Here is a 51,542-nt window from a genome sequence, read left to right on the forward strand (position 1 = left end):
TTTGCTGTCGCGGGTGGCTCCGTCGATCAGGCTGTCAACGTCGATGGCGATAAACACCTGGGAGATACCGAATTCGTCGCCGTTATCTTCGGTGACCTCGGTAACGGAGGCGCCGTTAGAGAGCAGGGTGGCGACCATATCCAGCACAATGGACAGGGCGGAGCCTTTCCAGTAGCCCATCGGTAAAATGCGGCGATTTTCTTCAATCGTGGCGGGATCGCGGGTGTACTCCCCGTCATTGTCAAAACCACCGTCGACCGGCAGGGTTTTGCCCGCCAGGCGGTTCACTTCCAGCATGCCGTAGGAGAACATCGACATCGACATATCGACCATGGTGATCGGATCGCCCGGCACGGCGACGATCAGCGGGTTGGTGCCGATGGCGCAGTTTTTGGCACCCCACGGCGGCATCACCGCGATGGAGTTGGTCCAGCAGACGCCGATATAGCCCTTCTCTGCCGCCTGCCAGCCGTAGCTGCCGCCGCGCATCCAGTGATTGGCGTTGCGCAGCGCCACCAGCCCGATGCCGTGGCCGTCGGCCAGTTCAATGGCGCGGTCCATCATGCTGCGGGCGGTCAGATTGCCGATGGCGCGGTGGGCGTCCCACTGTTCGATGGCGCCGAGAGAGAGCATTTTTTCCGCTTCGGCCTGATGAACAATGTGGCCGGCGTCCAGCTGCTGGATAAAGCGGGGAAAACGATTCACCCCGTGGGAGTAAACGCCGTTCTCGCTGGTGTCGGCGAACAGGGTGGCGCAGCTTTCGGCTTTATCTGCCGCGACGCCGCGTGCCAGTAACACCCGCAGGAACTCCTGTTTCAACTGCTGATAGCTGATTCTCATACTGCTGTTTCTCCCCGGAGGTGGCGTTATTTCAATATATGGAATGTCGTTCCAAATAAATCCTATGCGCCTGGAGGGAACAAGTCAAAGAAATGAGGTGCTATTTTTTCTTTATAAAACAGTTAGATAAAAATAGTGTTGGGTTCTGTGATCGCTGGCACATCCGGCAGGTTTTAGCCGTGAAGAAGCCGACAGCAGGGTTTCCCCGGCCGTCGGTGAACCGCGTGTCTCGCTAGTGCGGGAGCTGCACCCGGTACAGCGAGGTGGTGGCGGTGATATACAGCTCGTTAGCGTGCGGGCCGCCGAGGGTGCAGTTCGACACGCGTTCCGGCAGCGGAATTTTGCCGCGCGTCACGCCTTTGCTGTCGAAAATAATCACCCCGTCGGCGCAGCTACAGTAAAGGTTGCCGCGCCGGTCGACGCAGAAACCGTCCGGGAAACCGGGGGCGACTTCAGCAAACAACCGCCCACTGCCCAGCTCGTGGCCGTCCACCGGATAGACCCGCAGCTGGCGGCGGCCCAGCGTCGGGAAATCGACAACCGACATATCCGCCACATACAGCAGGCTTTCGTCAGGTGAAAAAGCCAGCCCGTTTGGGCGCTGCAGATCGCTGGCGGCAATAGTCAGCTGGCCGCTGCGCGGATCGAAGCAGTAGAGGTAACAGCCGATCACCTGGCTGTGCGCGTGATAGCCTTCGTCGTCGCTGACGATCCCGTAGGGCGGATCGGTGAACCAGACGGTGCCGTCGGACCGCACCACCACATCGTTGGGCGAATTGAAGCGCTTGCCGTCCACTTTCTCTACCAGCAGCGTCACGCTGCCGTCATGCTCCGTGCGGCTGATGGCGCGGCGACCGTGCTCGCAGCTTACCACCCGGCCTTCACCATCGCGGGCGTTGCCGTTTGCATAGTGCGACGGCGAGCGCCACAGGCTGAGCTCGCCGCTGCGCTGCCAGCGGAACATGCGGTTGCCCTTGACGTCGCTGAACACCACGGCATCCTGCTCCGGCAGCCATACCGGCCCCTCAGCCCAGATTGCCGGGGAGCAGAGTTTTTCCAGCGTCAGATTGTCGTTACTCTGCATAACCCCTCCGCTACTTCACGCCCCAGATGGTTTTGTAGTGCCCCTGGTAGTCATTCTGCGGGTCGTAGTGGTTTTGCGGTCCGCCGTCGCTGCCGATGTTCTCTTTGGTGATCAGGTGCGCCGGGGTCACATAGCCTGACGGCGGCTGGCCGGCGAAGGCGCGGTTAAACTCATCCAGCAGCTGCCAGCCGTGCAGCTTCAGCGGTTCCGCCACGGTGCCGATCTGGCTGTCGCCGCTGCGGATGCGCTGGAAGGCGGAAATCGATCCATCCCCGGCGGAGATATTAAACGGCGCATTTTTGCCGCCTTTACCCGCCGTTTTCAGCGCCGGAGCCATAAAGTCAAAGTAGAGGTCGTTGATCGCCAGCGCGTACTGGAACTTATCGCCATACTTTTGCAGCAGGCTGAAGGTCATTGACGGCATGCGGTTGGCGGTATCGGCCAGCGGCGTATCGATAAATTCCACCACCTTACAGCCGCTGCACTTCTCAATTTCCTGCTTCATCGTATTGGCCTTATCCAGCGCAATCTGATAGAGCGAATCGGTGAAAATCAGCACCTGCGCCTTGCCTCCGGACTGCACTACCGCATACTGCGCCGCCAGACGGGCGACTTCGGTAGAGTCGGAGGTGATGTTGGTCACCACGTTGTATTTCGCAATCGGCCCCGGCTGCGGTTCGGCGTGCCAGGCCATCAGCACGATTTTCTGCTGTACGGCTTTCTTCAGCGGGATTTTCGCCACGTTCGGGTTCCAGCCGCCAATCACAATGCCGTCCGGGCGCTGGGCTATTGCCTGATTGAGCGCCGCCAGCTGGTCTTTCACCGAGCCGCCGCCGTCGAGGGTTTCCAGCTTCCAGCCTGCCGCTGCCGCCGCTTCACTCATCCCCTGCTGCACGCCCTGAACGCCGCCGTTTTTCATATCTGAGGCGATGAAAATCACCTTCTTATTCTTTTGCAGCGTCGGCCCGGTGGTGGGGCCGTCCCACTGGGTGACGCTGGCGGTGGCTTTGTTAACCGCCGCCGTGGCCTGGTCAAGGTAGCTGTCGGCCCAGGCGGGCAGCGAACCTGCCAGCAGGGTGCCAAGGGTCAGAGCAAGAAGATGACGTTTCATAAGGTACTCCCCGGAGTGATGGTGTTCTGATTATTGTCAGGAGTGCTAGCCGGGGTGCTTTGCGAGCGTACCACGGCCTTTTGATTCAGCATCCGGCGGCGCTGGGCGTAACCGGCAAGGGTAATGGAGAGCAGCAGCGTCGCGCCGTTAAACAGCGGTTCTACCCAGAAATCGCCGCCGAACTGCTGGATACCGGCAATCCCGATGGCGAGAATAGCGATGCCCACCACGGTGCCCCAGACGTTTACGCGCCCCGGACGGATGGTGGTACTGCCGAGGAACGCGCCGACCAGCGCAGGCAGCAGATAATCCATGCCGACGCTGGCCTGGCCGACGCCCTGTTCGGCGGCAATCAGCACGCCGCTGAAACCGGTCAGAACGCTGGAGGCGATAAACGCGCCGATGGTGAATTTATTGACGGCAATGCCGTTCAGCCGCGCCGCCGCCGGGTTACCGCCGACCGCATACATGCAGCGGCCGAGCGGGGTGTGTTCGGTGATCAGCCACAGGATGATCGCCACGGCCAGCACGTAGAACGCGCCAATCGGGATGCCGAAGATTTCGGTATGGTGCAGGGCGATAAACGCATCGGGCAGGTCGCCGACGATCTGGCGTCCTCCGGAGTGCCACAGCGCTACGGCGTACAGCACGGTGCCTGACCCCAGCGTGGCAACAAAGCTGTCGATATCCGCCAGCGCCACCAGAATACCGTTGAGCAGGCCGTAGACGGCAGAGATTGCCAGCACCGTCAGCACCGCCATTTGCCAGGAGAAGCCATACTCCACCTGCAAAGTAATGGCGAGGATATGCCACAGCACGATGCCGAAGCCGACGTTCAGGTCGATTTTGCCGACAATCATGGGAATGGTGGCGGCCAGCGCCAGCAGGGCAATTTTGGCCTTACTGGCGAGAATGGCCTGTAACGTCAGCATACTGGCGAACGACGGCGACAGCAGGGAAAACAGGATCGTCAGCAGCACGCACAGCAGCAGCAGGCCGTAACGGGTGACGATCTGCATCGACCACGCGGCGGCACCGTGCTCGCTGAGACTGACCCGCTGTTCCAGTGCGGTAGACTTCACGGATGTTTTGGACATAACAGCTTCTCCTGCCACCGTCGAACGGTGGCGTTAATGATTCAGACGGTGGCGACAGGGGTTTCCTGGCTGGCCGAAGCGAGTTCGAGCAGGTTGGCAAAGGTGACGTGTTCATTTTTCAGTTCGCCCACCACCTGGCCGCGGTTAAACACCAGCGCGCGGTTGCAGATATGGGCGATCTCTTCGAAATCGTTGGAGATCACCAGCACCGCGATGCCGTCGGCCAGCGCCTTGTTCAGCAGGTGGTAGATCTCTTCGCGCGCGCCAACGTCCACCCCGGCGGTGGGATCTTCGAGGATCAGCAGCGGGGCATTGAGGTGCATCCAGCGCGCCATCACCACTTTTTGCTGGTTGCCGCCGGAGAGGGCGCTGATATCGAGGTTGACGTCTTTCGGACGCACGTCGAAGAGCTGCACCTTCCACCAGCTGGCGCCGATCTCGGCGCGGCGGCCGTAGCGCGACAGCAGGGAGTGACCGCTGGCGCAGGGGTTAATAAACAGGTTTTCGCGCACGCTCATCGACATCACCAGGCTCTCTCCGGTGCGGTCGCCCGCCACCAGCGAGACGCCCGCCGCCATCGCCTGCTGCGGCGACCGGGCGTGATAGGCCTTGTCGCGGAACTGAATGTCGCCGCCGCTGCGCTGACGCAGGCCAAACAGCAGACGACCAATCTCTTCCTGCCCGGCACCGCGCAGACCGGCCAGCGCCAGCATTTCACCGGGTTGCAGGCTGAAGGAGACCGGGCCGACTTCATCAATGCACAGCTTGTCGAGCGTCAGCACCGGGTGGCGGGCTTCCGGCAGCGGCTCGCGCTGGTCGCCGTCGATAGCCTCACCGACAATCATCTCCACCAGGTCGCGCAGGTTGTACTGCGCCGTCATGCCGCCCGCCACGCGTTTACCGTCGCGCATCACGCAGACGCGGTCGGCAATCTCAATCACTTCATCCAGACGGTGGGTGACGTAAATCATCCCGACCTTTTTACTCTTCAGGCGGTTGATGACGCTGAACAGGTGGCGCACGTCGTTGGCGGGCAGCGAGGCGGTCGGCTCATCCAGCACCAGCACCTCGGCGTTCACCGCCACGGCGCGGGCAATGGCCAGCAGGGATTTTTCCGTGCGCGAGAGTTCAAATACGCGGGCATCCGGATCCAGCGCAATACCGACTTCATCCAGCGCGGCGCGGGAGCGTTCGCGTACTGCACGCCAGTCAATCAGCCCCAGGCGGCGGGTAAATCCCATCACCAGCGCCATGTTTTCCGCGACGGTCATCCACTCAATCAGTCCGAGGTCCTGATGAATAAAAGCGATGGGCTGCTGGCGGGTGGTTTTTAAACTGGCGGCCGAGGCGATGCTGGCATCCTGAAAACGAATGTCACCTTCGTCGCGGCTGTAAACCCCGGCCAGCACTTTGATCAGCGTGGATTTTCCGGCACCGTTTTCCCCCAACAGAGCGACCACTTCGCCGGGGAAAACGTCCAGACTGACATCGTTGACGGCGATATTGCCGCCAAAGCGTTTGGTGATGTGGCTCAGCGTTAGAACCGGTGTTCCGGGTGTATGCTGCATGACGGTCTCCTGCAACGCCTGGTGAACTTCAACAGCGGTGAGTCTGGGAAAAAAACACCGCAATATTTCAATATGCGAAATCAAGTTTCAAAAATACTATTCTCAGTTCGGACGGAAAGCAAAGGAGTGAGTGTTTTATTTATCATTTAAAAACAATAAGTTATTTTTAATGTTGTGGAATTGTGATGGACAGCTCACTTCTGTTACAGGGGTTTTTGGCCGAACGCACCCTCAGAAAATGCACTGAAACGTCGTTCCATATTCACAGTGCGGGATGCATGGGTTACCATCGGGCAACGCTCCGCAGTGGGGCGCTGGAAAAATGAGGAAGCGTGGATGAGCGTAAAAGCGGATAGCGTGAAGGACGATAAGAAGGATAAGCCGCTGGGGACGCAGAGCCTGTTTCGTGGCCTGCAGCTGATTGAACTGTTAAGCAACTATCCGAACGGTTGCCCGCTGGCCCATCTGTCTGAACTCTCCGGGATGAACAAAAGTACGGTACATCGCCTGTTGCAGGGGCTGCACAGCAGCGGCTATGTCACTCAGGCCCCGTCACCGGGCAGCTATCGTCTGACCACTAAATTTATCTCCGTCGGGCAGAAGGCGCTCTCCTCGCTGAATGTGATCCACGTGGCGGCTCCGCACCTGGAAAAGCTCAATCTTGAGGTGGGCGAGACGGTGAACTTCTCCAGCCGGGAAGATGACCATGTGATCCTGATCTACAAGCTGGAACCGACCACCGGAATGATGCGCACCCGCGCCTACATCGGCCAGCATATGCCGCTGTACTGCTCGGCAATGGGTAAGATTTTTATGGCCTGGGGCAGTGAAGAGTACCCGGCGCAGTACTGGCAGAGCCATCAGGAGACCATCCAGCCTCTGACAAAAAACACCATCACCACGCTGCCGGAAATGCTGGAAGAGCTGAAAAATATTCGCCAGCAACAGACGGCGATGGATCGCGAAGAGAACGAGCTGGGCGTCTCCTGCATTGCCGCCCCGGTGTTTGATATTCAGCAGCGGGTGCCGTTCGCGGTATCGGTGTCGTTACCGACGGCAAAAATGCAGCAGATCGGTGTGAAAAAGCTGATGGCCCCGGTGGTCGCCACGGCAAAAGCCATTTCTGCCGAGCTGGGGTTCCACGGTTAACCCGCGGGCTGACCGGAAAAGAAGGTCAGCCCCTACATTTTCCCGGTCGCCCCGCACCGTGCGTGTGCCCCCGGTATGTAGGGGGCGACCTTTTTTTCCGGTCGCCCCGTGCCGTGGTTTTGCACCAGCCGTGATGAATACCTTATCTATTCAATCCTCAATTTTTCCAGCGTACTCAGCAGCGCATCGACTTTCGGCGTCAGCTGCTTTCTGCGCGGCCAGACCACGTACAGCGGCAGGCCCGGCACGGTCAGCTGCGGTAAAAACGATACCAGCTCCCCCCGTGCCAGCTGCTCCTCCATCAGCCATGTCGCCATCTGCGCCACCCCCAGCCCGGCGAGCACCGCTGAACGCTGAGCTTCACCGTCGCCCAGCGCCATACGGTGCGGCACGGTGCGCGTTGTGATACGGCCGTCCGGCGAGGTGACGTGCCACGGACTGGTGCTGCCGTCGATGCGGTCATAAACAATCGCCCGGTGCTGTTCCAGCTCCGCTAACGACTGCGGCGTACCGTGCTGCGCCAGGTAGTCGGGGGTGGCGCAAAATATCAGCTGTTCGCAACCCTGGTAACGTACCGCCAGCGACTCCGGGTAATTACCCGGCCCGCCGATACGCACCGCGACGTCCACTCCCTCTTCAAACAGGTCAACAAAGCGGTCGGAAAACGACAGGTTGAGCTGCATGTCCGGGTGCTGCTGACAGAAGTGATTGAGCAGCGGCATCGCGTGCAGGCGACCAAAGGTGTGCGGGACAGCCACGCGCAGGCGGCCCACCGGAATGGTGCGCTGGGCGGCGAGCACCGATTCGGCTTCAGTCAGCTCGCCCAGCACGCGCGTGCAGGTGTCGTAATAAGCCTGCCCGGCGTCGGTCAGCGCCAGACGCCGGGTAGTGCGCTCAAACAGCCGCGAACCGAGACGTGCCTCCAGCCGCGCCACGCTTTTACTCACGGCGGAGCTGGTCAGGTGCAGGCGTTCGGCGGCGGCGGTGAAGCTGCCGCTCTCAGCCGTCGCGACAAACGCCGTGATGCCTTTCAGACGATCTTCAGATGCCGCCATTCGTTCCTCCTGTTCATTAATGCTGTGAATTTATACCTGAGATGAGAATTTAATTCTCTATTAAGCTGAAGGTATTCACTGAACAGGAGAGACATTATGCAGCAACGAGCTTTGATTGTGGGCGTCAGCGGCGTCACCGGAAGTGCCCTGGCAGAGCGCCTGATGGCGCAGGGATGGCAGGTATCGGGTCTGTCACGCGGCCGTACCCCGGTGGTCGCCGGCGTGACTTCGCTGACCGCCGATCTGACCGATGCGCAGTCCGTACAGGCCGCGCTGAAGGACGTTGTGGTCGATAAGGTCTTTTTCAGCGCCTGGGCACGACAGGAAAATGAGAAAGAGAACATTCGCGTCAACGGGGCGATGGTGCGCAACGTGCTGGATGCGCTGGGCGATACGCTGAAAGGCGGACATGTTGCGCTGATCACCGGGCTGAAACACTATCTCGGCCCGTTCGATGCCTACGGCAAGGGCGCTGTGCCGGTCACTCCGTTCCGCGAAGAGCAGGGACGTCAGCCGGTAGAGAACTTCTACTATGCGCAGGAAGATGAGGTGTTTGCTGCCGCAGAAAAATATGGCTGTAGCTGGAGCGTGCACCGTCCGCATACGGTGATTGGTTTCGCCGTCGGTAATGCGATGAACATGGGCCAGACGCTGGCGGTTTACGCCACGCTGTGCAAACAGAACGGTCAGCCGTTTGTCTTCCCTGGCTCGAAAGCGCAGTGGGAAGGGGTGACCGATATGACTGACGCCCGCCTGCTGGCCGACCAGTTGATCTGGGCCGCCACCACGCCTGCTGCGCAAAATCAGGACTACAATGTGGTCAATGGCGACGTGTTCCGCTGGCAGTGGATGTGGGGCGAAATCGCTGCCTACTTCGGCATAGAGGCTGCGCCATTCAACGGCGAGCAGCCGCTGGAAGGGCGTATGGATGGCGCAGCGGCGCAGTGGCAGAAGATTGCCGGTGAGTTCGGGCTGAAAGAGAGCGACGTGACTAAACTGGCCTCCTGGTGGCATACCGATGCCGACCTCGGTCGCCCGATGGAGGTGTTTACCGACATCAGCAAAAGCCGCAAGGCCGGTTTTACTGGCTATCAGCCCACGCGCGAGGCATTCTTTGCGCTGTTTGACCGGCTGAAAGCAGAGCAGTTAATCCCGCGCTGACAGGCAACGATTGTTTCCTGTGGGAAACAATCGTGGCTTTTATTTGTTTATTGTTGCGCTAAAAACTGGCTGTGGCAGGATGGTTTCAACGGGCGATGACCCTCTTAATTTGAACCGAATCTGAACCGAAGGTGCTGCTATGAACGATAAAGTTGTTAACTGGAATGGTGGCTTACAGCCAGAAGCCGTGAAGATCCTGTCTGCGGACGGCGGCATGATCGTCTGCCCGACCAAAGTGGGCTACATCATCATGACCTCTGACGCCAAAGGTCTGGAGCGCAAATTTGACGCCAAGCAGCGCAACCGCAACAAGCCGGGCGTGGTGCTGTGTGGTTCCCTGGCACAGCTGAAAGAGCTGGCACAGCTGAACCCGGAAATCGAAGCGCTGTATCAGCAGCACTGGGACAAAGACGTGCTGCTGGGCTGCATCCTGCCGTGGAAAGAAGAAGCGGTAGCGCGTATCCCGGATGACGGCTCGAAAGATCTGATGATGGACCGCCGTCAGACCAGCTGCTTCGTGATCAAGTTCGGTGTTCCCGGTGAAAATCTGGCGAAAGAGCTGTGGGAAAACCACGGTAAATTCTCCTTCGCCAGCTCGGCGAACCCGTCAGGTAAAGGCAACCGTGGCCTGGTTGAAGGCATCGGCGAGCGCATTGAGCAGCACGCTGACCTGATTATCGCCGCCAACGACTACGTGAAATCTATCCAGCCAAATGAGTCAGAAAAGACCCGTTACGAGCAGGGTGTGATGGTGGCGATGGTTGACGACAGCGGCAAGCTGGTGCCGGAGCAGAAAGGCGAGCGTAATATCACGCCGTGCCCGGTGCTGATCCGTAAAGGTCTGGATGTGGATAAGATTATGTCGATGATGTCGGATATCTTTACCACCTGGGATTACCGCCACGGCAATTATTATTAATTTAATAGGGGCCGACCGGAAAAAGGGTCGGCCCTTTTAATCGATGTTATTTCTGCAACGCCTTCTGTAAATCTTCAATAAATAACCTGACGCGCGGTGAAATGAAATTATCACTTTTCACCAACACGTAGGACTTATAAATATCCATTTCCCACTCAGGTAACAGCTGCACCAGATCCCCGCGAGCCACGGCTTCCTGCGCAATATAGCTGGGCAGATAGGCAATGCCGGTTTGCGCCACCGCTGAATTTAACAGGGCAATACTGTTGTTGGCGCGAAAGCGGCTGCGCACCTCAATATCTTTTTTCTGCTTCTCTTTACGAAACGGCAATGAAATGGTGTGGGCCGGACCGCGAAACAGAATATAGTCATGGCGCGGCAGATCGTCCGGGCTGGCGATCGGGCCGAGGTTATTCAGGTAATCCGGGGCGGCATACAGTCCCCAGACAATATCCATCAGTGGACGATAGTGGCGGTGTTCCGGCAGTTCGCGGGTGATGGCGATGGCGATATCAAAGCCATCCTCTTCGAGATTGACTGCGCGATCGGTCAGATCGAGATCGACGCTGACGTGGAGATTACTGGCGACAAAGCCGTTGAGCGCCGGAACGATACACTGGCAGCCAAAGGTCACCGGTGCCACCACGCGCAGGCTGCCGGTCGGTTCTTCGTGGAACTGGCGGATAAACAGGTCGGCGCTTTTGACCTCATGCAGGATGCGGTAGCAGTAGTGGTAGTACGTCATGCCGACTTCCGTCACCTGAATGCGTCGCGTGGTGCGTTGCAGCAGTTTCGCCCCCAGGCGCACTTCCAGCGCCGAGATCTCTTTACTCACCGAAGATTTTGCCAGCCCGAGCGCCTTTGCTGCTTCGGTATAGCTCAGCGTTTCCACCACTTTGGCAAAAATAATCATCCCGTGCAGGTTTTCAAAATCGCTCATGATGATCCCGGGTGTCTTGAGGGGAGAACAGCGGGCGAACCCGGAAGAAAGGTTCGCCGTGAGGTCAGCGGATTACTTCGCAGAGATCGCCAGTGCGCCCCCGGCGAAAACAAACAGGCTGCCGGTAGAACGGTTGAGAATACGCAGGCGACGCGCGTTGGAAAAGACTCCCGACAGGCGGCGTCCGGCGCAGGCATAGCCGAACATAATGCTGCAATCCAGCACCGCCCAGGTGACAGCCAGCGTGGCAAACTGCATGGCGTGCGGCTGGCTGGCATCGACAAAGTTCGGAAACAGTGCCGCAAAGAACAGCAGGTCCTTCGGGTTACTGATGCCGACCATAAAGCCCTTACGGAACAGGCGCAGGGCACCCGGTGCCTCTTCCAGCTCTGCGGCATTGACCGTTGCGGGTTCGCTGCTGTCGCGCCAGGCGGCAATGCCCAGCCAGATCAGATACGCGGCACCGACCACTTTCAGCACGGTAAAGGCGGTGGTCGATGCGGCCAGGATCGCCCCCAGACCGAGTGCGGAAGCGGTCATCAGCACCATCGCGGCCAGCACGCCGCCGGTCACCGTCGCCAGAGCCTGTTTGCGGCCATAGCGCAGGCCGTGGGTCATGCTGATCAGGGCCGACGGGCCGGGGATGGCAATCAGTGCGGCGATCACGCCGGTATAAGCCAGCCAGAGTTGAAGCGTCATGGTCGTTCCTTTCAGGTTGCCTCCCTCAGCCTGAGGGGGGAGAAGTCTGTTCTGTCTGATGAAAACTCAGGCGCCGTAGTTTATTTTCCCGGCAGTGAGAAGTAAATCACAGTCGGGAAATATTCCTGCCAGCCTCATTCCTGGCAGCCGTTACCCCGCGATGATATTTGAGCATTGTCCTAATTCGGGGGAAATGCCGCCCTTTTTTAACGTTTACAACGCGCCAACCTCGTGAGAGGCGCCGCCCCCAGGCAGCGGGTTGAACCGCCACGGGAAAAAGTCGGCTAATGTGCTGTAATTTAGAAATTAACTGGCCTTTATTTCTAAAAATAACCGGGTGACGTCAGCGTTAATCACTCCGGGTATTCATTTTTTATGTCAATAAATTTGGCTTATTTATCCTGTTGTTTATTTTTTGAAATATCTGTTCATTAAGCGTAATGGAAACATCGGGTTGCGCGCTGAGACTGGGGTACTATACTGGTTCCCTTATTCACCAAGCGACGTTGCCAGAGTCTTTTGGCATCAGGAGGTTCTTATCACTTTTAACCAAAATGAAGCGATGATTGACAATAACCCTACTGAATATGAAGCCTGGTATGACGATTATGAGGCAGGCCCCGAATCGGCGGTCGAGCCGCAGCCGGAGCCCATCCGTGGGCTGCCCGCGCCTGACATTCTTACCCCTTCTGACCGCTATCAGGAGCTGTTCGAAGCCGTGCAGATGGCGCGTATTTTTTCCGACAGCAAAACCTTCGCGGACTGTGCGCCAAAACACGAACCCGAGCGTATTCTTTACCGCTACTACCTGGCGCGCGAGCAGGAAGATTTTAACCTGCTGGAGTTTGTGCTGGAGAACTTCGATCTGCCGCAGGTGCATGACAGCCGCTATGTCGCCGATCCGAACAACACCATTGAACAACACATCGACGCCCTGTGGCCGGTCTTAACCCGCCAGCCTGAAAAGCACTGTGAGTTCTCCTCGCTGCTGCCGCTGCCTAAACCTTACGTGGTGCCGGGCGGGCGCTTCGGTGAAACCTATTACTGGGACTCGTACTTCAGCATGCTGGGCTTTGCTTCGGCAGGGCGCTGCGATCTGATGCGTAATATGGCCGACAACTTTGCGTGGATGATCGATAAATACGGTCATATCCCGAACGGTAATCGTACCTATTATCTCAGCCGCTCGCAGCCGCCGGTGTTCGCCATGATGGTGGAGCTGTTTGAGAAAAATGACATCCATGAGGCGCAGCACTACCTGCCGCAGCTGAAAAGCGAATACGAATTCTGGATGGATGGGCAGAGCGATCTCTCGCCGAATCAGGCCTATCGCCACGTGGTGATGCTGCCCGACGGGTCGGTGCTGAACCGCTACTGGGATGACCGCGATACCCCGCGCGACGAGTCATATCTGGAAGACGTCGAAACCGCACGTCATTCGTCACGCCCGTCGAGCGAGGTCTACCGCGACCTGCGTGCCGGAGCGGCCTCCGGCTGGGACTTTACCTCGCGCTGGCTGGCCGAACCTGGTCGTCTGGAGAGCATCCAGACCACCAGCATTGTACCGATCGACCTGAATGCGTTCCTCTACAAGCTGGAAACCACCATTGCCCGCCTGTCTGCGAGTAAAGGTGAACAGGAAACCGCAGACCGCTACCAGCAGCTGGCGCTGCGCCGCCGCGAGGTGGTGGATAAATATCTGTGGGAAGAAGAGACCGGCCTTTACCGTGACTACAACTGGCGTGACGGTGAGAAAGCCGTGTTCTCTGCGGCGGCGGTGACCCCGGTGTATGTCGGTATGGCGAGCTTCGATCAGGCGACCCGCACCGCGAAAGCCGTGCGTGACTATCTGCTGGCACCCGGCGGCATGCTGTGCAGCATGGAAGTCACCGGCGAGCAGTGGGACAGCCCGAACGGCTGGGCACCGATGCAGTGGCTGGCGGTCAAAGGCTTCAACAGCTATGGCGAAGAGCAGCTGGCGCAGGAGATCGCCTGCCGCTGGTTAACCACCGTTGACAGCACCTGGCAGCAGCATCACAAGCTGGTGGAGAAATACAACATCAGCGGCGATGCCGCGCTGCTCGGCGGCGGCGGCGAGTATCCGTTACAGGATGGCTTCGGCTGGACCAACGGCGTGACGCGCCGCCTGCTGGAGATGTACCCGCAGCGTTAATCCCACAGGAGGTGGCCACCCGGCCACCTCTGAGACCAGACTCCGCATTATAAAAATGGCTTATTAATCCCCGTCTGCCATAAGACAAAAGCCTTATTTCTCCATGAAAAATCATGCTATTACTTGAGGTTAACCCGCATGATGATCCGGAGTACGTGAGATGAAAAAACTGACCCTGACCGCGCTGGCTTTACTGGCGGGGTTTAGCGCTTCCGCCCTGGCGGCAGAAGAGCTGCGCTTCGGCGTTGACCCGACATTCCCCCCGTTTGAATCGAAAGCCGCTGACGGATCGTTACAGGGTTTTGATATTGATATGGGCAACGCTATCTGTCAGCAGATGCAGGTCAAATGCGTCTGGGTGCAGACCGGCTATGACGGCATCATCCCGGCCTTACACGCGCGTAAGTTTGATGCCATCCTCTCGGCGATGGCGATGACCGACAAGCGCCGCCAGCAGGTGGCGTTTACCGATATGCTCTACAACACCCCCAGCGCGCTGCTGACGCGTAAAGACAGCAAACTGCTGCCGGAGCTGGCCTCGCTGAAAGGCAAAACGATCGGCGTGGCGCAGGGCACGACCCAGGAGGGCTTTGCTCAGACCATGTGGGGCAGCAAGGGCGTTCAGGTAGTGAGCTATCCCAATCAGTCGGAGATTTACCCGGACCTGGCGTCAGGCCGCCTGGATGCCACCTTTACCAATGCCGCTGCGGCGGAATCGGGCTTCCTGAAAACGCCGCAGGGCGTGGATTACCATATTGCCGGAAAACCGCTGTATGACCCGAAATACTTCGGTGAAGGCGTGGGCATTGGCCTGCGTAAAGACGACGGCGCGCGCATCGCCAAAATTAACCAGGCGATGGCGGAACTGCATAAAAACGGCACCTACGACAAGCTGGCGAAAAAATACTTCAGCTTCGATGTCTATCACCGCCCGGAGTAAGTCATGACGGAGATCACACTGCCTGATTTTCAAACCCAGCGCGCCCGCTTTCTCGCGGCGGTTGGCAAGCGGGGTGGCGCGGTCACCCGCTATCCGCACCCGCTGAGCGGCCCGCAGGGCGAAGCGCTCTCCACCGATGTGGCGGTAATAGGGCGTGCCGATGCGCCGCAGGTGATGCTGGTGGTGTCCGGCACCCACGGCGTCGAGGGCTACTATGGTTCCGACAGCCAGATCGCCTGGCTGGAGGGGCTGGATGGCAGTACGCTGCCGCAGGATGTGGCGCTGGTGCTGGTGCATCTGATTAACCCGTGGGGGACGGCGCATCTGCGGCGGGTGAATGAAGACAATGCCGATCTGAATCGTAACTTCGTTGATTTCAGCGCTGAAGTGCCGCACAACGCCGCCTACCCGGCGCTGCACAGCCTTTACACCTGTCGCGATCTTGACGGGCCAGAGCGTGCAGAGGCCGATGTGCAGATGGCGCTGAAGTGTGCCGACATCGGCTGGAACGGCGTGAAGCGTATTGTAGAGGCGGGACAGTATCAGTTTGCCGATGGTATTTTCTATGGCGGCAGTCAGGCCAGCTGGTCGCAGCAGATCCTGCGGCAGATTATCGCCAATCATCTGCAAATGGCGCGGCGGATTATCAGCTTTGACCTGCATACCGGGGCCGGTGCCTGGGGCCATCCGATGCTGCTGGCGATTGCCGAACGTGCTTACCCGGCGCTGGATGAGGCGAAACGCCTGTTTGGCGAATGGCTGACGGTGATTATTACCGGGGCCAGCAGCGAGAGTGATACCGGCGTGACGGCCACCGCCACGGGCTACCTGTCGCAGTTTATGCTGGACCAGCTGCCTGAAACCGACCTGATCCAGCTGGTGGTAGAGTGTGGGACGTACGACGGCCGCGAGATGCACCGCCGCGTGCGTGACGACCACTGGCTGCACCTCTACGGAGACCTGAACAGCGAGCAGGCGCTGCGCGTGAAACAGCAGCTGTTTGAGGGTTTCTACCCGGCCGATCCGGACTGGCGGGCGCTGACGGCACTGCGCACCCGGCAGGTTTTCCAGCGCGGCTGGGAGGCGCTACAGCAGTAACCTTACAGGCGCCCGTAGAAGGTCATGCGGGCGCTTTCTGACAGGGCGACATCCGGCTGAGCATTGTACGCCAGCACCACCAGCATCCGGGTGATCTCCCCTTCCGTCGGCGTGACGCGGTGCAGGGCATTGCGCCCGCGAAACAGCACCAGATCCCCCGGCTCAATCGCCAGTTTTTCCACCGCACGCTCACCGTCCAGCACGGCTGCCACGCCGTCGTAGTTCATCTCACCCGCTTCGGCATTGCGCAGATGGCTGACGTATTCAAAAACACCGCCCGCCTGCGGCTTCTGGATCAGCAGCGTGATGGCAAACGAGGAGTTATCAAAGTGCCAGCCCAGTTCCTGGCCGCTGTGGGCGTAGTGCAGGTTGATCGACGACAGGCTGTCGGCATACGGGAACAGCTGTTTTTCTTCCAGCACACCGCAGAGAAACGCTTTAAATTCGGCCGAATCATACATGGCGCGCAGGGGCGAGGCGGCGGGGATCTCTTCGTCGGTAATACAGCCTTTTGATGACACCACCTGGCGGTTACGCGGGTGGTCGGCAGCAAACGCCTCGTCGCTTTTTTGCAGATAGACGTTGTGCTGGCTGCTGGCATAGAACGCCAGATGCTGGTTATCTTCCCCCTCCTGCTTGATCGCGGCCAGTGCGGCAGGGGTGAGAAAACCACGCAGCACCAGCGCGCCGCTTGCAGCAAGCTGCTGCTGACATTGGGCGGTGTAAGCGGCATTCGTAATCGGGTGAGCACTCAGGTTAAGCAGCGAAGCAAGAGGATTCATCAGGTTCTCACGGACAGAAAGGGAAGGTTCCACTGTACGATGTCGCCGCACTGTGCGCTACTGATTTTGCACGCTTTTTAGCCGAAAAATTGCTACTTAATCATCCGGTACACGGCTATAATCGTGGCGGTTTTTTAAACGAATAGCGTATTGTAATTAAACGAATAACAAGGGAATGAATAATGAAAATTCGGTTATTTGAGGACATGGAGTCCCTCAGCCAGCAGGCCGCAGCGGATATTTTTACTCAGATGACGCGCAGCGGAAGGGTTAACTTTGCGCCGACGGGCGGCTCGTCGCCGCTGCGCCTGTACCCGCTCTTGGTGGCGCGATTACAGGCAGAAAATGCCGGGCAGCAGGTGCACTACTATTTGCAGGACGACATTCCGTTTCGCGGTGAAGAACAGCAGCCAGGCTGCATTTATCAGCATATCGACCGCCATCTGTTTACCCCGGCCGGGATCCCGCCATCGCGCATCCATCCGTTAACCCTGGCCAATGTCGCCCAGGCTGATGCGGCCATTGCCGCTGATGGCGGGCTGGACCTGCTGCTGCTGGGCGTGGGGCAGGACGGACATATTGCGGCGAACCTGCCGGGAACGCCTTTTGACACTCAGACGCGCGAAATCGAGATCGACCGCTGTAACGGTGCGCTGATGGCGGCGCTGGTGCATGAGGTCGGTGCGGAAGAAAGGGTACCCGACAGCTACCTGAGCTTTGGCATTCAGACCATTATGCAGGCGCGACAGGTGATGGTGCTGGTCAGCGGCGAGAATAAAGCGGAAGTGGTGCGCCGCATGCTGATGGACGCCCCGACCGAAGCCCTGCCTGCCTCAGTGTTACAGCGGCATGAAAACTGCACGCTGTATCTTGATGCCGCCGCCGCAACGCGGCTGGATGCAGCCTGGCTGGCCGCGCACGCCGTCCGCTAGTGAAGGGCGCTCAGGGCTGACAGATCCACCTGTTTCAGCAGTGAATTGAGCGGAGCGAACAGCGGCTGCGGTAGCGCCGCCGGGTCAAACCACTGCCAGCCTTCACATTTGTCCGGCTCGCAGCGCTGCGGCGTGCCGCTGGCGTGGTAAGCCAGCATAAACAGCGTGACGTAGTGTTTCTGCTCGGCCTGAAAGAGATCGTTAGTAAACGGCCCGGCGATGCACTCTCCGGTAACTAATCCGCACTCTTCCTGCGTTTCACGTGCCGCACACTGCTGCGGCGTTTCGCCGAACTCCAGATGCCCTCCGGGGGCCGACCAGTGTCCGGCACCGTGGCTGCCTTTACGTTTCCCCAGTAACAGCTTGCCGTCGCGGAAAATTAATACCCCGACGCCAATACGTGGCTGTGACATTGACCTCTCCATCACTCATCTGATTAAGCGGGTCCTGCGACCCGCCGGATAGTGCAGAATGATATAAACGGCGTTTCACTGAGTCAAAAGAAACGCCGCTGCGGCTTAACGGAACAGCTTCTGCACAAATTCAGCATAGGCAGGCCGCCAGACATCCATTTCGTGCCCCAGCTTCGGCCAGGCGTGATAATCAAACTTCACCCCTTTTTCTTCCAGCGTCTGCTTCAGCCCGGCGATATCTTTCCCGGTAATGGTGTCGTTTTCGCCCACCACCACGGTAAAGTTTTTCAGCTGGCGGTTAATCTGGTCGGGTTTATCCAGCTGCGCCGCCACCTGAGCATTCGGTACGGTGGTGGTACTGACGCCGCTCAGGGTCGCCAGCGCGCTGAAATAATCAAGGTGGCTGAGGCCGGACACCAGAGTCTGATATCCCCCCTGCGACAGGCCCGCCAGCGCGCGGCCGTTGGCATCATGACGCACGTTAAAGCGCTGGCTAATCAGCGGAATAATATCGTGGATCAGTTCGCGATCGGCCGCCGCCGCGTTCAGCGGATAGAACAGCTTGCGGCGATCCTGCGGCACATACTCTTCCGGGGTGGTGGTGGCCGTATCGGTTTCCGTATCCGGGATCACCACCAGCATCGGCTTGATTTTTCCCTCTGCCAGCAGGTTATCCATCATTTCCGGTACGCGGCCCTGATCGATAGCCGAACGCAGGCTGTCGCCAAAGCCGTGGTAGAAGTAGAGCACCGGCAGCGGCGCACCTTTGCCGTCGTAACCCGGCGGCGTCCACACCGCCACCTGGCGCTCCCGCTTCAGCTGCGGCGAGTGATAGGTCAGCGTGCGCAGTTCACCGTGCGGCACGTTACGCACGTCCAGAATACTGCCCGGCACCAGAATCAGACTGGTGTTCACCTGGCGCTGCGGTTTGGCATACGCCGTACCGGTGTCGATACTGCGGAAGCCATCGACGCTGAAGAAGTATTCATACAGGTTAGGGGCCTGCACCGCCGAACGGAAGCTCCAGATGCCGCTGGCATCCTTCACCATCGGATGCGAAACGTAGCTGTCCGGCGTGGCACCGGTAAACACCGAGACCTTTTTTGCCTGAGGGGCAAACAGCCGGAAGGTGATTGTACGGTCAGCGTTAACCTGGGTTACGTACTGATTCACCGGCCGGTCCTGGGGCGGCAGCACAGGGAAATCAGCGGGCAGCGTCGCGGAAAATACCGGGAGCGACGCCCCCAGTACCAGCCCGGACAGCAGCAGTGCAACAGCAGACTTCTTCATCAGTTACTTCCTTATCGGTTAAGAAAATCAGGGCCGGTTACCACCACACTTCCGCCTGCACGCCCAGAGAGAGCTGGTCGTTTTTACTGTCCTGGAAGCGGTAATTCGACAGCTCATTATCCAGTACATGCAGATACGTGCCGTAGAAACGGATCTCCGGACGCGAGTTCAGGATGCTGGTATCGACTTTAAGCGCATGATACAGCGTAGTTTTATAGCCGGACTCTTTCAGCTTTTCGCCTGACTGGGTTTTGTTGGTCTGGGTAAACCAGCCCAGCTCGACGCCGGTCTGATTGTAACTATCCCAGATCCAGGCCGGACGCACCACCGTTCGCAGGCTGTTGAAATCGCTGTGTGAACCGCTTTCGTAGCTGTAGACATCGCTGCCGCGCGAGTAAACCAGCGCATTCGCCATAATGATCTTATCGCTCAGATACATTTCACCCTGTGAGATGGCGCGGAACGCCGTGCCGTTGGTGTGGTCGCCATAGTAGGTGCCGTTGTAGCTGACATTGGAGCTGGCCCCGTTGTAATTGGCAAAACTGCTGGCGAAGGAGTTGTTACCGGCCTGAACGCTGAAGTCGTTAAAACCTTTGTTGCTCAGCTGCTGGCGAACAATGGCGGTGCCCAGCCACGCATCTTTCAGCGCATAGAAGCGGCTGCTGTCTTCATTGCTTTTCTGTTCGTCAGTTTTATTCGCCATTGAATATTTGCCCATGACGGTCAGCGTGGCGCTGTCCCACAGCGGCAGGTCTTTATAGCGGACTTCGACAGAATTAGTGTTCATCTGCGTCTTATTCGCCAGATCGCGCGAGTAAACGTCGATATCTTCCCGCGTCAGTGACAGGTCAACCTTGCCCGGCCCGGCGGCGAGGTTTTCGATGCCGACACCGCCGCCCACGTCGGTGCGCACGCTCTTCCAGTCCAGCATCTGGATTTCATACACCGGCAGGGTGTGCTTCCCGACCCAGAAGTCTGCTTCAGGCGCAAACGGCAGGAAGCCTTTGGTGGTCAGATAGATATCGGAGAACTGCAGCAGGTTTTCATTGCCGTTGTTATCGCCGAACCAGCCTGATCCATACTGCTGGCTGACGTTACCATCCAGTTTGACGATGGCTTCGGCCGTTTTGCCGTTCTGATTATAGACCCGCTGCTTGAGCAGCAAGTCGAACCAGCCGCTGTGTTCATTGCCAAAGCGCCCGACAGAGCCGATCGCATACGACTGCGGGGAACCGTTGTTACCGGTCGCCCAGCCGCTGCGCAGGTAGCCGGAGTAGGTGAAACCAATATCCTCTTTCACGTACTGGCTGATCTCTTTCAGGCTGACCGGCTGGCGGCTTTCGCCACCGGTAGAGGTGCTGGCGACGTCAACCGTTGAGCTGGCGCTGACCGCGACAGGGGCCGTATCCGCAGCACTGACCGGTGCCGCACGTTTTGCTATAGCAGGCTGTTGATGCTGTGCTTTATATTCGCGGAATTCAGTTTGAGTCCGCTGTAACTCTTTTTCCAGTAATTCCAGCCGCTGTTCCAGCGTTAATTTCGCGGCAAGAACGTGGTTTGGAAACAGTGCAGAAGTCATAAGAACGGCTATTATTTTTAATGAGTGTGTTTTCACTTTTTCGTTTCCCTGGTGTGGCATGATAAATAAAAGGCATGCGGAATCCCTGCCAGTCGTAGCGCTAACGGGCATAAAATGAAGAGCGGGTGCCGGTGCAGACAACACTCTTTAAATCAGTGGGTTATTTTTATCGTTTGTTTTCTTTAATGCTGTTCTCCTTAAATTTTTCCGCAATCCGCTTTTCCGCAGGCAAAAAAAAACCTGAAACGTTTTTCTTCGACCGTGACAAAACGGCGAGAAAAACGGTTCAGGTTTTGCCTGTTACCAGCAGGCTGGCAAACAGTAACAATCCGGAGTGTAGATTAACGAAAATCAGGGTGAAATATTTCGTAATAAGAAGATTCTGTATCAGTTGCGTCCGGGGCTGCAATGAGATTTTCATTCTCTGTTTACAATCTGTGATGAAACTAACACTTACCGATGGCAGGCATGACTATCCTCCCTGTGGGAAGTTGAACAGGGCCATTCAGGAGAGCCGCAATGAGTCACAGATTTATCAGCGAAGACCATATTCGTGACCGCTTTTCTAAAGCGATGTCGGCGATGTATCAAAAGGAAGTTCCTCAATATGGCACGCTGTTACAGCTGGTGCGCGAGGTGAATCAGCAGGTGCTGGCGCAAAGTCCGCAGGTGCTGGATGCCGCGCAGTGGCCGCAGGAGGTGAACCGCCTGAGCGTGGAGCGCCACGGCGCTATCCGCGTGGGCACCGCGCAGGAGCTGTCCACTCTGCGTCAGCTGTTTGCGGTCATGGGCATGTCGGCGGTGGGCTATTACGATCTGTCGGCCGCCGGGGTGCCGGTGCACTCCACGGCGTTCCGCCCGGTAGCGGAAGCCTCATTGCAGATTAACCCGTTCCGCATCTTTACCTCACTGCTGCGTCTGGAGCTGATTGACGACCCGGCGCTGCGCGAGCGGGTCAGCGATATTCTGGCGCGGCGCGACATCTTTACCCCCCGGCTGCGCGAACTGCTGACGCTCTGGCAGCAGCAGGGCGGTCTGGATGATGAGCAGGCGGATGAATTTGTGCAGCAGGCGCTGGAAACCTTCCGCTGGCATCATCAGGCCTCGGTCGATCTCGCGACCTACAACGCGCTGCTGGCCCAGCACCGGCTGATCGCTGATGTCGTCTGTTTTCACGGGCCGCACATCAACCATCTGACGCCGCGCACGCTGGATATCGACCGCGTACAGCAGCTGATGCCGGAGTATGGCATTACGCCGAAAGAGACCATCGAAGGTCCGCCTGCGCGGCGCTGCCCGATCCTGCTGCGGCAGACCAGCTTTAAAGCGCTGAATGAGGCGATTGATTTTACCGACCAGACGGGGGGAATGCATACGGCGCGCTTTGGCGAAATTGAGCAGCGCGGCGTGGCGCTGACGCGCAAAGGTCGTGAGCTGTATGACCAGCTGCTGCGTGAAGCCTCCGGCGAGAAACATGCGGATAATGCCAGCCACCAGCGGCATTTGAGCGCGGTGTTTGCGGCTTTCCCGGACGATGCCGATCGGCTGCGTCAGCAGCAGCTGGCGTTTTACCGCTATCGCCGCAATCCGCAGCAGGCCGCCGCCGCGGGCGAAGATCTGGAAAGCCTGATTGCGCGCGGTGCGGTGATTGCCGAACCGATTATCTACGAAGATTTTCTGCCGGTCAGTGCGGCAGGGATTTTCCAGTCTAACCTCGGCGGTGATACCCAGCAGGTGGGCAGCGGCAGCCCCAGCCAGGCGGCCTTTGAGCAGGCGCTGGGCACCACGGTGATTGATGAATTCGCCCTGTATCAGCAGCTGCAGCAGGACTCGCTCGACCGCCTGTTCCCGTAGGGGCCGACCTTCTGTTTCGGCCGGCCGGGATGATCGCCCCTGCGTTTAACCTATCCGACCGGTTAACACGCCCTCAATAACGTTCAGCGCCCCTTCATGATTGTTACTGTCGGTATGATAGCGCGCCACCTGCTTCACGGCGGGTTGCGCGTTAGCCATCGCAAAGCCAAAACCGGCGTGGGCCACCATCTCAATGTCATTTCCGCTGTCGCCAACGGCGACCACTTCGTCATCGGCAATCTGCCACTGGCGCTGGAGCAGGGCCAGCCCGTGAGCCTTGTGAATGCCGGGAATAATCAGGTCAACAAAACCAAAGCCGCTGGAGACCGGCGTGACGATGCCGTCCAGCGCATGACCAATGTGCGCCATCAGTTCCGGGATCTTCTCGTCGGCCAGGTTGAGTGAGAATTTGAAGATAGTGTCATTCAGCGCGCTGAAATCGTCGCGCATTTCCAGGCGATGATAGTGTTGCGACATCAGATCGCGCAGCGAATCGGGCGCGCTGTTCAGCATATAGGCGCTGCGCGGGCCGCAGACCACGGTATGGGCGTAGGGCAGCCCGGCCAGGACTTCCAGCACTTTCGCCAGATGTTCATCACTCAGCTCGCCGCAGAACAGCGTTTTGCCCCGGTCGACAATATTCGCGCCATTTTCAGAAACAAAGGCGATCTCATCGCGAATTTCCGGGAAAAAGCTGATCAGCTGGTAATACTGGTTGCCGCTGGCGACGACAAACTTAATGTCCCGCTGTTTAAGCTGCTGGTACTGCGCCAGAAAACGCGTTTTGTTATAGCTTTTATTGTCATCGAGGAAGGTGCCGTCCATATCGACAGCAATCATTTTAATCATCAGGTCCCCTGAATAAAAAAAGTAAAAAACAGTCCCCATCATCCCTGGAAACAGTGAACGAAAAAAGAGGCAACTTTTGCCCATGGGTTCCTCTTTTTTGCTCTGTTTTGCCGCACAGCCAGCGCGTTTTCCCCTCCCGGCACTCTTTTTTGACGCCAAGGTGCTGAATCCTTCATTACAGGGAAAAACCGACCTGGAAAAGAGGCAGTGATTTTCTGTCGCCGCAGATTGTTATCCGCCGGTCACTTACCTAATATGAAAATTCTGTTTTACGAATGAAAGTTTCCGTCACGATATAAGGTCAATATGAAACAGCGACACCGCCGCATCCTCGATCGGGTAGAGGAGAAGGGCAAGGTCAGTATTCATGAGCTGGCGCAGATCGCCGGGGTCTCCGGCGTCACGATCCGTAAGGATCTGGCGGAGCTGGAAAGCCTGCACTATCTCAGCCGGATCCACGGTTTTGCGGTGTCGCTCAACGATCTCTCTGAGCGTGTCAGCAGCAACTTTTCCACCAAAGAAATGATGGCCAAGCGGGCGCTGGGGCTGCTGTCGGAAGGGGATACGCTGTTTATCGAAGCGGGCAGCAGCAATGCCCATTTCGCCCGTGAAATTGGCCGATCTGGTCTGGATGTCACCGTGGTAACACCCTGCGTTTACGTCGCTAACGAGCTGAAAAACTGCTATCAGGACGTGGTGCTGATTGGTGGGGTGCTGCAAAAGCGCAGCGAGTGTCTGGTGGGGCCGCTTACCCATCTGTGCATCAATAACATCAATTTCAATAAGGTGTTTATCGGTATTGATGGCTATCACCCGGACTATGGCTTTACCGGGCGCGATATCATGCGTGCGGAGAATATCCGCCTGGCGATTGAGAAACGGGTGCAAAACTTTGTGATTGCCGAGTCGGGGAAGTTCGGCAAGCTGTTCCCCTATAACGTTGCGAAGCACAGCGACATCGATACGGTGATCACCGATGCCCAACTGTTGCTGAACGATGAAACGGCCCTGCTGCAACAGGGAGTGAAAGTGCTGAAGGCCTGATCTTGTATGTGGAGCAAGCCCCATTAAACGGGTAAATCGATGCAGCTGCACGAATGGGCTGCTTAAAAATTGATGTTGTAAAGAGATTGTTGCAACTAGCATTGTAGGCTTGATCTAATTCCGCTCCGTGCCAGTAGCGGACGCTGAAGCCGTAATACCATCTTTGCATGATGCAACAGATGACGGTATGTGCATATTTTTCGTAAGGTAAACAAAATCTGATCGGGAATTCATCAACCACCAAGGATAATTGCCCATGCCAACCCCCACACTTACAACAGATCGGTTGCTTTTGAAACCATTAGTCGCCGAAGATGCTAAGCAGATCCAGACGCTTTATCCCCGCTGGGAAATAGTCCGCTATATGGTGGCATCGGTCCCCTGGCCTTATCCAGAGAATGGTGCAGAGAATTACGTCAATAACGTTGCTATGCCTGACATGGCGAGAGGAATTGCATGGTTCTGGACTATCAGAAATCGTGAGATACCAGATAAAGTCATGGGCTTGATCTGTCTTTACGATGAAGAAGATAACAATCGTGGATTCTGGCTCGCACCGAAATATCAGGGTCAGGGCTATATGCGTGAGGCTAGTATTGCGGCTACAGATTACTGGTTCAATGTGTTGAATAAGCCGGTGTTACGCGCACCTAAAGCAGCCCTTAATAGCCGCTCTCAACGTATTTCGGTCACTAGCGGAATGCGGCTTATCAAAACTGTTAAGAAGGAGTATGTCAGCGGCCTTCTGGATTCTGAGCTTTGGGAAATCACCCGCGATGAGTGGAATGCTCGAAGAGTGCAATGATACTAGTAATACAACGTCCGCTCCTCGCTCATAGCGTACATATCTGAATTCCTTAATTGTGAGTGTTAACATCTGAAAAGCGCAGGATTGACCAAGTTGTACGCTATAAGACACGATTGAAACGACGCTTCTGGTGTGTCGGCAGATTTAATCCAAGAATCGGGCTGAATTGTTAATGGCTGCAATGATACTAAATCCTACCTCAGCTGTAGCGTTTTGTTAGCTAAAAGGAGTAAACATGGAAGTAAGGGTAGAACTGTGTCCGCCAGATGAATGGGAATCCATGGTGAAAATTTTTACCGAAATGGAAGAACACTATTATGGTAAGGGCATCATTCAGGAACCACTGTTGAAGAATTACCTCCGCAATCGACTGTTCAGTCAGCTCTCCGGTACTCTGGTGCTCAGGGCTCGCTACGACGCTCATATCGTTGGGCTGGCGTGTTGCAGTATTCTCTACCCTTCTCCCCGGTACAGTGGCCAGCTGCATATCAAAGAGCTTTATGTCTCCCAGAGTGAGAGAGGTAAAGGCATAGGGGAATCCATAATGCGTTTTATGGCGAAACTCGCTCTTGAACATGAGTGTCGTAGCCTCAGCTGGAATGCCGAGAAATCAAACGCCGGAGCAAACCGTTTTTATCAGTCTTTAGGGGGCACAATAAATGACGGTATTGTGAATTATTATCTTCATGGTGAACTCCTGCGTAAACTAGCTTCCGACAGTTCGGCAGAGCCTAGCGGCTGTACTGGTTAAGCTATCGCACTGATTTGGCTTGCCAGGGAGGCAGAGGAAATCTGCAGAATGTTGATGCCGTGTCCGCTCTGTGCCAGAAGCGGACGTTGTATCTTTGCACGCTGCGATAACTTTTTGATAATTTTGCAAACGCATTAAAAAGACAATTATCAGAGTGGCCTCTTAAGTGTTCTTATGCAGATTGCGGTAGCCTCCTGGCGTTCTTCCGGTATGACGTTTGAATGCCAGCGAAAAAGAGGGAACAGATTTATATCCGGTTAATCTTGCTATCTCACTAATACTTAAGTGATGTTTCCTGAGTTCAGCGCATGCCAGCTCCATTCGCCATGACGTCAGATAATTCCCGGGCGTTGAACCGGTAAGCTGGTGAAACCGACTAGCGAACGCACTGCGGGACATGGCTGATTTAGCAGACAGACTTGCCAGCGTCCAGTCTGCAGATGGAGAAGAATGTATCAGTGACAGTGCGGTTCCTATTTTCCTGTCACCGAGCGCTTTCAGCCAGGATGTCCCTTTCTGATTACCCTCTAAGTATTCCCTCAGCATCTGCACCAGAACAAGTATTGCCATGCTACTGGCCACAATGTCGTGTCCGGGACGAAGCGCTGATGTTTCATGCGAAAGCAAAGTGATAAGGGCGGTGAGTGCAGGAGAAGAACTTTCCTCTCGTCGTGAAACCAGAACCGGAGGCAGATGTTTTAAAAGCAGCGGGCTGGAAGCCTCCTCAAATACGAATCTTCCCCCAATCCCCTCACTGATAAGTTCTCCCTGGCCGTAGCGGACCACGCCATCCGCTTCACGGTGAGAAGAGAATATCTGCCGTCCGTCACTCACCATCAATGCCGGACTTGAGCCACAGCAGTAAGCGTCACCCGAGGTCAGAAGATAGAAGTCCCCTTTTTCAAGCAGCAGAGGCTGCATTCCGACCATCCAGAGCCAGAAGTTCCCCTCAAGCACAGTGCCGAACTTAATGTGTTTATAAGAGGGAAACCGCATTGCCCAGGGGCCACGTGCTTCCATACGGGCCGTAAGAATGGCCTCTACCTTCAGGAGTGAAAGAATATCAGACAGCGGATCCATAACATCCTGGACGAATGAATAATAAAAAAGGGATTTCTATAATAAAAGAAAGCTTTTATCTGCGTCATTATCATTTGGAGCTTAACGGAGAAAACCAAATGAAATACGCAGAACTGGGTAAAACAGGGGTTTATGTTTCACGCATTTGTCTCGGGACGATGACATTTGGCGGGGCGGATAATGCCGCCGGTAATGCCATCGGCCGTCTGACGGGCAAAGAGGCGGATATTATCGTTGGTGAGGCGCTGGACACCGGCATCAATTTTATTGATACCGCCGATGTCTATGGTTCGGGGGGCTCTGAAAGCGTGCTGGGCGAAGTGCTGGCGCAGCGCCGCGGTCAGGTTTTCCTTGCAACAAAAGCGCACAGCAGAATGAATGCGGGCCCAAATGATGCAGGCCAGTCGCGCTATCACTTGATGCAGGCGCTTGAAGCCAGCCTGCGGCGGCTTAAAACCGATCACATTGACTTATATCAGGTTCACAACTTTGATGCTGCAACGCCGCCTGAAGAGGTTTTACGGACACTGGATGATATGGTGCGACAGGGTAAGGTCAGGTATATCGGCTGTTCGAATTATGCGGGCTGGCAGCTTGCCAAAGCCCTGGGTGTCTCGGCTGAACATAAGCTTGAGAAATTTGTCAGCGTACAGTCTTTTTATTCGCTGGCCTGCCGCGACATTGAGCATGAACTCCTGCCGGCAATCAAGGACAGCCACAGCGGACTTCTGTGCTGGAGTCCACTGGCAGGCGGGCTGCTTTCAGGCAAGTTTGATCGCAGCGGCAATCATGACGCTTCGGGCAGGCGCGCGAAGATCGAATTTCCACCCGTCGACAAGAACCAGGCATGGGATATCGTGGATGTGCTCAGAGCAGTTTCTGAAAAACACAACACCACACCAGCCTGCATTGCGCTCGCCTGGCTGCTTTCGTCACCGCAGGTGACCAGCGTTATAGCGGGCGTGCGTAATGTGGAGCAACTCAGGGGCAACCTCTGCGCACTGTCTGTTGAGCTCAGTGAAGAAGAAAAAGGAATGCTCGATGAGGTCAGTCATCCAGGGATTCGTTATCCGGGCTGGATACAGTCATATAATGCCGCGAGTCGTTTCCCTGCGGGCTTTACCGATACCGGACCCAGTTGGGTGCTGGGCGAGTCACCCGTCTGAAATAAAATATATATGGGATGTCCGGTTCGTATTTAGGCCGAAAAGGGCTGGTACAAAATAAATGCCAGTAGAAGCTGAATATCTCAGTGTCAAAGATCCGCTGCTCGCTCGAAGCAGCCTGATGGGCTTCACCTACAGCAGTTTGGTGCCAAAAGCGGACGTTGCTTGCATCATGGAATGTTAGTTTACCGAGAGCAGGCCAGCGCCTCTATGCAGCTAACCCCGCCTCTAATGATTTGCTGCATATCGCCATTTTTAAATTTGAAGTCTGATTGATGAAACTGCGTAGTAAGAGATTTGACTGAATGGCCGGATGGCGCGAGTGCAGAACAGCGCCCCAGGGGGAAGGTGTAACGCGCCGTCCGGCACGAGAGGAATTATGAAGGCCATCCGCAATAGAAACAACTATAAAGAGGAACGCGTTGCAGGTTGCATTACGGATGTTATGAGCGTAGCTCATATGGGCAATTGGAGAGTAATGCCAAATATTTCAACAGGCGTTCAATTAGTCCACCGAGCCTTTAATTGCAACAGTATAACTTTATCATGGTTTTAAATGAGATAAGCCATCCCTCAAGATGGCTTATCAAATGCAAATACAGAAGAAGTTTTGTAAAAATGTTGCCGCATTAAATGGCACACAACTAAAGTATTTGAACCACTTATACAGCGTTTGTGCGGAACACGCTGACAGCATCCCTCAGGCTTGCGGCCCGGCTTGCAAGTTCATCAGCAGATGATGCAGACTCTTCAACCAGTACGGCATTCTGCTGCGTAACCTGATCCATCTGTGTCACCGCAATATTTATCTGAGATATGCCCGCACTCTGTTCTTCAGAAGAAGATGAAATCTCTCTGACTAATTGAGATGTCTGCTCAATAGCTTCCACGCTTTGCTTAACTTTTTCACCGGCATCCAGGGCCATCGAAATTCCCTGTTCGGCATGCTCAACTGACTGCTCAATCAGTCCTTTGATCTCCTTCGCCGCTCCAGCCGATCGCTGTGCGAGTGCCCTGACTTCAGATGCAACAACAGCAAAGCCCTTGCCGTGCTCACCTGCCCGGGCAGCTTCAACGGCTGCGTTTAAAGCAAGAATATTAGTCTGAAACGCTATCCCGTCAATAACGGAGATGATTTCTTTAATCTGCCCCGCACTGTTGCTTATTTTTTCCATTGAAGCCAGCACTGACTCCATCGCCTCACCGCCTCTTAAGGCCGCACTGGTAGCGGAGTTGGCCATTTCAGCAGCATGGCGCGTGTTATCTGCATTATTGCCGATAATTGACGATAACTGCTCCATACTGGCCGCAGTCTCAGCCAGAGAGGCTGCCTGTTGTTCAGTTCGCGCAGAAAGATCACCATTTCCGCGAGCAATTTCTTCAGATGAGGTAGCGATAGTGACAGCGTTGCTTTTGATGTTTTCAACCGTAAGTGTAAGTCGCTGACTCATTTGCAGTAATGCCTTGAGCAGTCCGGCAGTTTCATTACGTCCTGTCACCGTAAATGTTGACGTAAGGTCACCACCTGCGACTTCAAGCGCCAGCTTTGATGCTGCACTGACAGGTCTGGTAACGGAGCGAATGATAACCAGAGCGAAAATTACTGCCAACAGGACGATAAAAACAAGAACTGTCAGTAGTGCATATTGTGCATACCGGTGTTCCTTAATCTGCGCATTCAGCATTTCATTCAGCTCATTACCTCCACCAATGGCGTAGTCGCTGAATTTGTTAATAGCGTGCGTAAAGAGCGCTGCATAGTTTTTCGGGTTTTGATTCGTCATGCTCCGGTTAAGAAAAATCGCCTCAGCGGTTTTGAGAGCACTGTTTGCCTCCTGAACGGCTGCATCTGCATCTGCACTGAACTTTTGCTTAAGTGTGTTATCAGATAAAAATAGTTTTTCAGAATCCTGAACAAATAAATTCAGGTTATACGAACCATTACTGATTAAAGACTCCATACGGACAGAGTCTGCTTCACTTATGCTTTCATTTCGGGCAAGAAGGGAAGTGCCGAATGCACGTATTTTCCCAAGGCTTTCGGTCAATTCAGGCAATGATGAAAAATTACTCGTAATTAAACGGTACGTGTTGATATCTGAATCGAGAGAAAGGCCGTAAAAATCCAGCACATCACGGTTCGCGTTCAAAAGGTTGCGAATGAGGAGGGCATGCGCATCAAGACTGGCTGTTAGAGTCAGTTGTGAAGAATCGATTCTCTGCTGTAGCTGGCTCCACTGTGTGCGCACATCATTAATTTTGCTGATTATGGCAGCGCTGCCTTCTGTCTTGGCCATATCTTTAGTAATAACGTCAGTAATGTTTTCAATTTCATCTCTGACCTGAGCGCGGGACGGTGTTGCTGGATTTTTAGTTGCAATGGCAATGGCGGTTTCTGCACGATGGCGCTGTATCAAATTGAGTAGGGCTAAAATCTTATTTTCTACGGGTACACCTGTTACCTCCCTTTGCTTATCCTGAATGTATTTATTACCTTCGGAAACAAAAAGCATGGTAGGAACTGAGAACAGGACAAGGGAAAACAGGCCCAGAATGGCAAATTTGGCGGTAAGACTTATATTGTTAAGAATCTTATTCATTTATAATTCCTGGTGAATTAATTCGTTATAGTGATAATTACAAAAGATACATTTGCAAAGCACCTTAACCTTTTTATCGGTTATTCCTTCATTAACTTTATACCGCATTGTTGATTTACTGCTTTACGGAATAAACCTTTAGTAACGCTAAACAAAGCACTTAAGCTAAATAATCATTATTTCTCGGGATGAAGTTATGTTCGCAGCGGCATTAGTCATTGCTGGATTTTAATCTGAGAATTTTTACTGAGATTTGAATGAGTCGGCTGAACTAAATGCGGATCGCGCACATGTATTATGAACATGTCGCCGAAGGACGTTGTCTCGGGGAGGTAAGGTGAAGCAAAACTATCTGACCTGGCAGGCGCTTTGATCGCTGCGAGTGACCTGCTCCCCGTTGATTCACTCATAACGCTGTTAGCAATGTCCGCTTCTCGCTCACAGCGGACCTTCATCGTTGACAATTACAGCGCATCTATAAACACCTCCTGGTTGACATCAAACACAACTGCCCACCCGGTGCTTTCATATTATTGCCGCTTTGCTTCGCGAATGCCTTCCCGGTGAAAGTATGCTTTCACCATATGGAAGTGAAACACGCTATCTTGCTGTAATATAAGACATCATTTCCATTTCCCCTCGCCCGGATAAGCGTGACGGGGGTCAAATTTCAGCGCACCGGTTTCCTGTACCTTCCTGTGAAAGCGAAAAAGCTTACAGATGAAACGTTCAGTACGCTCCCGGAGGATGTGATGGAATTCTATTTAGATACGGCGGATGTGGCGGTGGTGAAACGCCTGGCAGCGGTGCTGCCGGTAAAAGGGGTGACTACCAATCCGAGTATTGTGGCGCGCAGTCAACGCCCGCTCAGCAGCGTGCTGGAGGAGCTGGTCTCGATTCTGCCCGCTGACAGTACCCTGTTTGCTCAGGTGATCGCCCGTGAGGCGGCGGCGATGGTGGATGAAGCCTTACGGCTGCGTGAGATCGTGCCGTCACTGGTGGTCAAAGTCCCGGTGACCCATCAGGGCCTGACGGCGATTAAGGCGCTGACCCGCCAGAATATCCCCACGCTCGGCACAGCGGTGTACGGCGCGGGGCAGGGGTTTTATGCCGCGCTGGCCGGGGCCAGCTATATCGCGCCTTACGTTAACCGGGTCGATGCCCAGGGCGGCGACGGCATTGCGCTGGTGCGCGAGCTGCAAACCCTGCTGGATCTGCACTGCCCGCAGAGCAAAGTGCTGGCCGCCAGCTTCCGCACGCCGCGTCAGGTGCTGGACTGTATGCTGGCGGGCTGCCAGGCGATCACCGTCGATCCCGACGTAGCGGAGCTGTTCCTGCTCGATCCGGCGGTAGACAGCGCGCTGCAACGCTTTGACCAGGACTGGTCATCGGCCTATGGCAGCCTGACGCTGTCCTGAACCCCGGCGGACCTTCAGAGTTACGTAAAGAATTCTTACCTGTTGCCGATAAATTAATCTACCGATGAAAAAACCGTAGAGGGCATTATGGGCGTAATCAGTGGAGTAACAGACAGCGTGGCAAGAGGATTCATCGCCACCAATGCAGGGGAAGCAACAACAAACGCAGTGACTGAAAGTATTACCGGGAAAACCTTACCCGCCAGCGTGGTGATGATTTCCCCGGAAGGCAGAGCGCGGCTGGCTCAGGCTTCCGCTGAACCGCTGACGGCGGAACAGCAGGAGGAAAACCTGAAGGATCTGCATGCCGGTAAATCTGCCGGTCAGGCCCCGGCGATCAATCTGGGCTATGACCTGTTCAACGATCCCAACACGCAATGGGATGCCCGCACCTTCAGCCCGCTGCTGGGCATGACCAGCGACAATACGCAGGCCAGTATGGATGCGTTTGCCGCCGCCCTGCACGACGCGCTGGCCGATGGCCAGGTCGGCCGCAACCAGTACGACAACACCGATACCTCCGAAGCGATGGCCCTGACCTTAACGCAGGCCAGACTGCATAAGCTGGTGGAAAAATATGTCGCACCGGATCGCCAGCAGCAGGCGACGAAGATTGTTGACGATATGACGGCCGACAAGATTGCCGTGCGTGAAGCGCGAACCTTACTGTCTGCCCAGGGGATGCTTGATATCGCCACCCAGTACGGTACTGGCGCAATGCAGGCTGAAGCGCGAGACTATCTTAACCAGGTGCAAAGCGGTACGGCGCGCCCGCAGGTTGAACTGGCTGCGATGCTGGCGGCAACGACGCTCAGCAAGAATATGGAGGCGACGTTCAGTGCCTTTGCCGACGTGATTAACAACACGCCGAATCCTGATAATAAGGCGCAATCGTCGATTGAGAATGCCCTGAAGCAGCTTGATGTCTACCGCAAACAGTGGGATGACTTTTACCAAAAAAACGCTGAGTAACGCGGCGCTTATCCCCTGCCGCGACGGCCTGGCAGGGGATGAGCATTCACGTCCTGTCCCGCGTTAACCCTGTGCCAGCCTGATGCGGCGGGCATTCATTCGCACCACAAAGCTTCCCGCACCGGCCAGCGTCAGCAGCGCCACCACGCCCGGCCAGCCCGCTTTTTCCAGTATCAGACTGCCCAGCGCCGAACCGACGGCCATCCCGATAAACACCCCGGTAAACATCAGCGCATTCAGACGGCTGCGGGCGGCAGGTTCCAGACCGAAGATCAGCGTCTGGTGCGACACCAGCGTGGCCTGAACGCCAAAATCAAAGCCGATGGCGGAGAGTACAATCAGCGCCAGCTGGGCCGGAACCGGCAGCAGCGGCAGCATGAACAGCGCGGCGAACGACAGCGTGGCCAGTGCGGTACTGAACTGCGTCACCAGCGCCGGGCCGCGACGATCGGCCATCATTCCCGCCAGCGGAGCGGCCATCGCCCCGGCCGCGCCTGCCAGACCAAAGGCCCCGGCGGCGGCACTGCCCAGACCATAATGGCTGTGCAGCATCACGGCCAGCGTTGACCAGAAGGCACTGAAACCGACAGACAACAGCCCCTGCGCCAGGGCGGCGCGACGCAGCTCACCGTGATGCATCCACAGGTGGCGCATCGATGCCAGCAGGGCCGGGTAGGCCAGTTTTGTGCTGGGGGCGATATGCGGCAGGCGACGCCAGAGCACCAGCGTAATCATCAGCACCAGCGCGGCAGCGAGCACAAACATGGTCCGCCAGCCGAAATACTGTGCCACCAGCCCGCTGACCACCCTGGAGAGCAGGATGCCGAGCAGCAGTCCGGTCATCACCGTGCCGACGGTTTTGCCGCGCTGTGACTCCGGCGACAGGCTGGCAGAGGCCGGCACGATGTCCTGTGCCATCGTCGCGGTAATGCCAATTGCCAGGCTGGCGGCCAGCAGCACCATCATATTACCGGCAGCGGCGCTGAGCAGCAGCGCCAGGGTCAGAAGCACGCCCTTGATGGTGATAATGGTGCGGCGGTCGTGGCGATCCCCCAGCGGAGCCAGCAGCAGAATGCCGAGCGCATAGCCTATCTGCGTCAGCGTCGGCACCAGCCCGCTGGTTGTCACGCTGGCCTGAAGCTCGCTGGATAAAATTTCCAGCATCGGCTGGCTGTAGTAGATAGACGCCACGCTGAAGCCGGCGCCGCTGGCCAGCATCAGGACGGTCGGGCCGGACAGCGGCTGCGTTGAAGAAGGGGTGTGTATCGACATGGTGTGAAACCTGTGTATCAGTGAAGTTGACGCTATTATTGTCCGTTACCAGCGGTTGCGGTAGTCGCCTGCCTGGTAGAACTGTTATACGATAGGCGTATGAACACTTCTCAATTTCCCGGCGTTGACCGTATAGAACTGATGCAGACCTTTGTGCGCATCGTGGAGGCTGGCAATTTGTCTGCGGCGGCAGCACGTCTGGGCACCAGTCAGCCCACCGTCAGCCGTCGCCTGCAAACCCTGGAAAAACTGCTGGGGCTGAAGCTGGTGCAGCGCACCACGCACGTAATGAAGCTGACGGAAGATGGCGAACGCTGTTACGCCCACGCCAGAACCCTGCTGGAGAGCTGGCAGGACATTGAGGACGACCTGCGCGGCGTTACCGAGGAGCCGCAGGGCGTGCTGCGCGTACTGGCCCCGCACGCCTTCGGGCAGGACCAGATGATCCAGCCGCTGCAAAACTATTTGCAGCGTTACCCGCAGATGACCGTTGAATGGATGCTGAGCGACCGGCACCCGGACTTTATTGCCGAGGGGATCGACTGTGCGGTGCACGTTGGCCCGGTGACTGAGCCATCGGTGGTGGCGCTGCTGGTGGCGGAAGTGCCGCGCATTGTGATCGGCTCGCCTGCGCTGATGCCGCCGGATGCGGTGCTGCAGCATCCGCAGCAGCTACAGAGCCTGCCGTGGCTGGCCCTCAGCACGTTCTATCGTCACAGCGTTGCGCTGACGCATCTTCCCAGCGGGGAAAATCAGCGTTTTGATATTCAGCCGCGTTTGCTGACCGACAGCCTGTATGCGCTGCGAAATGCCGTACTGGCGGGAATGGGGGTGGGGATTGCCTCGTCGTGGGTGGTGCAGGAGGATATTGCGCAGGGCACGTTGCTTCATCTGGCCCCTGACTGGCAGGCGGCGGCGCTGCCGGTGTATCTGGTCTATCCACATGCCCGCTATTACCCGGCGCGCCTGCGCATGTTCCTGGCGATGATGCGTGAAGTCATGCCGGCGCTGACGGGAACGCAGCACCCGGTGCGCTAAAGCAAAAAAAAGGGCACTCCTGAAGAGAGTGCCCGCCGGGAGAGGGATCAGAAGCTGTAGCTGACGCCCGCCTGCCAGGTGCGGTCACGACCGATCCAGCAGTTGTTGCTGTCGTAGCAGGTGAAGGTCTCTTTGTTGGTCAGGTTCTGCGCGCTGGCTTTCAGCGTGACCCCGGCCAGCTGCGGAGACACCGCCGCCATATTGTACGACACCGCCATATCCCACAGCGTGGTGCCGCCGAGTTTCCCCTGGTCGTTGGCCATAGAAATCTCCATCGGGCCGACGTAACGCGCCCCGGCGCCGACGGTCAGCCCGCGCAGCGCGTTGCTGTCGAAGGTGTAATCACCCCACAGGTTAACGGTATTTTCCGCCACCTGGGTCGGGCGTTTACCCTGATATTTATCATCTTTGGTATTCAGCGCGTGGGTATAGGCGTAGTTGGCAATCAGGCTGATATTGTCGGTCGGACGACTGATGACCGACAGCTCTGCCCCTTTCGACTCAATTTCTCCGGTCTGACGGTAGCTCAGGAAGTTGAGATCGGAAGTCAGCACGTTTTTCTGACGAATATTGAACACCGAGGCGGTGAACGTGGTGGCGTAATCGGCCAGCAGGTACTTCACCCCGCCCTCCAGCTGGCGGCTGGTGGTCGGTTTGGTGGCGGTCAGGTTGCCCGCAGGTGAAACCGGGTTGAAGCCTTCGGAATAGCTGATAAACGGCGCAATACCGTTATCGAAGGTGTAGAGCGCGCCGAGGCGTTTGGTCAGGCGATGCTGCGCCACCCACTCTTTCTCATTATTGCCGAGATAATTGGTCCCGGTAGAGCGGTAGTCGTCGTAGCGCAGCCCGGCGATCAGGCTCAGGTTGCCGTACTCCACCTGGTCCTGGAAGTAGTAGCCGGTCTGGTTATAGCTCAGACGGTTGAGCTGGGCGGTATACAGACCCAGCGCCGATTCGTTCACCTGATTGTAGTCCGGATTGCCTAAATCGATGCCGGGTGCTTCGTTCGCGGCATACCGGTAGTTGAAGTGGGAGTCCAGATGCTGATAGTCCACGCCCGCCAGCAGATGGTGTTTCCAGTCGCCCAGCTGCCATTGTCTGGTCACCTGGTTGTCGATGTTGAAACTCTTCAGATCTTCATCGGTGGTATAGGCAAAGCGGTCCAGCTGGCTGTCGCTGAGCGCCGGATTGGTCAGGCGGGTAGCGTAGATGCTTTGCTGATGCGTTTTGACGCCAAAGTAGCGAGCCTTCTGCGCCACGCCCCAGCCGTTATCAAACTCGTGTTCAAAGCTGTAACCGAGCATCCACTGGCGCTGCTTAAAGCCGCTCCAGCGGTCACCGGCGTAGGAGCGGCGCGAGGCTTCAGAGGATTTCAGCGCGGCCAGCGGCATGGTATCCGACGGCGTCAGGCTGGGGATATCCTGATACTGCGCATCAATCGTCAGGCGGGTTTTGTCCGACGGTTGCCAGGTCAGGGACGGCGCCAGCAGATAGCTTTCGCTTTTGGTGGTGTGCGGCTGGTCGTCTCCGGCGCTGGCTTTACCGATAAAGCGATAGCTCCAGTCGCTGTCGGCAATCGCCCCGGTGCTGTCGAGATAGCCTTCGCGCAGGTTGCGGCTGCCGCTGTTAAAGCCGACTTCCGTTTTCTGCTCTTTCTGCGGTTTCTTGCTCTGAATATTCACCAGGCCACCCGGTGAACCATTGCCATACAGCACCGAGGCCGGGCCTTTCAGGATATCAACGTGGTCGATCAGAATCGGGTCGATATTGGCTTTGGTATTGCCGGTGACGTTATACGGCAGCTGCAGGCCGTCGTAATACGAGTTATCCACCGTAAAGCCGCGAATTTTATATTCGCTCATATACGAGGTCGACCCGCGGGTTTCGGTAGAGACCCCAGGCACATAGCGCAGGATTTCATTCAGCGAGTTCGCGTGACGCGCGGCGATCTCTTTACTGCCGACGGTGTTGATCACCTGTGGGGTTTTGCTTTCCGGCACCGCCGATTTGGTGGCGCTGTTGGTATAAGCGGGCAGGGCAGCCGCAGTGGAGTCAGAGGCGCTGACCACCAGCGTTTTTTCATCGGTGGCCGCCGCGTGGGCAAACGTGGCGCAGGTGCTGGCGACCAGCATAGCGAGAATACAGGGCCTGGTATTTAACATGGATTAAGATGCCAATGAGAATATTAAAGATAACGACAATTATTATCATTAGCACTAACTATGCAATAACTTCCGAAAATAAATTTAACGGCTATCAAAAAAACGCGCGCCCGGAGAGGGGCGCGCGTTAGGGGCAATGCAGGTTTCAGAGCGCGGATTTACTGCAAATCGACCGTCAGTTCCGGTGCGCCAAAACTGACCACCGTCGCGTGGGAGGCGTCAAAATAGGCGCGCCAGAAGGCTTCCAGCTGCTGCACAATTTTTCCGGAACGGTAGTTATTTTTCGCATCGCTGTCGATCAGCCCGGCCCCGGCAATATAGACCCGGCTGCCGGCGAAATCGGCCAGCAGATTCTGCTTGCTGACGCGCTGCATCTCTTTTTCCGGCACCAGCAGACGGATCTGGTTATTGCTGTAGAAGCTGCCGAAATCGCTGTTTTCCAGCATATCGGACACCAGCAGCAGGGTTTTCGCCTGCTCCGGTTCCGCTTTCAGATCTGCGCTGATGCGCTTCAGGCTGTCCATAATCTCGCTTTTCGCGATGTTATCGCCCTGTTCCGCAAAGGCCGCCGCCAGCTTTTTCCCGATGGTCTGCTCAAAGAACTGCTTCTGCTGCGTCAGGCAGCCATCCAGCGACTTGAGGCTGTCCATCCCCAGACTGTTACGCGCTTTCTGATTGGTAAACGGGGCTTCCAGCCTGCCGTCGAAGGTGCGTTTCATGTAGTTGTCCTGCAGCAGCGCCGAGAACTGATACATGATGATATGGTCGCCCGGCTGGGCGAAGCGCAGCACCTGATGCCAGATCGACTTCTTCAGCTCGGTCGGCACTTTGACCGTCTGATCGATGACGATCACCAGTTCGCGCCCGCTGGCGGGCGGGCGTTCGGCATCCAGTCGGGCATAGCTGTAGCAGCTGGGAATATCGTTACGCTCGGCGGCATGCAGCGTAGCGCTCAGACCCAGCAGGATCAGTGCGATAAGGCGTTTCATGCCGTCCCTCCGTTACGGGCTTTGCTCAGCAGAGCCTGCACCTGCTGGCGCTTTTGCAACGCGGGCAGCGACAGTCCCTGATCGTCAGCAATCAGCTGCAGCTCGTCGGCGCTGAATGAGGTGAGGTCGCCCAGGGCGTGGATCTGCTGCTTTTCAGCGTCATCGGCAACCGGGGTGACTGCCGCAGGCGCGGCGACCGGTTCAGGTGCTACGGCCTGAACGGCGGCCGGGGCGGTGACGACGGGCTGTGGCACAACAGGGGCCTGAACGACAGGTGCAGGCGCAGGGGCCGGTGCTGCCACCGGGGCCGCCGGAGGCACGCTGTATTCCTGCATCTGAACCTGCTGCTCGGCATCAAGGCGCGCTTTGTCACGGACTTTGCCACTGGCATAGTCATGGAAGGTAGGCAGGGCCGTCAGCGCTTCGCTCTGGCTGTTAGAGCGCTTCATCATCAGACGATTTTGCAGCGAGGTCAGCTTCTCCTGGGCATCGCGCTCCACGCGTTCGCGGCGCATAGCGTGCCAGGTGGCAAATTCTTCGGAACCGCTGAAGTTGCCAATGTATTTTGATGCCGTCTTTGACTCGATCCCGGCAAAGGAGCGGAACAGGCCGATCAGAATACCGATCAGCTGCACGCCGACGAAAATCACTGACAGGATAATAAAGGTCAGCTTGGAGGCAAACACGCGGTTATCGGAGATCTCGTGCGCGGCCTGACGGTCGGCGCTGGCATTGTCTTCAACGGCGGCGGCAGGCAGGTCAAACGGCGAGCCGGAGGCGGCAGCCGTCTGCTGACTGAAAGGCGAACCGTTAACGGCCTGGGTATCGACAGCATCGATGGTCGCGGCGCGGACGAAGTAAGCCCCCACCGCAAAGAACAGGATCAGCGCCAGGGCGATGCCTGTGGCCCAGTACTGCGGGGTGATCTGCACGTTGTGAGTCACGCGGTTCAGCATCTGGCGATAGTTGGGATCGTTATCGTCCAGGCGCGTGGTTTCCAGAGAGAGCTCGTAGTTCTTGCTCAGCCCCTGCGCATTGTTACTCTGGCGCGCTTCCGCGTACCAGTAGCGGATCTTCTTCAGCAGCGTATTCTTATGCAGTTCAGACCCCATCAGGTGGGTCGCTGGCACCAGCACCACGCCGATCAGGACCGAGATGACAATGGCGGAAAACTCTGCCTGATTGGCGGAGATGTTGTTGGCGATAAACGGTGACAGCACCAGCGCAAAAATAAACGCTTCCAGCAGCACGAGGGCGATACTGACGCACCAGAGAATAATACCGGTCGGCTTGCGGCCACGTTCATCCACTTTATTCAGATAGTTGACGCAGCGCAGATAGAAGTCAGCATCCAGGTTAGAGGTTTTATAATACTGCCAGTATTTAGCGCAGATGGCCTCTTCCGCCGGGTACCAGGCCAGACCGCCGGTGCCACGGCGGCGCGGTTCATGGCTGCGTGAAAGACGGGTGATGTAGCCGAACAGCGGCAGGCTGCTCATCAGATTGAGGAAGAAATAACTCACCTGATCCCACCAGCGGATAACGATGATCATCAGCGCCATCAGCCCCACTAACGGCCAGAAGATATAACGATATAAAGAGATCGCCTCGGCAATACTTTGCAGAAATTCCATGATCAGTTCCTGAATTTAAAGACCAACAGGGGCGTAGGCCGCCTGGTATGGGCTGTTGTGGTTGCTGTAGTAAAGTTGTCCCTGCTGCGCTTTTTTCGAGGCTTTAGGTACCAGAAGGTCGATACAGGAGAGTGCCTGCTGCTTTTCATTTTGCAGGTAAACGCGATACAGAATGCTGTCTTCCCCTTCCCAGGCGTTGGCAACGGCAGAAAGCGGCGCATCAACTTTGCGGTTGTGTTTCGCCTGGTAATCGCGGGTGATATACACCTTCGGATTCTCCGTCACCGTGGCGTTATCACTCAGCACCCGCACCGGGGAGAGGGTAACCAGATGGCCGTTAACCAGCCCGGCCCAGGCGCGACCGTTCATGCCCGGCAGATAGTTCTTCGTCGCACTGGTTTCCACCGCCCGACCGCTGGCCAGATTTTTCGCCTGGCCGCCGATGCGTGCATTGTCGTTGTAACAGCTTTTCATCACGCTGCTGGCATTGGCCTCCGAAATCAGGCTAAAGCCGCTGCTGCGCGGTTTCAGGCTGGCCGCAATCGTGGCCGTGCTGCTGCTGACCGGCTGACCACCAAAATCCACGATCGCCGCCGGGCCGGAGGCGGTCTGTACCTGCGGTGCGCTGGCCGCTGGCGTATCAGCGCTGGCGGCGGCGGTTGCCGGACGTGACGTGCTGGTTTGACTGGCAGGCGTGGACGCGGTTTTCTTCGCCGTGCCGCTGCGCTTAGGGGAGGCCGCGCGTGCGCTGGCTGGCGGAGTGTTTTCGCTGGTGGTGCTGTAACGCAGATAGGCGAGGTTGCTGCCTTCCTGTTCCAGACGCTGCTTTAACAGCGCTTCGCTGGCGAGGGCGGCCAGTTCCACACGGCGGTTGGCGGCGCGGCCCTCAGCGCTGGCGTTATCGGCCACCGGACGTGAGGAGCCTGCGCCCTGGAAGTAGAGGTTTTTGCTGCTCAGGCCTGCCTGTTCCAGCACCCGACCCACATTCTGTGCGCGCTGTTCGGACAGGCGCTGGTTGAGCTGTGGGTTGCCGGTCGCATCGGTATGGCCGACCACCAGGATCACACCGCCCTGATCGCCCTCTTTCATCGCTGCCGCCAGCTTTCTGACCTGGCGCAGGCCGTCAGCGGAGAGCTGGGCGCTGTTGGTATCGAACATTCCTTTGTCCTGCACCTGTGCCACCAGACCGACGGCCTGTTTACTGCTTTTCGCCTGGGCTTCCAGCGTCCGCGTCTGGATGGCGATATTCTCTTCCGCCGCAATTTTTGCCAGCGCTTTTTCGCGGTTCTGCCAGATATTTCCGGCGGCACAGCCGGCCACGCCGCCAATTAATCCCCCGGCCAGGGCTTTTTTGGCATCCCCGGTGAGCAGATAGGTTAACCCCCCGCCCAGCGCCGCACCGCCGACGCAGCCAATGGCGGTACCGTAATCCTGGCCTGCCTGATGCATTGTGGTACAGCTGGAAGTCAGCGTGACTATCGCTGCGACCATGCTGACCTTCCTTAATGGATACTGCTTCATTTCATCCCTTCTCCTGCCCTGAGAATAACTATATCCGTCATGCTTCAGGCTGCCGCCCGAATTATTTTGGCTATGGCGTTCGCTCTTTCATGGCGAAATAGCGTTTTTTCAATCCACGCCGGATCTGATTTTGTTATGTAGCCGATCGTTATAATTCAAAAATTTGTCTTAAGTTAGCGCGTTGTCTGACCTGCCGCGTTAACCACGCGCAGTCCTGCCCGGATAAGTGAGCTTATCGGGATAATGGCATAGAAAACGGAGAGTTAATGACAGAAAGCAAAACCCTTCACCCCCCGGTGATATTATTTTTTAGAGGGGGGTTAAAACGGCCAAATAGTAGAACATTTAAAGTTATGTGGTCAATGCCCCTGCTGTCATCCCGTAACGATAGCCTGCATGAGGCAGCGCAAGCCGTGGTGAACGAGACTCAGCAGAGTGCTATATTCCTGCGCTCGGTTTCATCCATTTAAGGTCTGGTCATGATAAAGCGCCCCTCTGCCCGTCTCATCTTATGTTCTCTTTTGTTTGCCACCGGCAGCCATGCAGACGTGGTGATCCACTCGCCGGCAGGCACGACCCTGACATTTTCGCAGAAAAAAACCGGGGAACATTACGGCAGTGACGCATGGGGGAAAATCCTGTTTTCGTCCCGGGGGACTCAGGCCGATATTACTCAGGAAGAGCGTTATTATTCGGAGGATGGTTCGTCTCATGTTTCCCCCTCGGGGCGATATCTGGTGGTGAATAGCGTGTCGGGCGGTGATTTAGTGCAGGAAGATGGTTCGGTAACGTATACCGACAGGGCGTATTGCAGCGTGGTGGATATGCATAACGGCTGTATCACCAGTGACTGGTCGGGTGAAGCCTGCGGCTATAGCTGGGTCGGTGATCAGGACAGGCTGGCAAGCTCTGCGCGGCCTGATGCAGAGGCCTTTAACTTCACCTCAATGCGGCCAACCATTAAAGCGGTGAAAACGGATTTTGCCGTGATCAATACCCACCAGGTGATGAATATTTTGCGCTGCGATGCGCCGGCAAAAAATAACGTCAGTGACTATCAGCAGCTGGCGAAAACCAACAAAGCGCTGACAGGCCTGATCAACGGCCATCTTCTGCCGTTTTTAAACCGTATTCATGACGTTTCAACGGTGGGGACGCGGGCCGTTCTGTTTACAGACGCTGCGGATAACAGCAAAACCAGAGCTTACCTGGTGGCGGGCGATCGCGTAAAGGTTATTCAGCGTTCATCCGATCGCCAGTGGGTCAATATTGGCTATGTGAATGCGAAAGGCGTTCCGCTGATTGCCTGGGTAAAAGCACAGACGCTTGACTGAGGGACTCCTGCGATAGGTATTCTGGCGCAGAAAATAATCGCGACATTCGCCTCATCAGCGTTTTAACGCGACGGACGTTGAGCTGATAAAGTCCCCGATGTTGAAGTCATCAGGTTCGGTTATTTTCCTGGTGTTGTTGGTGTTATGAATACATCCGGGTAACAAATCCGGCGTTTTTTTTATATTAAAAATCTCGTTGTTAATGCACAGACCATAATGAGAGATGGTCATTATGGTCTCTTTAGGGAATCCCTTATCAGATAATAGTTTTCTGGTGCGGCGGACCAGCTGGCGGTAAGCACTGTCGTCTTGAGTTTCGCCCCCCCAGATGTAATGGATAATGTCTTTCTTTTCCTGAATCTCATTGAGCAGGCAAAAGAATAATTTAGACTGATTTTTAGTGAGCTTCACAGATTTCTGACAGCCTGTTATTCTAAGCATCCTTCCTTCTATGAGTAAACTATAGTTTTTTACCTTTTTGGATTTTAGCGTTGAATTGCTCAATGTCGTTTTCACCTGAGAGAATTTTTTATTTTCGGTGAGTGCGCGGTGCTCCCTGTTTCCGAAGAAAACAATACAATTTTTAAAAGCGACTGAACTGCCAAAATGCAGTCAATTAACGCCAAAGAAGAGGCTGCCTGATGTCACATCGAAACATCTACTTCGTCATTTTTCCCCATGTGAATATCCAGGACCTCTGTGGTCCATTACAGGTTTTCAATACTGCCAATGAGATTATGAATAAGCGGGGTGAGGAAAAGCCGTACCGCCTTAAAGTAGTGGCGTCCGAGTCCGGGCTGGTAAATACCACAGCAGCATTACCGGTAATGGCAGAGGCGCTTCCCGATAAGGGATTTGCCATGGATACCATCGTGGTGTCAGGAGGATGGGGGGTAGAGCTGTTCTCTCCTGATAAGAAATTAAGCGGCTGGCTGAAAAATCATGCGGCAGTCGCGGGAAGGATCGCCTCCGTTTGCAGCGGCGCATTTTTACTCGCTGAATTAGGCATACTGGACGGGCGTCGCGCCGTGACTCACTGGCAGCTGTGTCACAGGCTTGCCCGGCAATATCCCCGTATCAGGGTGGAAAATAATCCCATCTATATCCAGGACGAACATATCTTTACCTCCGCCGGGGTGACGGCGGGCATTGATCTGGCCTTAGCGTTGCTCAGTAACGATCTGGGCCATCAGCTGGCACTGGAGGTCGCACGTGAAATGGTGGTCTTCTGCAAAAGACCCGGTGGTCAGGCACAGTTCAGTACCGCCTTATCCTTACAGTGTGAAGCCGGACGCTTTTCCGACCTCCACGCCTGGATGGCGAACAATTTAAGCGCAAATTTGTCAGTGAGTTCACTCGCTGAATTCGCCTGTATGAGTGAACGCAGCTTTGTGCGGCACTACAGAAAGGAGATGGGGACCACACCGTCTAAAGCCGTCGAAGAATTACGCCTTGAAGCTGCCCGCAGCCTGCTGCTGGATACCGGGCTGCCGGTAAAGCGTATTGCAGAGCGTTGCGGCTTCGGAGGGGAAACGACACTGCGTCGGCGCTTTCTAAAACATTATGGTACTTCGCCTGCTGAGTACCGGCGTTTTTTCACCTGGTCCGATTGAGCCATATCGCGGGTGACATCAGAGCGCGCGAGGGAGGGTGCGCGCTTTTTCAGGCACACACTCTGTTTCCCGGTTGTGCTGCTTTGCTGGCAGTTAAGCCGGGGTGATCGGCAAGCTGATATCAAAAAAAGTCAAATTGCAGCCCTAAAATATCGTGAAGTTGTTTTTATCAGAGAATTGCACTGATAATTCATCCTTTGTAGTTGAATTTATTATTGGCAGTGCAGTAAATGTCACATCTACGCTCTGATATGGTGTTTTTACGCTTGTTGATATTCTTTCCTTTTTTATTTCTCTCATAGCTGTAAGAATTAACTCAGTTGAAAAATGTATCTTCTTTATTTACGACTTCTTCATGAACTCTTGTTTTTAATAATGATTAATTATTTTCTTGCTCTTTAAGTAAGAAGGGGATGAGTGCGGTTTAATTAACTCAGGCCAGCCACCTGGTCATTTCAATGCAGTCGATAAAGGAAGGGTATGTTATGTTCGAGAAAATGAATAAATCCATGCTGGTTGCCGCTATGATTTTGGCTATATCTACTCAGTCTCACGCAGACCAGGGGCATGGTAAAGTGACCTTCGCCGGCACGGTTATTGATGCACCCTGCTCTATTTCACCTGAATCTGTCGATCAGACGGTGGAATTAGGGCAGATTTCTAATCTTTCCCTGAAAGACGGCGGTCACTCCACGCCGAAGTATTTTAATATCAGGCTGGAAAATTGTGCCCTCGGCACGCCGGCGACCAAAAATAAGGTGCAGGTCACATTCAGCGGTATGGGGTCTGTGGCGGGTAACGGCCTGCTGGGGATTACCGGTAATGCCAGTGGCGCCAGCGTGGCCATCACTGACGGCGCCGGCACGCCGATTGAGTTGGGAAAACCAACGAAAGAGCAGGTATTACAGGACGGGAATAATAGCCTTAATTTTGCAGCCTATATGAAGGGTGACGGCACAGCAGCGACGATTACGGAAGGTGACTTTCAGGCGGTGACGAACTTTACCCTGGCCTATAACTAAATCATTCACATCTTCTCCATGAATAACATTATTTTCTGTGCATGCGGAATTCCCGCGTGCATTTTTTATGCGTCACCTGAAAAGGACGTTCTGACTGTCGGTTTATTTCCTGGGTTTCTCATTGAATGATGTTATTAAACTGGCGGTTGATCATTATGTATTGAGCGCTGGAGAGATATTTTTACTGTGTCGGGTTCCGGGCAGAAAGATATTTTAAAAAAAGGTAAGGATATGGCGTTATCACCAACGGAAAATCGGGGGCGGCTTCAGGTTGTTGGTTTTTGCATTTCACTGATACTGAGTGCGCCGATGGTGGTGGTCTGCGCGGCGGAAGACATTCAGTTTAATCCGGATGTGCTGGATGTTAACGACCGGAAAAATATCGACCTGAGCCAGTTTTCCCGTGGCCTTTATATTATGCCGGGTACTTACGACATGGTGGTGCATGTCAACAGGAACGATCTGCCGGAACAGCCGATCTCCTTTTATGCCACGAAGGATGAACGCAGCGGTAGCCGGGCCTGCATCAGCAGGACGCTGGTCAGTCACCTCGGTTTCCGGGAGACGATGCTCAGGGACATGACCTGGTGGCAGGGGGGCGAATGCCTGGATGAGACCAGCGTACCGGGGATGGAAGTACGCGGCGAGCTGGCCACCAGCGCGCTGTATCTGAACATCCCGCAGGCGTTCCTTGAGTACAGCGACGATAGCTGGGACCCGCCATCACGCTGGGACGAGGGCATTTCAGGCCTGCTTTTTGACTATAGCGTCAATGCCAGCAGCCAGCGTCAGCAGCACAATCGTCGCGGCGCGCAGACCGTCAGCGGTAACGGTACGGCCGGAGCAAACCTCGGCGTCTGGCGCCTGCGTGCGGACTGGCAGGCCTACTTCGATCGTCAGACCGGCAGCGGCCCTTCAACCCGTCAGCAGCTGGAATGGAGCCGCTATTATGCGTATCGGGCGCTGTCATCGCTGCGTTCGAAGCTGATCCTCGGCGAGAGCGACCTGGATTCCAGCCTGTTCGACAGCTTCCGCTTTAGCGGGGCGAGTCTGACATCGGACGACAATATGCTTCCTCCTAACCTGCGCGGTTACGCGCCGGAAGTGGTGGGGGTGGCAAAGACGCACGCCAGGGTCACTATCAGCCAGCAGGGAAGGGTGCTGTACGAGACGACCGTGGCCTCAGGGCCGTTTCGCATTCGGGATATCAGTGATGCGGTGAGCGGTGAGCTGAACGTGCGCGTCGAAGAGCAGGACGGCAGCGTGCAGACGTTTGTGGTGAATACGGCCAGCATCCCTTACCTGACGCGGCCGGGGGCGCTGCGCTTTAAGCTGGCAGCGGGTAAACCCTCTGACTGGCAGCATCATTCGCGCGGCGCGGTGTTTGGCACCGGCGAGTTTTCCTGGGGCGTCAGCAACGGCTGGTCGCTGTTCGGCGGAGTGCTGGGAGGCGGCGACTATCGCGCTCTGTCACTGGGTATCGGGCGCGATCTGCTGCTGCTGGGCGCGCTCTCTTTCGACGCGACGCAGTCGCAGGCGCGGCTGCCGCAGAAACAGGACGCGCTCAACGGCGGCTCTTATCGACTGAGCTACTCCAAAAACTTCGACGAGTACGACAGCCAGGTGACCTTTGCCAGCTACCGTTTCTCCGGGCAGGACTTCATGAGCATGAGCGAGTATCTGGACGTGCGTCATTACGCTACCCGAACCGGTAACGACAGAGAGATGTACACGATCACCTTCAACAAACACTTCCGGACGTGGGGGCTCAGCAGTTATGTCAATTACAACCATCAGACCTACTGGGACAGGCCAGCCAGCGACCGTTACAACATGACGCTCTCGCGCGATTTCGATCTGAAGCGGTTTCGCAACGTGAGTCTGTCGCTGCAGGCCTACCGCAATCAATATCGCGGGGCCAACGACGACGGTGCTTATCTGTCACTGTCGATGCCGTGGGGTGACCAGTCGAGGGTGAGCTATAACACCGCCGTGAGCGGCAGCGGCACCACTCACCGGGTGGGGTATGACGGCCGGATTGATGAGCACAACAGTTATCAGCTGAGCACGGGAACTTCGCGCAGCGGGGTGAACGTGAGCGGGTATTACGACCACGAAGGCGATGCCGCCAGCATGAGTGCGAATGCCAGTTACCAGCAGGGGCGCTACAGTGCCGTCGGGATATCGGCGCAGGGGGGAATGACGCTGACCGCACAGGGAGGGGCGGTGCATCGCACCGCGATGGCGGGCGGCACCCGGATGTTGATTGATACCCAGGGCGTACGCGATGTCCCGGTGCGCGGCTATGGCCGGAGTAGCCGCACCAATGCCTGGGGCAAAGCGGTCATCGGGGAGGTGAACAGTTACTACCGCAATCAGGCGAGCATCGATCTGAATCAGCTTGGCGATAACGCAGAAGCGACCCGATCGGTGGTGCAGGCCACCCTGACTGAGGGGGCTATTGGCTACCGCAGGTTTGCCGTGATTGCCGGCGCGAAGGCCATGGCGGTAATAAAGCTGGCAGACGGCAGCGAACCGCCGTTTGGTGCGAAAGTGATGAATGCGCGCCAGCAGGAAACCGGCTTTGTCAGCGACGGCGGCCGCGTCTATCTGAGCGGTATTACCGCGGGTGGTGTCATGACGGTGAGCTGGGACGGGGCGGCGCAGTGTCAGGTGCCGATGCCCCCGTCCCTGCCGGCAGAGAGACTGATAACGCCGCTGCTGCTGCCATGTCATCCGATCGGTCAGGCACCAGAGAAAACCAGCGGATCGGTGTAACTGAAACCCTGTTGAAAGAGCCCGTTGAGGCCTGGGGAGAGAACATGCGTAACAACGAGTTGAACATAAATGACACGGTCACATGGACCGCCCGCGTAACTGCACTGGCCATACTGCTGACGGGGGCACTAGTACCCCGACAGGCACAGGGCGCCATTGCGCTGGACCGGACCCGGTTGATTTTTGACGGCGGCCAGGCGTCGGTAAGCCTGAACATCAGCAACCAGAATAAGCAGCTGCCGTACCTGGCGCAGGGCTGGATCGAGGATGAGCACGGCAACAAAATCAACAGCCCGCTGACGGTTCTTCCTCCCGTTCAGCGCCTTGATCCCGGCACGCTGAGCCAGGTAAAAATCCAGGCTCTGCCCGCGGCGCAGCTGCTCAGGCAGGATCGCGAAACGCTTTATTTTTTCAACCTGCGGGAAATTCCTCCGAAGAGCAGTAAAGCCAACACATTGCAGATAGCGCTGCAGACGCGCATTAAGATTTTTTATCGCCCACGGGGGATTGAGGCAGACAAAAATGGCCCACCCCCGCAGGAACAAATCACGCTGACAAAGCAGGGTGGCCAGTACATGGTGGCGAATCCCACGCCTTATTACGTCACGTTTGTCGATGCGAGCGATAAGAAAGGTGGCCCTGGCGTCAGGGGGTTTGTCGCGATGATGGTGCCGCCGAAGGGCAGCCTGCCGCTGACGGTGAGTGCCGCCAGCGTGGGGGACCATCCGGTTCTGACCTTTGTTAACGACTACGGTGGACGGCCAACGCTGAGTTTTAGCTGCAGCGGCAGCGTCTGCAAAGTGGTCCCGGAGAAGAAGGCGTAAGCGGTTTGGGGGGGAGGTATGAGCATGACAGACGAGACGGGCAGGCAGCAGGGCAAGGCAATCTGTCTGCTGTTGCTGTACGGGACCGGGGGCATCGTGCTGCCGCAGATTGCGGTGGCAGACAGCAGTGCCACGGTGACGGTAAAGGTGACGGTGGTGGCTCCTCCCGCCTGCGTCATTAATGACAACAAGGCGATTGCGGTGGAGTTTGGCAACATAATGATGACCCGCCTCGACGGCAGCCAGTATCGCCGGCCGGTGAATTACACCCTGGATTGCCGGGGTGCCCCCTCTGGTGCCATGCGAATTCAGATCCAGGGAAATGGTGCCGCGTTCGACGGTTCAGTACTGCAAACCAGCACCAGCGGGCTGGGTATCAGGCTGCAACAGGGCAGCGCACAGCTTGCTATTAACAGCTGGCTGAACTTTACCTACCCGCAAAAACCGACCCTGTGGGCCATTCCGGTCAAACAGCCCGGCGTGACCCTGACCGGCGGTGACTTCACCGCTGTCGCCACCATGAAAGTGGATTATCCGTAACGGAAGTGGAGCATGAAAACCCATGGTTAAAAACCTCATTCCAGTCATCATCATCATTATTGTGTGCTGCGGATTCCGGGCATATACCGGACAACAGCGGGGGCCAGCCGTCCGGTCCCCCTGCTATGGCGGTTTGCAGACCTGTGTTGACATCCCCATGACGATGGTTCCGGTCAGGGACGATCAAACCTACCCGACTCCTCAACTCATCAAATTGCAGAGAATTACGCTGGTTGTTGTCAGAGGGGATGGAACATGGGTAAAACATGAACCCTCCAGGAATGGATCGGAGGGCTGTCCTTACAGCGATAATCTTACGCTGCCTGACGCGAATCTTAGCACCGGATATCAGTGCCGGACCCCGATCGCTACCGTGAGGGAGCTGAACGGGAACCGGATATGGGAAGGAACAAGGCTGTGTACCGTTATTATTTCCGACTTCTCCGGCAATGCGGAGATCCTTTACTCCATTCCACAGGGCTGTGTTGCCGCAAAGGCACCTGAGCCGCAACCTGCGCGATGCGTCCTGTCGAACAGGGATATTGTGTTTGATCACGGTGAGATGAGCTCTCAGCAGGAGGGCTGGAAGGAGCAGATCATCGACGTTGACTGTACCCGCGAGGTGAGTGCGCAGATCGGGTTTTCTCCCAATCGCGTTGTCCTCAGCAGCGGAATTACCGCAAACCTGGAGGCGGCTGATACTGCGGGCGGAAAGATACACCTTAATAAAGGGATGAACCAGGTCAGTCTGAGGAGCCAGATACGCATAGCTGACGGAGCAAACGTCGGGCCCGCAGTGGGTCACAGCGTACTGACCGTCACCCTTGACTGACGAGCGGGATCTGGAAACAACCGGCGCGAGACTCCCATAAGATATATTTATTATTGTTGACGGTGAATAGTTCATTTGCGTCATTTTAATGACATTTTTTCGTGCTCATTTTCGGGAAGTATCATTTTTTTGCTAAAAAAAATCATCAAGCTTTAGCCATTTCATTCAGCAACTTAATGCAAATTTCAAGAAAATTCCTATATAAATCAGATGTAAAATTGACAGCTGGTATATTGCTCATATTGAACTGGCTGCTATATAGTCGCGCCTGTACACACAAGGAAAGTGTGCGTAATGCCTGCTTTCCATGGTCATACTTACAGGAGGATGTATGAGCAACTCTTATCAGAATGAGATCCCCAAAGCGCGCGTCAATATCCGACTGGATCTGCATACCGGTAACGCCCAAAAGAAAATGGAGCTGCCGCTGAAGCTGCTGGTGGTCGGCGACTTCAGCCACGGACAGGAACAGCGCGCGCTGTGGGAGCGCGAAAAAGTGAACGTGAACAAGAACAACTTCGACAGCGTGCTGGCGGAGTTTTCCCCGGCGGTCAATATCTCCGTGGAGAACACCCTGGCCGGCGACGGCAGCGAAGAGAACGTTAAGCTGA

Annotated in this window: 44 protein-coding genes (1 of these 44 only partly in view); 23 read left to right on the top strand and 21 right to left on the bottom strand. The window is 56.1% G+C overall.

Annotation, left to right across the window (positions count from 1 at the left end; all coding sequences use genetic code 11):
* The 5 genes from yiaK to ABEH87_RS19410 form a co-directional block, all read right to left on the bottom strand.
* Positions 1 to 840: the 5' portion of a 3-dehydro-L-gulonate 2-dehydrogenase gene (yiaK, locus tag ABEH87_RS19390; RefSeq protein ID WP_346578767.1), read on the bottom strand. Its footprint begins 159 nt before the window's first position; the window shows 840 of its 999 coding nt (coding positions 1–840); its start codon is at positions 838 to 840; the stop codon falls past the left edge of the window.
* 232 nt (positions 841 to 1,072) lie between these two features.
* Positions 1,073 to 1,924 (bottom strand): SMP-30/gluconolactonase/LRE family protein, encoded by an 852-nt coding sequence (locus ABEH87_RS19395; RefSeq protein WP_346578769.1) that lies wholly within the window; start codon positions 1,922 to 1,924, stop codon positions 1,073 to 1,075.
* A gap of 10 nt (positions 1,925 to 1,934) precedes the next feature.
* A complete protein-coding gene (locus ABEH87_RS19400; RefSeq protein ID WP_346578771.1) occupies positions 1,935 to 3,035 on the bottom strand; it encodes a substrate-binding domain-containing protein in 1,101 nt (366 codons plus the stop codon).
* Positions 3,032 to 4,132, bottom strand: coding sequence for an ABC transporter permease (locus ABEH87_RS19405; RefSeq protein ID WP_346578773.1), 1,101 nt, complete (start codon positions 4,130 to 4,132; stop codon positions 3,032 to 3,034). Before ABEH87_RS19405 ends, ABEH87_RS19400 begins: the two co-directional genes overlap by 4 nt.
* A gap of 41 nt (positions 4,133 to 4,173) precedes the next feature.
* A complete protein-coding gene (locus ABEH87_RS19410) occupies positions 4,174 to 5,700 on the bottom strand; it encodes a sugar ABC transporter ATP-binding protein (RefSeq protein WP_346578775.1) in 1,527 nt (508 codons plus the stop codon).
* A 336-nt stretch (positions 5,701 to 6,036) separates the two neighbouring features.
* Here ABEH87_RS19410 and ABEH87_RS19415 point away from each other — a divergent pair, with 336 nt between their 5' ends.
* A complete protein-coding gene (locus tag ABEH87_RS19415; RefSeq protein WP_346578777.1) occupies positions 6,037 to 6,849 on the top strand; it encodes an IclR family transcriptional regulator in 813 nt (270 codons plus the stop codon).
* 146 nt (positions 6,850 to 6,995) lie between these two features.
* Here ABEH87_RS19415 and ABEH87_RS19420 read toward each other — a convergent pair whose 3' ends face one another.
* Positions 6,996 to 7,904 carry a LysR family transcriptional regulator gene (locus ABEH87_RS19420; protein WP_346578778.1) on the bottom strand — a complete coding sequence of 303 codons (909 nt, stop codon included), beginning with the start codon at positions 7,902 to 7,904 and terminating at the stop codon, positions 6,996 to 6,998.
* Between the two features lie 96 nt (positions 7,905 to 8,000).
* On the opposite strand from ABEH87_RS19420, the gene ABEH87_RS19425 reads away from it, so the two are divergent.
* On the top strand, positions 8,001 to 9,065 hold the full coding sequence (locus ABEH87_RS19425) for an SDR family oxidoreductase (RefSeq protein ID WP_346578780.1): 1,065 nt from the start codon (positions 8,001 to 8,003) through the stop codon (positions 9,063 to 9,065).
* 139 nt (positions 9,066 to 9,204) lie between these two features.
* Positions 9,205 to 9,984, top strand: a complete 780-nt coding sequence (locus tag ABEH87_RS19430) for a Sua5/YciO/YrdC/YwlC family protein (protein WP_346578782.1) — start codon at positions 9,205 to 9,207, stop codon at positions 9,982 to 9,984.
* Positions 9,985 to 10,030: 46 nt separating this feature from the next.
* Here ABEH87_RS19430 and ABEH87_RS19435 read toward each other — a convergent pair whose 3' ends face one another.
* Both ABEH87_RS19435 and ABEH87_RS19440 read right to left on the bottom strand, forming a co-directional pair.
* On the bottom strand, positions 10,031 to 10,924 hold the full coding sequence (locus ABEH87_RS19435) for a LysR family transcriptional regulator (protein WP_346578784.1): 894 nt from the start codon (positions 10,922 to 10,924) through the stop codon (positions 10,031 to 10,033).
* Positions 10,925 to 10,996: 72 nt separating this feature from the next.
* The gene (locus ABEH87_RS19440; RefSeq protein ID WP_346578785.1) at positions 10,997 to 11,623 is read right to left on the bottom strand and encodes a LysE family transporter; all 627 of its coding nucleotides are present in this window, start codon (positions 11,621 to 11,623) and stop codon (positions 10,997 to 10,999) included.
* Positions 11,624 to 12,161: 538 nt separating this feature from the next.
* Between ABEH87_RS19440 and treF the strand changes: the two genes are divergently transcribed.
* From treF to ABEH87_RS19455, 3 genes are all read left to right on the top strand, one after another.
* The gene (treF, locus tag ABEH87_RS19445) at positions 12,162 to 13,796 is read left to right on the top strand and encodes an alpha,alpha-trehalase TreF (protein WP_346578831.1); all 1,635 of its coding nucleotides are present in this window, start codon (positions 12,162 to 12,164) and stop codon (positions 13,794 to 13,796) included.
* 160 nt (positions 13,797 to 13,956) lie between these two features.
* Positions 13,957 to 14,736, top strand: a complete 780-nt coding sequence (locus ABEH87_RS19450) for an ABC transporter substrate-binding protein (RefSeq protein WP_346578786.1) — start codon at positions 13,957 to 13,959, stop codon at positions 14,734 to 14,736.
* 12 nt (positions 14,737 to 14,748) lie between these two features.
* Positions 14,749 to 15,834, top strand: a complete 1,086-nt coding sequence (locus ABEH87_RS19455; protein ID WP_346578833.1) for a DUF2817 domain-containing protein — start codon at positions 14,749 to 14,751, stop codon at positions 15,832 to 15,834.
* 2 nt (positions 15,835 to 15,836) lie between these two features.
* Here ABEH87_RS19455 and ABEH87_RS19460 read toward each other — a convergent pair whose 3' ends face one another.
* Positions 15,837 to 16,616, bottom strand: a complete 780-nt coding sequence (locus ABEH87_RS19460) for a 2OG-Fe(II) oxygenase (RefSeq protein ID WP_346578788.1) — start codon at positions 16,614 to 16,616, stop codon at positions 15,837 to 15,839.
* A gap of 182 nt (positions 16,617 to 16,798) precedes the next feature.
* Here ABEH87_RS19460 and ABEH87_RS19465 point away from each other — a divergent pair, with 182 nt between their 5' ends.
* The gene (locus ABEH87_RS19465; protein WP_346578790.1) at positions 16,799 to 17,548 is read left to right on the top strand and encodes a 6-phosphogluconolactonase; all 750 of its coding nucleotides are present in this window, start codon (positions 16,799 to 16,801) and stop codon (positions 17,546 to 17,548) included.
* Here the strand turns inward: ABEH87_RS19465 and ABEH87_RS19470 are convergent.
* The 3 genes from ABEH87_RS19470 to ABEH87_RS19480 form a co-directional block, all read right to left on the bottom strand.
* Complete coding sequence (locus ABEH87_RS19470; RefSeq protein WP_346578792.1) at positions 17,545 to 17,961, bottom strand: NUDIX hydrolase; 417 nt, start codon at positions 17,959 to 17,961, stop codon at positions 17,545 to 17,547. The genes ABEH87_RS19465 and ABEH87_RS19470 overlap by 4 nt on opposite strands.
* A 105-nt stretch (positions 17,962 to 18,066) precedes the next feature.
* Positions 18,067 to 19,251, bottom strand: coding sequence for an alpha/beta hydrolase-fold protein (locus tag ABEH87_RS19475; protein WP_346578794.1), 1,185 nt, complete (start codon positions 19,249 to 19,251; stop codon positions 18,067 to 18,069).
* 37 nt (positions 19,252 to 19,288) lie between these two features.
* On the bottom strand, positions 19,289 to 20,830 hold the full coding sequence (locus ABEH87_RS19480) for a carbohydrate porin (RefSeq protein ID WP_346578796.1): 1,542 nt from the start codon (positions 20,828 to 20,830) through the stop codon (positions 19,289 to 19,291).
* A 519-nt stretch (positions 20,831 to 21,349) separates the two neighbouring features.
* On the opposite strand from ABEH87_RS19480, the gene ABEH87_RS19485 reads away from it, so the two are divergent.
* On the top strand, positions 21,350 to 22,684 hold the full coding sequence (locus ABEH87_RS19485) for a VOC family protein (RefSeq protein ID WP_346578797.1): 1,335 nt from the start codon (positions 21,350 to 21,352) through the stop codon (positions 22,682 to 22,684).
* A 45-nt stretch (positions 22,685 to 22,729) separates the two neighbouring features.
* Here ABEH87_RS19485 and ABEH87_RS19490 read toward each other — a convergent pair whose 3' ends face one another.
* The gene (locus ABEH87_RS19490; RefSeq protein WP_346578799.1) at positions 22,730 to 23,533 is read right to left on the bottom strand and encodes a Cof-type HAD-IIB family hydrolase; all 804 of its coding nucleotides are present in this window, start codon (positions 23,531 to 23,533) and stop codon (positions 22,730 to 22,732) included.
* 306 nt (positions 23,534 to 23,839) lie between these two features.
* Between ABEH87_RS19490 and ABEH87_RS19495 the strand changes: the two genes are divergently transcribed.
* The 3 genes from ABEH87_RS19495 to ABEH87_RS19505 all read left to right on the top strand — a co-directional run bounded on the left by ABEH87_RS19495 (position 23,840) and on the right by ABEH87_RS19505 (position 26,136).
* A complete protein-coding gene (locus ABEH87_RS19495; RefSeq protein ID WP_346578801.1) occupies positions 23,840 to 24,577 on the top strand; it encodes a DeoR/GlpR family DNA-binding transcription regulator in 738 nt (245 codons plus the stop codon).
* A gap of 256 nt (positions 24,578 to 24,833) precedes the next feature.
* Positions 24,834 to 25,382, top strand: a complete 549-nt coding sequence (locus ABEH87_RS19500; RefSeq protein ID WP_346578802.1) for a GNAT family N-acetyltransferase — start codon at positions 24,834 to 24,836, stop codon at positions 25,380 to 25,382.
* A 238-nt stretch (positions 25,383 to 25,620) separates the two neighbouring features.
* Positions 25,621 to 26,136, top strand: a complete 516-nt coding sequence (locus ABEH87_RS19505) for a GNAT family N-acetyltransferase (protein WP_010259836.1) — start codon at positions 25,621 to 25,623, stop codon at positions 26,134 to 26,136.
* A 162-nt stretch (positions 26,137 to 26,298) separates the two neighbouring features.
* Here ABEH87_RS19505 and ABEH87_RS19510 read toward each other — a convergent pair whose 3' ends face one another.
* Positions 26,299 to 27,216, bottom strand: a complete 918-nt coding sequence (locus ABEH87_RS19510) for an AraC family transcriptional regulator (protein WP_013199736.1) — start codon at positions 27,214 to 27,216, stop codon at positions 26,299 to 26,301.
* Between the two features lie 98 nt (positions 27,217 to 27,314).
* On the opposite strand from ABEH87_RS19510, the gene ABEH87_RS19515 reads away from it, so the two are divergent.
* A complete protein-coding gene (locus ABEH87_RS19515; RefSeq protein WP_041691785.1) occupies positions 27,315 to 28,382 on the top strand; it encodes an aldo/keto reductase in 1,068 nt (355 codons plus the stop codon).
* A 662-nt stretch (positions 28,383 to 29,044) separates the two neighbouring features.
* Here the strand turns inward: ABEH87_RS19515 and ABEH87_RS19520 are convergent.
* Positions 29,045 to 30,982, bottom strand: a complete 1,938-nt coding sequence (locus ABEH87_RS19520) for a methyl-accepting chemotaxis protein (protein WP_013199739.1) — start codon at positions 30,980 to 30,982, stop codon at positions 29,045 to 29,047.
* Between the two features lie 752 nt (positions 30,983 to 31,734).
* Here ABEH87_RS19520 and fsa point away from each other — a divergent pair.
* Positions 31,735 to 32,400: a fructose-6-phosphate aldolase gene (gene fsa, locus ABEH87_RS19525; RefSeq protein WP_346578804.1), complete on the top strand. Its 666-nt coding sequence runs from the start codon at positions 31,735 to 31,737 to the stop codon at positions 32,398 to 32,400.
* A gap of 87 nt (positions 32,401 to 32,487) precedes the next feature.
* Positions 32,488 to 33,372: a hypothetical protein gene (locus tag ABEH87_RS19530; protein ID WP_346578806.1), complete on the top strand. Its 885-nt coding sequence runs from the start codon at positions 32,488 to 32,490 to the stop codon at positions 33,370 to 33,372.
* Positions 33,373 to 33,435: 63 nt separating this feature from the next.
* Here ABEH87_RS19530 and ABEH87_RS19535 read toward each other — a convergent pair whose 3' ends face one another.
* Complete coding sequence (locus tag ABEH87_RS19535) at positions 33,436 to 34,644, bottom strand: MFS transporter (protein ID WP_346578808.1); 1,209 nt, start codon at positions 34,642 to 34,644, stop codon at positions 33,436 to 33,438.
* A gap of 99 nt (positions 34,645 to 34,743) precedes the next feature.
* On the opposite strand from ABEH87_RS19535, the gene ABEH87_RS19540 reads away from it, so the two are divergent.
* The gene (locus tag ABEH87_RS19540; protein WP_346578810.1) at positions 34,744 to 35,682 is read left to right on the top strand and encodes a LysR family transcriptional regulator; all 939 of its coding nucleotides are present in this window, start codon (positions 34,744 to 34,746) and stop codon (positions 35,680 to 35,682) included.
* A gap of 47 nt (positions 35,683 to 35,729) precedes the next feature.
* On the opposite strand, the gene ABEH87_RS19545 is transcribed toward ABEH87_RS19540, so the two are convergent.
* The 4 genes from ABEH87_RS19545 to ABEH87_RS19560 all read right to left on the bottom strand — a co-directional run bounded on the left by ABEH87_RS19545 (position 35,730) and on the right by ABEH87_RS19560 (position 41,988).
* Positions 35,730 to 37,814: a TonB-dependent siderophore receptor gene (locus ABEH87_RS19545; protein WP_346578835.1), complete on the bottom strand. Its 2,085-nt coding sequence runs from the start codon at positions 37,812 to 37,814 to the stop codon at positions 35,730 to 35,732.
* Positions 37,815 to 38,002: 188 nt separating this feature from the next.
* Positions 38,003 to 38,833, bottom strand: coding sequence for a hypothetical protein (locus ABEH87_RS19550; protein WP_346578812.1), 831 nt, complete (start codon positions 38,831 to 38,833; stop codon positions 38,003 to 38,005).
* Positions 38,830 to 40,467, bottom strand: a complete 1,638-nt coding sequence (locus ABEH87_RS19555) for a hypothetical protein (protein ID WP_346578814.1) — start codon at positions 40,465 to 40,467, stop codon at positions 38,830 to 38,832. Before ABEH87_RS19555 ends, ABEH87_RS19550 begins: the two co-directional genes overlap by 4 nt.
* Before the next feature lie 15 nt (positions 40,468 to 40,482).
* The gene (locus ABEH87_RS19560; RefSeq protein WP_346578816.1) at positions 40,483 to 41,988 is read right to left on the bottom strand and encodes an OmpA family protein; all 1,506 of its coding nucleotides are present in this window, start codon (positions 41,986 to 41,988) and stop codon (positions 40,483 to 40,485) included.
* A gap of 479 nt (positions 41,989 to 42,467) precedes the next feature.
* Between ABEH87_RS19560 and ABEH87_RS19565 the strand changes: the two genes are divergently transcribed.
* On the top strand, positions 42,468 to 43,322 hold the full coding sequence (locus ABEH87_RS19565) for a hypothetical protein (protein ID WP_346578818.1): 855 nt from the start codon (positions 42,468 to 42,470) through the stop codon (positions 43,320 to 43,322).
* Positions 43,323 to 43,376: 54 nt separating this feature from the next.
* Here ABEH87_RS19565 and ABEH87_RS19570 read toward each other — a convergent pair whose 3' ends face one another.
* Positions 43,377 to 43,826 carry a hypothetical protein gene (locus ABEH87_RS19570; protein WP_346578820.1) on the bottom strand — a complete coding sequence of 150 codons (450 nt, stop codon included), beginning with the start codon at positions 43,824 to 43,826 and terminating at the stop codon, positions 43,377 to 43,379.
* 137 nt (positions 43,827 to 43,963) lie between these two features.
* Between ABEH87_RS19570 and ABEH87_RS19575 the strand changes: the two genes are divergently transcribed.
* The 7 genes from ABEH87_RS19575 to ABEH87_RS19605 all read left to right on the top strand — a co-directional run.
* Entirely contained in the window at positions 43,964 to 44,935 is a 972-nt protein-coding gene (locus ABEH87_RS19575; protein WP_346578821.1) for a GlxA family transcriptional regulator, read from the top strand.
* Positions 44,936 to 45,420: 485 nt separating this feature from the next.
* Positions 45,421 to 45,957, top strand: coding sequence for a fimbrial protein (locus ABEH87_RS19580; protein WP_346578823.1), 537 nt, complete (start codon positions 45,421 to 45,423; stop codon positions 45,955 to 45,957).
* Between the two features lie 231 nt (positions 45,958 to 46,188).
* Positions 46,189 to 48,735, top strand: a complete 2,547-nt coding sequence (locus tag ABEH87_RS19585) for an outer membrane usher protein (RefSeq protein WP_346578825.1) — start codon at positions 46,189 to 46,191, stop codon at positions 48,733 to 48,735.
* A gap of 44 nt (positions 48,736 to 48,779) precedes the next feature.
* Positions 48,780 to 49,559 (top strand): fimbria/pilus periplasmic chaperone, encoded by a 780-nt coding sequence (locus tag ABEH87_RS19590; protein WP_346578826.1) that lies wholly within the window; start codon positions 48,780 to 48,782, stop codon positions 49,557 to 49,559.
* A 24-nt stretch (positions 49,560 to 49,583) separates the two neighbouring features.
* Entirely contained in the window at positions 49,584 to 50,099 is a 516-nt protein-coding gene (locus ABEH87_RS19595; protein ID WP_346578827.1) for a fimbrial protein, read from the top strand.
* Between the two features lie 22 nt (positions 50,100 to 50,121).
* Complete coding sequence (locus ABEH87_RS19600) at positions 50,122 to 50,931, top strand: hypothetical protein (RefSeq protein ID WP_346578829.1); 810 nt, start codon at positions 50,122 to 50,124, stop codon at positions 50,929 to 50,931.
* A 331-nt stretch (positions 50,932 to 51,262) separates the two neighbouring features.
* Positions 51,263 to 51,542 (top strand): type VI secretion system contractile sheath small subunit (locus tag ABEH87_RS19605; RefSeq protein ID WP_346578830.1); only part of this gene is annotated, 280 nt, incomplete at its 3' end.

Origin of the sequence: Erwinia sp. Eh17-17 (assembly GCF_039675725.1) — a bacterium.
Taxonomy (GTDB): domain Bacteria; phylum Pseudomonadota; class Gammaproteobacteria; order Enterobacterales; family Enterobacteriaceae; genus Erwinia.

What these genes read in the sequence shown, in the direction of transcription:
- ABEH87_RS19595 (WP_346578827.1), top strand. Translation starts at nt 49,584, where the DNA reads ATGACAGACGAGACGGGCAGGCAGCAGGGCAAGGCAATCTGTCTGCTG.
- ABEH87_RS19420 (WP_346578778.1), bottom strand. Translation starts at nt 7,904, where the DNA reads ATGGCGGCATCTGAAGATCGTCTGAAAGGCATCACGGCGTTTGTCGCG.
- ABEH87_RS19515 (WP_041691785.1), top strand. Translation starts at nt 27,315, where the DNA reads ATGAAATACGCAGAACTGGGTAAAACAGGGGTTTATGTTTCACGCATT.
- ABEH87_RS19475 (WP_346578794.1), bottom strand. Translation starts at nt 19,251, where the DNA reads ATGAAGAAGTCTGCTGTTGCACTGCTGCTGTCCGGGCTGGTACTGGGG.
- ABEH87_RS19425 (WP_346578780.1), top strand. Translation starts at nt 8,001, where the DNA reads ATGCAGCAACGAGCTTTGATTGTGGGCGTCAGCGGCGTCACCGGAAGT.
- ABEH87_RS19545 (WP_346578835.1), bottom strand. Translation starts at nt 37,814, where the DNA reads ATGCTGGTCGCCAGCACCTGCGCCACGTTTGCCCACGCGGCGGCCACC.
- ABEH87_RS19435 (WP_346578784.1), bottom strand. Translation starts at nt 10,924, where the DNA reads ATGAGCGATTTTGAAAACCTGCACGGGATGATTATTTTTGCCAAAGTG.
- ABEH87_RS19490 (WP_346578799.1), bottom strand. Translation starts at nt 23,533, where the DNA reads ATGATTAAAATGATTGCTGTCGATATGGACGGCACCTTCCTCGATGAC.
- ABEH87_RS19465 (WP_346578790.1), top strand. Translation starts at nt 16,799, where the DNA reads ATGAAAATTCGGTTATTTGAGGACATGGAGTCCCTCAGCCAGCAGGCC.
- ABEH87_RS19400 (WP_346578771.1), bottom strand. Translation starts at nt 3,035, where the DNA reads ATGAAACGTCATCTTCTTGCTCTGACCCTTGGCACCCTGCTGGCAGGT.
- ABEH87_RS19450 (WP_346578786.1), top strand. Translation starts at nt 13,957, where the DNA reads ATGAAAAAACTGACCCTGACCGCGCTGGCTTTACTGGCGGGGTTTAGC.
- ABEH87_RS19585 (WP_346578825.1), top strand. Translation starts at nt 46,189, where the DNA reads ATGGCGTTATCACCAACGGAAAATCGGGGGCGGCTTCAGGTTGTTGGT.
- ABEH87_RS19560 (WP_346578816.1), bottom strand. Translation starts at nt 41,988, where the DNA reads ATGAAGCAGTATCCATTAAGGAAGGTCAGCATGGTCGCAGCGATAGTC.
- ABEH87_RS19530 (WP_346578806.1), top strand. Translation starts at nt 32,488, where the DNA reads ATGGGCGTAATCAGTGGAGTAACAGACAGCGTGGCAAGAGGATTCATC.
- ABEH87_RS19565 (WP_346578818.1), top strand. Translation starts at nt 42,468, where the DNA reads ATGATAAAGCGCCCCTCTGCCCGTCTCATCTTATGTTCTCTTTTGTTT.
- ABEH87_RS19540 (WP_346578810.1), top strand. Translation starts at nt 34,744, where the DNA reads ATGAACACTTCTCAATTTCCCGGCGTTGACCGTATAGAACTGATGCAG.
- ABEH87_RS19550 (WP_346578812.1), bottom strand. Translation starts at nt 38,833, where the DNA reads ATGAAACGCCTTATCGCACTGATCCTGCTGGGTCTGAGCGCTACGCTG.
- ABEH87_RS19485 (WP_346578797.1), top strand. Translation starts at nt 21,350, where the DNA reads ATGAGTCACAGATTTATCAGCGAAGACCATATTCGTGACCGCTTTTCT.
- ABEH87_RS19555 (WP_346578814.1), bottom strand. Translation starts at nt 40,467, where the DNA reads ATGGAATTTCTGCAAAGTATTGCCGAGGCGATCTCTTTATATCGTTAT.
- ABEH87_RS19415 (WP_346578777.1), top strand. Translation starts at nt 6,037, where the DNA reads ATGAGCGTAAAAGCGGATAGCGTGAAGGACGATAAGAAGGATAAGCCG.
- ABEH87_RS19470 (WP_346578792.1), bottom strand. Translation starts at nt 17,961, where the DNA reads ATGTCACAGCCACGTATTGGCGTCGGGGTATTAATTTTCCGCGACGGC.
- ABEH87_RS19590 (WP_346578826.1), top strand. Translation starts at nt 48,780, where the DNA reads ATGCGTAACAACGAGTTGAACATAAATGACACGGTCACATGGACCGCC.
- ABEH87_RS19500 (WP_346578802.1), top strand. Translation starts at nt 24,834, where the DNA reads ATGCCAACCCCCACACTTACAACAGATCGGTTGCTTTTGAAACCATTA.
- ABEH87_RS19430 (WP_346578782.1), top strand. Translation starts at nt 9,205, where the DNA reads ATGAACGATAAAGTTGTTAACTGGAATGGTGGCTTACAGCCAGAAGCC.
- ABEH87_RS19480 (WP_346578796.1), bottom strand. Translation starts at nt 20,830, where the DNA reads ATGACTTCTGCACTGTTTCCAAACCACGTTCTTGCCGCGAAATTAACG.
- ABEH87_RS19405 (WP_346578773.1), bottom strand. Translation starts at nt 4,132, where the DNA reads ATGTCCAAAACATCCGTGAAGTCTACCGCACTGGAACAGCGGGTCAGT.
- ABEH87_RS19510 (WP_013199736.1), bottom strand. Translation starts at nt 27,216, where the DNA reads ATGGATCCGCTGTCTGATATTCTTTCACTCCTGAAGGTAGAGGCCATT.
- ABEH87_RS19395 (WP_346578769.1), bottom strand. Translation starts at nt 1,924, where the DNA reads ATGCAGAGTAACGACAATCTGACGCTGGAAAAACTCTGCTCCCCGGCA.
- fsa (WP_346578804.1), top strand. Translation starts at nt 31,735, where the DNA reads ATGGAATTCTATTTAGATACGGCGGATGTGGCGGTGGTGAAACGCCTG.
- ABEH87_RS19460 (WP_346578788.1), bottom strand. Translation starts at nt 16,616, where the DNA reads ATGAATCCTCTTGCTTCGCTGCTTAACCTGAGTGCTCACCCGATTACG.
- ABEH87_RS19535 (WP_346578808.1), bottom strand. Translation starts at nt 34,644, where the DNA reads ATGTCGATACACACCCCTTCTTCAACGCAGCCGCTGTCCGGCCCGACC.
- ABEH87_RS19410 (WP_346578775.1), bottom strand. Translation starts at nt 5,700, where the DNA reads ATGCAGCATACACCCGGAACACCGGTTCTAACGCTGAGCCACATCACC.
- ABEH87_RS19580 (WP_346578823.1), top strand. Translation starts at nt 45,421, where the DNA reads ATGTTCGAGAAAATGAATAAATCCATGCTGGTTGCCGCTATGATTTTG.
- ABEH87_RS19575 (WP_346578821.1), top strand. Translation starts at nt 43,964, where the DNA reads ATGTCACATCGAAACATCTACTTCGTCATTTTTCCCCATGTGAATATC.
- ABEH87_RS19505 (WP_010259836.1), top strand. Translation starts at nt 25,621, where the DNA reads ATGGAAGTAAGGGTAGAACTGTGTCCGCCAGATGAATGGGAATCCATG.
- ABEH87_RS19495 (WP_346578801.1), top strand. Translation starts at nt 23,840, where the DNA reads ATGAAACAGCGACACCGCCGCATCCTCGATCGGGTAGAGGAGAAGGGC.
- ABEH87_RS19440 (WP_346578785.1), bottom strand. Translation starts at nt 11,623, where the DNA reads ATGACGCTTCAACTCTGGCTGGCTTATACCGGCGTGATCGCCGCACTG.
- ABEH87_RS19600 (WP_346578829.1), top strand. Translation starts at nt 50,122, where the DNA reads ATGGTTAAAAACCTCATTCCAGTCATCATCATCATTATTGTGTGCTGC.
- ABEH87_RS19520 (WP_013199739.1), bottom strand. Translation starts at nt 30,982, where the DNA reads ATGAATAAGATTCTTAACAATATAAGTCTTACCGCCAAATTTGCCATT.